44 protein-coding genes and 1 pseudogene (1 of these 45 cut by a window edge) are annotated in these 51,574 nt (G+C 71.8%); 21 read left to right on the forward strand and 24 right to left on the reverse strand.

Annotated elements, in window-relative coordinates; genetic code table 11:
• The 9 genes from ACFQ9Z_RS10395 to ACFQ9Z_RS10435 all read left to right on the forward strand — a co-directional run.
• Positions 1-255: the 3' end of a cation acetate symporter gene (locus ACFQ9Z_RS10395; RefSeq protein ID WP_383013917.1), read on the forward strand. 1,509 nt of this gene lie to the left of the window's left edge; the window shows 255 of its 1,764 coding nt (coding positions 1,510-1,764); its start codon lies off the left edge, out of view; it ends in the stop codon at positions 253-255.
• Complete coding sequence (locus ACFQ9Z_RS10400; protein ID WP_383013920.1) at positions 252-1,436, forward strand: sensor histidine kinase; 1,185 nt, start codon at positions 252-254, stop codon at positions 1,434-1,436. The genes ACFQ9Z_RS10395 and ACFQ9Z_RS10400 overlap by 4 nt, the downstream gene beginning before the upstream one ends.
• Positions 1,437-1,457: 21 nt before the next feature.
• Positions 1,458-2,027, forward strand: a complete 570-nt coding sequence (locus ACFQ9Z_RS10405) for a DUF6817 domain-containing protein (protein ID WP_383013923.1) — start codon at positions 1,458-1,460, stop codon at positions 2,025-2,027.
• 93 nt (positions 2,028-2,120) lie between these two features.
• A complete protein-coding gene (locus ACFQ9Z_RS10410) occupies positions 2,121-3,131 on the forward strand; it encodes a LacI family DNA-binding transcriptional regulator (protein ID WP_383013926.1) in 1,011 nt (336 codons plus the stop codon).
• Between the two features lie 205 nt (positions 3,132-3,336).
• Entirely contained in the window at positions 3,337-7,623 is a 4,287-nt protein-coding gene (locus tag ACFQ9Z_RS10415; protein ID WP_383013929.1) for a discoidin domain-containing protein, read from the forward strand.
• A gap of 320 nt (positions 7,624-7,943) precedes the next feature.
• Positions 7,944-9,359, forward strand: coding sequence for an extracellular solute-binding protein (locus tag ACFQ9Z_RS10420; RefSeq protein WP_383013933.1), 1,416 nt, complete (start codon positions 7,944-7,946; stop codon positions 9,357-9,359).
• A 123-nt stretch (positions 9,360-9,482) separates the two neighbouring features.
• Positions 9,483-10,442, forward strand: coding sequence for a carbohydrate ABC transporter permease (locus ACFQ9Z_RS10425; RefSeq protein ID WP_383013936.1), 960 nt, complete (start codon positions 9,483-9,485; stop codon positions 10,440-10,442).
• Positions 10,443-10,457: 15 nt separating this feature from the next.
• Positions 10,458-11,333 (forward strand): carbohydrate ABC transporter permease, encoded by an 876-nt coding sequence (locus ACFQ9Z_RS10430; RefSeq protein ID WP_383013939.1) that lies wholly within the window; start codon positions 10,458-10,460, stop codon positions 11,331-11,333.
• A gap of 112 nt (positions 11,334-11,445) precedes the next feature.
• Positions 11,446-13,050, forward strand: coding sequence for a glycoside hydrolase family 13 protein (locus tag ACFQ9Z_RS10435; RefSeq protein WP_383013942.1), 1,605 nt, complete (start codon positions 11,446-11,448; stop codon positions 13,048-13,050).
• Between the two features lie 65 nt (positions 13,051-13,115).
• Here ACFQ9Z_RS10435 and ACFQ9Z_RS10440 read toward each other — a convergent pair whose 3' ends face one another.
• The 10 genes from ACFQ9Z_RS10440 to ACFQ9Z_RS10485 form a co-directional block, all read right to left on the reverse strand.
• On the reverse strand, positions 13,116-14,084 hold the full coding sequence (locus ACFQ9Z_RS10440) for a hypothetical protein (RefSeq protein WP_383013945.1): 969 nt from the start codon (positions 14,082-14,084) through the stop codon (positions 13,116-13,118).
• A gap of 21 nt (positions 14,085-14,105) precedes the next feature.
• Positions 14,106-14,648, reverse strand: coding sequence for a hypothetical protein (locus ACFQ9Z_RS10445; protein WP_383013948.1), 543 nt, complete (start codon positions 14,646-14,648; stop codon positions 14,106-14,108).
• A gap of 84 nt (positions 14,649-14,732) precedes the next feature.
• Positions 14,733-14,864 (reverse strand): hypothetical protein, encoded by a 132-nt coding sequence (locus tag ACFQ9Z_RS10450; RefSeq protein ID WP_383013951.1) that lies wholly within the window; start codon positions 14,862-14,864, stop codon positions 14,733-14,735.
• Positions 14,865-14,869: 5 nt separating this feature from the next.
• Positions 14,870-15,169 (reverse strand): hypothetical protein, encoded by a 300-nt coding sequence (locus ACFQ9Z_RS10455; RefSeq protein ID WP_383013954.1) that lies wholly within the window; start codon positions 15,167-15,169, stop codon positions 14,870-14,872.
• 415 nt (positions 15,170-15,584) lie between these two features.
• Complete coding sequence (locus tag ACFQ9Z_RS10460; RefSeq protein WP_383013957.1) at positions 15,585-16,349, reverse strand: inositol monophosphatase family protein; 765 nt, start codon at positions 16,347-16,349, stop codon at positions 15,585-15,587.
• The gene (locus ACFQ9Z_RS10465) at positions 16,346-16,981 is read right to left on the reverse strand and encodes a 2'-5' RNA ligase family protein (protein WP_383013961.1); all 636 of its coding nucleotides are present in this window, start codon (positions 16,979-16,981) and stop codon (positions 16,346-16,348) included. The genes ACFQ9Z_RS10460 and ACFQ9Z_RS10465 overlap by 4 nt, the downstream gene beginning before the upstream one ends.
• A complete protein-coding gene (locus ACFQ9Z_RS10470) occupies positions 16,978-17,835 on the reverse strand; it encodes a carbohydrate kinase family protein (protein WP_383013964.1) in 858 nt (285 codons plus the stop codon). Before ACFQ9Z_RS10470 ends, ACFQ9Z_RS10465 begins: the two co-directional genes overlap by 4 nt.
• Positions 17,832-19,097 (reverse strand): DUF4145 domain-containing protein, encoded by a 1,266-nt coding sequence (locus ACFQ9Z_RS10475; RefSeq protein ID WP_383013967.1) that lies wholly within the window; start codon positions 19,095-19,097, stop codon positions 17,832-17,834. The genes ACFQ9Z_RS10470 and ACFQ9Z_RS10475 overlap by 4 nt, the downstream gene beginning before the upstream one ends.
• 115 nt (positions 19,098-19,212) lie before the next feature.
• Positions 19,213-20,412, reverse strand: a complete 1,200-nt coding sequence (locus tag ACFQ9Z_RS10480; protein ID WP_383013970.1) for a hypothetical protein — start codon at positions 20,410-20,412, stop codon at positions 19,213-19,215.
• A 150-nt stretch (positions 20,413-20,562) separates the two neighbouring features.
• Entirely contained in the window at positions 20,563-21,645 is a 1,083-nt protein-coding gene (locus ACFQ9Z_RS10485; RefSeq protein WP_383013972.1) for a MerR family transcriptional regulator, read from the reverse strand.
• Positions 21,646-21,841: 196 nt separating this feature from the next.
• On the opposite strand from ACFQ9Z_RS10485, the gene ACFQ9Z_RS10490 reads away from it, so the two are divergent.
• Positions 21,842-24,484 (forward strand): glycosyl hydrolase, encoded by a 2,643-nt coding sequence (locus tag ACFQ9Z_RS10490; protein WP_383013975.1) that lies wholly within the window; start codon positions 21,842-21,844, stop codon positions 24,482-24,484.
• Positions 24,485-24,608: 124 nt separating this feature from the next.
• Here ACFQ9Z_RS10490 and ACFQ9Z_RS10495 read toward each other — a convergent pair whose 3' ends face one another.
• From ACFQ9Z_RS10495 to ACFQ9Z_RS10530, 8 genes are all read right to left on the reverse strand, one after another.
• Entirely contained in the window at positions 24,609-25,184 is a 576-nt protein-coding gene (locus ACFQ9Z_RS10495; protein WP_383013977.1) for a rhodanese-like domain-containing protein, read from the reverse strand.
• 102 nt (positions 25,185-25,286) lie between these two features.
• Positions 25,287-26,030 carry a sulfite exporter TauE/SafE family protein gene (locus ACFQ9Z_RS10500; RefSeq protein ID WP_383013980.1) on the reverse strand — a complete coding sequence of 248 codons (744 nt, stop codon included), beginning with the start codon at positions 26,028-26,030 and terminating at the stop codon, positions 25,287-25,289.
• Positions 26,027-26,428: a rhodanese-like domain-containing protein gene (locus tag ACFQ9Z_RS10505; RefSeq protein ID WP_383013983.1), complete on the reverse strand. Its 402-nt coding sequence runs from the start codon at positions 26,426-26,428 to the stop codon at positions 26,027-26,029. The genes ACFQ9Z_RS10500 and ACFQ9Z_RS10505 overlap by 4 nt, the downstream gene beginning before the upstream one ends.
• 44 nt (positions 26,429-26,472) lie before the next feature.
• Positions 26,473-27,831, reverse strand: a complete 1,359-nt coding sequence (locus ACFQ9Z_RS10510; RefSeq protein WP_383013986.1) for a rhodanese-like domain-containing protein — start codon at positions 27,829-27,831, stop codon at positions 26,473-26,475.
• 196 nt (positions 27,832-28,027) lie between these two features.
• Entirely contained in the window at positions 28,028-29,134 is a 1,107-nt protein-coding gene (locus ACFQ9Z_RS10515; RefSeq protein WP_383013989.1) for an aliphatic sulfonate ABC transporter substrate-binding protein, read from the reverse strand.
• 439 nt (positions 29,135-29,573) lie between these two features.
• Entirely contained in the window at positions 29,574-30,803 is a 1,230-nt protein-coding gene (locus tag ACFQ9Z_RS10520) for an acyl-CoA dehydrogenase family protein (RefSeq protein ID WP_383013992.1), read from the reverse strand.
• Between the two features lie 719 nt (positions 30,804-31,522).
• On the reverse strand, positions 31,523-31,693 hold the full coding sequence (locus ACFQ9Z_RS10525; RefSeq protein ID WP_383013995.1) for a hypothetical protein: 171 nt from the start codon (positions 31,691-31,693) through the stop codon (positions 31,523-31,525).
• 543 nt (positions 31,694-32,236) lie between these two features.
• Positions 32,237-32,422, reverse strand: coding sequence for a hypothetical protein (locus ACFQ9Z_RS10530; protein ID WP_383013998.1), 186 nt, complete (start codon positions 32,420-32,422; stop codon positions 32,237-32,239).
• 164 nt (positions 32,423-32,586) lie between these two features.
• Here ACFQ9Z_RS10530 and ACFQ9Z_RS10535 point away from each other — a divergent pair, with 164 nt between their 5' ends.
• Positions 32,587-33,396: a formate/nitrite transporter family protein gene (locus tag ACFQ9Z_RS10535; protein ID WP_383014001.1), complete on the forward strand. Its 810-nt coding sequence runs from the start codon at positions 32,587-32,589 to the stop codon at positions 33,394-33,396.
• Between the two features lie 215 nt (positions 33,397-33,611).
• Here the strand turns inward: ACFQ9Z_RS10535 and ACFQ9Z_RS10540 are convergent, their stop codons facing one another.
• Together ACFQ9Z_RS10540 and ACFQ9Z_RS10545 are read right to left on the reverse strand one after the other, a co-directional pair.
• On the reverse strand, positions 33,612-34,472 hold the full coding sequence (locus ACFQ9Z_RS10540; protein WP_383014004.1) for an alpha/beta fold hydrolase: 861 nt from the start codon (positions 34,470-34,472) through the stop codon (positions 33,612-33,614).
• Positions 34,473-34,488: 16 nt separating this feature from the next.
• A complete protein-coding gene (locus tag ACFQ9Z_RS10545; RefSeq protein ID WP_383014008.1) occupies positions 34,489-34,917 on the reverse strand; it encodes a hypothetical protein in 429 nt (142 codons plus the stop codon).
• A 403-nt stretch (positions 34,918-35,320) separates the two neighbouring features.
• Here ACFQ9Z_RS10545 and ACFQ9Z_RS10550 point away from each other — a divergent pair, with 403 nt between their 5' ends.
• From ACFQ9Z_RS10550 to ACFQ9Z_RS10560, 3 genes are all read left to right on the forward strand, one after another.
• Entirely contained in the window at positions 35,321-35,737 is a 417-nt protein-coding gene (locus tag ACFQ9Z_RS10550) for a hypothetical protein (RefSeq protein ID WP_383014011.1), read from the forward strand.
• Between the two features lie 241 nt (positions 35,738-35,978).
• Complete coding sequence (locus ACFQ9Z_RS10555) at positions 35,979-36,149, forward strand: DUF5670 family protein (protein ID WP_011113206.1); 171 nt, start codon at positions 35,979-35,981, stop codon at positions 36,147-36,149.
• A 1,213-nt stretch (positions 36,150-37,362) separates the two neighbouring features.
• Positions 37,363-37,701: a MerR family transcriptional regulator gene (locus tag ACFQ9Z_RS10560; protein ID WP_383014014.1), complete on the forward strand. Its 339-nt coding sequence runs from the start codon at positions 37,363-37,365 to the stop codon at positions 37,699-37,701.
• A gap of 408 nt (positions 37,702-38,109) precedes the next feature.
• On the opposite strand, the gene ACFQ9Z_RS10565 is transcribed toward ACFQ9Z_RS10560, so the two are convergent.
• Positions 38,110-39,252 (reverse strand): homoserine O-acetyltransferase, encoded by a 1,143-nt coding sequence (locus ACFQ9Z_RS10565; RefSeq protein ID WP_383014017.1) that lies wholly within the window; start codon positions 39,250-39,252, stop codon positions 38,110-38,112.
• Between the two features lie 5 nt (positions 39,253-39,257).
• On the reverse strand, positions 39,258-40,616 hold the full coding sequence (locus ACFQ9Z_RS10570) for a bifunctional o-acetylhomoserine/o-acetylserine sulfhydrylase (protein ID WP_383014020.1): 1,359 nt from the start codon (positions 40,614-40,616) through the stop codon (positions 39,258-39,260).
• Positions 40,617-41,084: 468 nt separating this feature from the next.
• Here ACFQ9Z_RS10570 and ACFQ9Z_RS10575 point away from each other — a divergent pair, with 468 nt between their 5' ends.
• Positions 41,085-41,276, forward strand: coding sequence for an antitoxin (locus ACFQ9Z_RS10575; protein WP_383014023.1), 192 nt, complete (start codon positions 41,085-41,087; stop codon positions 41,274-41,276).
• 114 nt (positions 41,277-41,390) lie between these two features.
• Here the strand turns inward: ACFQ9Z_RS10575 and ACFQ9Z_RS10580 are convergent, their stop codons facing one another.
• Positions 41,391-42,002, reverse strand: a complete 612-nt coding sequence (locus tag ACFQ9Z_RS10580; protein ID WP_383014025.1) for a TetR/AcrR family transcriptional regulator — start codon at positions 42,000-42,002, stop codon at positions 41,391-41,393.
• Between the two features lie 120 nt (positions 42,003-42,122).
• Here ACFQ9Z_RS10580 and ACFQ9Z_RS10585 point away from each other — a divergent pair, with 120 nt between their 5' ends.
• Both ACFQ9Z_RS10585 and ACFQ9Z_RS10590 read left to right on the forward strand, forming a co-directional pair.
• On the forward strand, positions 42,123-43,058 hold the full coding sequence (locus ACFQ9Z_RS10585; protein ID WP_383014028.1) for a carbon-nitrogen hydrolase family protein: 936 nt from the start codon (positions 42,123-42,125) through the stop codon (positions 43,056-43,058).
• 17 nt (positions 43,059-43,075) lie between these two features.
• Complete coding sequence (locus ACFQ9Z_RS10590) at positions 43,076-44,440, forward strand: APC family permease (protein ID WP_383014031.1); 1,365 nt, start codon at positions 43,076-43,078, stop codon at positions 44,438-44,440.
• 217 nt (positions 44,441-44,657) lie between these two features.
• On the opposite strand, the gene ACFQ9Z_RS10595 is transcribed toward ACFQ9Z_RS10590, so the two are convergent.
• Complete coding sequence (locus ACFQ9Z_RS10595) at positions 44,658-45,821, reverse strand: YeiH family protein (RefSeq protein ID WP_383014034.1); 1,164 nt, start codon at positions 45,819-45,821, stop codon at positions 44,658-44,660.
• 11 nt (positions 45,822-45,832) lie between these two features.
• On the opposite strand from ACFQ9Z_RS10595, the gene ACFQ9Z_RS10600 reads away from it, so the two are divergent.
• The 4 genes and pseudogenes from ACFQ9Z_RS10600 to ACFQ9Z_RS10615 all read left to right on the forward strand — a co-directional run bounded on the left by ACFQ9Z_RS10600 (position 45,833) and on the right by ACFQ9Z_RS10615 (position 51,432).
• Complete coding sequence (locus tag ACFQ9Z_RS10600) at positions 45,833-46,822, forward strand: LysR family transcriptional regulator (RefSeq protein ID WP_383014037.1); 990 nt, start codon at positions 45,833-45,835, stop codon at positions 46,820-46,822.
• Positions 46,823-46,857: 35 nt separating this feature from the next.
• A pseudogene (locus ACFQ9Z_RS10605) lies at positions 46,858-47,190 on the forward strand (Dps family protein); the annotation flags it as partial.
• A 259-nt stretch (positions 47,191-47,449) separates the two neighbouring features.
• A complete protein-coding gene (locus tag ACFQ9Z_RS10610) occupies positions 47,450-48,970 on the forward strand; it encodes a catalase (RefSeq protein ID WP_383014040.1) in 1,521 nt (506 codons plus the stop codon).
• Between the two features lie 986 nt (positions 48,971-49,956).
• Entirely contained in the window at positions 49,957-51,432 is a 1,476-nt protein-coding gene (locus ACFQ9Z_RS10615; RefSeq protein ID WP_383014043.1) for an alpha/beta hydrolase family esterase, read from the forward strand.
• Positions 51,433-51,574 lie beyond the last annotated feature (142 nt).

Here is a 51,574-nt window from a genome sequence, read left to right on the forward strand (position 1 = left end):
GCGCTCACCGCGGTGACCGTGACCATCGCCGGCGGGGCGAGATCCGGCCCGCTGCACACCCTGCTGGCCTGGCCGGCCGTCTGGTCGGTCCCCGTGGGTTTCGCGGCCATGGTGCTGATCTCCCTGGCCACCCGGCACCGGGTCCCGGCGTCCGTGGCCGCCACGATGGCCCGGCTCCACCTGCCCGAGCCCGCGAGCGGCCGGGGCGTCCCGCCCGGCGGTGGCACCCGGCGGGCCCCGGGGCGCCGCTCGTGACCGCGCTGGGCACCGTCGTCCTCGCCGTGGCCGCTCTCGCGCTGTTCGCCCTGGGCGCCGCCCTCGGCCACGCCGGCGCCCGCCGGCAGCAGGAGCACCCGGCCGACGTGGGCACCCCCGTCGAGCGGGCCACCTTCCACACCCTGCACACCGCCTCCCTCGCCGCGCCGCCGCTGCGCGCGGGACTCACCCCGGACACCGCCCGCAAGGCGGCCCGCCGGCTGCGTCCGCTGCTCGGCACGGTCGCCCTCGCCCTCGCCGACGAGGAGTCCGTGCTCGCCTGGGACGGCACCGGCGACCACCACCGGGCCGCGGCCGAGGCCCACCTCGCCCACGCCGCGCGCACCCGGACGTTCCCGCTCGCCTGCCCCGACGCCCGCTGCCCCGTGCGCTGGGGGGTGGTGGTCCCGCTGACGGTCGACGGCCGGGCGGCCGGCGCCCTGGCCGCCTTCGCCGACCAGGAGTCCGCCGTCGTGGTGCGGGCCGCCGAGGAAGTCGCCCGCTGGGTCTCCGTCCAACTCGAACTCGTCGACCTGGACCGGGCGCGCTCCACCGTGATCGAGGCCGAGATCCGGGCCCTGCGCGCCCAGATATCCCCGCACTTCATCTACAACTCGCTCGCCTCCATCGCCTCGTTCGTCCGCACCGACCCCGAGCGGGCCCGGGAACTGCTGCTGGAGTTCGCCGACTTCACGCGCTACTCCTTCCGCCGGGGCGGCGACTTCACCACGCTCGCCGAGGAGCTGCGCTCGATCGAGCAGTACCTCGAACTCGCCCGCGCCCGCTTCGGCAGACGCCTGGAGGTGACCTTGCGGATCGCCCCCGAGGTACTGCCCGTCACCCTGCCGTTCCTCTGCTTGCAGCCCCTGGTCGAGAACGCGCTCAAACACGGTCTGGAGGAGTCCGTGGACCGCGGCCGGATCACCATCACCGCCGAGGACGAGGGCACCGAGGCCCGCGTCGTCATCGAGGACGACGGCGTAGGCATGGACCCGCAGCGCCTGCGCGACCTGCTGCGCGGACGCGGCGGGCCGTCCGCCGGGATCGGCCTGAGCAACGTGGACATGCGGCTGCGCCAGGTCTACGGCGACGACCACGGTCTCGTGATCGAGACCGGCGTCGGCGCCGGCACGAAGATCACCGTACGGCTCCCCAAGTTCCACCCGGGCTCGGCCCGCTGAGGTGAAAGGACGCAAGATCCGATGGAAACGGACACCGCTGTACCCGCCGGCGCCGCCGACCGGGCCCTGGCCCTGCTCCGCGAGTGCGGCGCCGAGACCATGGCGCACCCCGGCGGCACCCTTCTCGCGCACCTGCGCCGCGTCCAGGACCGGCTGGCGCTCTGGCAGGCCCGTCCGGCGCTCCGGCTCGCCGGGCTCTGCCACGCGTTCTACGGCACCGACGGGTTCCCCGGCGCCCTGCTGCCGGTGACCCGCCGGGCTGAACTCGCGGCGGTGATCGGCGCCGAGGCCGAGGCGATCGTCTACCTCTACGCCTCCTGTGACCGCGGCGCCACCTACCCGGGGCTCGCGCGGCCCGACGCGCCCTTCCACGACCGCTTCACCGGCGAGCCGCACGTGCCCGGTCCGCGGTCGCGCCGGGACTTCGCCGAACTGTCGGCCGCGAACGAACTCGACCTCGCCCGCCTCGATCCCGCCTTCCGCGAACGCTGGGGCGCCGAGCTGCTCGCGCTCTTCACCCGGCTCGAGGAGCTGCTGAGCCCCGCGGCCCGGCTCGACTGCCGCACCGTCCTGGCCCCGGCCGCCCGATGACCCGCGCCCGGCACCGCGTGACCCGGTCCCCGCCGCCAACGCGGGCGGCAATCGACGCAATTCATTTGCGGAAATTGCGCTAGGCTTGCGTACATGACGCGACGACTTGCTCAGGTGGCTAAGAAAGTGGGGGTCAGCGAGGCGACGGTCAGTCGTGTCCTCAATGGCAAGCCCGGTGTCTCGGAGTCGACCCGCCAGTCGGTGCTCACCGCTCTCGACGTCCTCGGCTACGAGCGGCCCACGCAGCTCCGCGGCGAGCGGGCCCGGCTCGTCGGGCTCGTCCTGCCGGAGCTGCAGAACCCGATCTTCCCGGCGTTCGCCGAGGTCATCGGTGCCGCGCTGGCTCAGCAGGGGCTGACGCCGGTGCTCTGCACCCAGACCAAGGGCGGCGTCTCCGAGGCGGACTACGTGGACCTCCTGCTGCAGCAGCAGGTGTCCGGCGTGGTCTTCGCCGGCGGTCTGTTCGCGCAGGCCGACGCGCCGCACGACCACTACCGGCAGCTCGCCGAGCGGGACATCCCGGTGGTCCTCATCAACGCCTCCATCGAGGGCCTCGACTTCCCCTGTGTCGCCTGCGACGACGCCGTCGCGGTCGAGCAGGCCTGGCGCCACCTCGCCTCCCTGGGGCACGAGCGGATCGGGCTGGTCCTCGGCCCGGGCGACCACGTCCCCTCGCGCCGCAAGCTGGAGGCCGCCCGGGTGGTGGCGCGCGGCAACGGCGCCGAGCTGCCGGAGGAGTTCGTCGCGCGGTCCATGTTCTCGCTCGAGGGCGGACAGGCCGCGGCCGCCCGGCTCCTGGAGCGTGGGGTGACCGGCATCGTGTGCGCGAGCGACCCGCTGGCGCTGGGCGCCATAAGGGCGGTGCGCAGGCGCGGGCTGAGCGTCCCCGGGGACGTGTCGGTCGTCGGCTACGACGACTCCGCCTTCATGAACTGCACCGAGCCGCCGCTGTCGACGGTCCGTCAGCCCATCGAGGCGATGGGCCGGGCGGCGGTCGAGCTGCTCTGCGCCCAGCTCCAGGGCACCCGTTCGCACCCCGGTGAGCTGCTCTTCGAGCCCGAGCTGGTACTGCGCGGCTCCACGGCGCCCCCGCCCGCGGGCTGACCCCCCTCCTCGCCTCCCGGCCGCCACCGGCGCGAGGACACCGCACCAGCGGTGTCCTCGCGCCGGTGTTTTCGTATGCCGTGATCCACAAGTTCTCGCGTCAGCAGCGTAGACGACTCAACAGCTCTCTGGAACTCTCTGAGCGTTCAACGCAAAGAGGAGACATCCATGCGTTTCATTCATGAGGCCTAGATTCGAGGGACTGATGAGAATCCGCAGAAGGGGATCGCGGTGCCTGAGCGCCGTGATCGTGACCAGCCTGCTGGCGCTGGTCGGCCCGGTGGCGACCGCCCGGGCCGCTGGAGGACCCGACATCGCGCTCGGGGCCAGGTCGTCGGCCAGCAGCGCCCACAGCGAGTACGCCGCCGCGAACATCACCGACGGCGACCAGGGCACCTACTGGCAGAGCGCCGGCTCCGACTTGCCCCAGTGGGTGCAGACCGACCTGGGCACGACCGAGAACGTGGACGAGGTCGTCCTCAAGCTGCCCGCCGGATGGGAGAGCCGGGCCGAGACGCTCTCCGTCCAGGGCAGCGCCGACGGCACGGGTTTCAGCACGCTGAAGACCTCCGCCTCGTACACCTTCAGCCCGGGCTCAGGGAACACCGTCACGGTCGCCTTCCCGGCCGCCCGGACCAGGTTCGTACGGATCGACGTCACCGACAACACCGGCTGGCGGGCGGCGCAGCTCTCCGAGCTGGAGGTGCACGCCGCCGGTGAGTCGTCGGTGAACCTGGCCGCCGGCCGGAACCTCACCGCGAGCAGCCACACCCAGACGTACATCCCGCAGAACGCGGGCGACGGCGACCGGGCCACCTACTGGGAGAGCGCCAACGACGACTTCCCGCAGTGGCTGCGCGCCGACCTCGGCTCCTCCGTGCGCGTCGACCGCGTGGTGCTGCGGCTGCCCGCCGGCTGGGAGAAGCGCAGCCAGACGCTCAAGGTCCAGGGCAGCGCGAACGGCACGGACTTCACCGATCTGACCGCCTCCCGCGCCGTCACCTTCGACCCGGCGACGGGCAACTCGGCGACCGTCGCCCTGGACGCCGCCACCACCCGCTACGTCCGGGTGCTCGTCACGGCCAACTCCGCGCAGCCCGGCGCCCAGTTAGCCGAGATGGAGGTGTACGGCCCGCGAACGGGGGACACCCGGGCCCCCAGCGCCCCGGCCGGACTGACGCTCACCGAGCCCGCCACCGGACAGGTGCGGCTGAGCTGGAACGCGGCCACCGACGACGTCGCAGTGACCGGGTACGACGTCTACGCCAACGGCTCGCTGCTGGCCGGCGTCGCCGGTGACGTCACCACGTACACGGACACCCGCCCGGCCGGCGAGACCGTCTCCTACTACGTGCGGGCCCGGGACGCGGCCGGCAACCAGTCGGGCAACAGCAACACCGTCACCCGCACCGGCGGCAAGGGCGACACCCAGGCGCCGACCGCCCCCTCGAACCTGGCGTACACCGAACCGGCGGACGGCCAGATCAAGCTGACCTGGACCGCGTCCACGGACGACACCCGGGTCACCGGCTACGACGTCTACGCCGGCAACATCCTGCGCGACAGCGTCGCCGGTGACGTCACCACCTTCACCGACACCCAGCCCACGACGCGCACGGTGACCTACTACGTGCGCGCCAGGGACGCGGCCGGCAACCAGTCCGCGCCCAGCAACAGCGTGACCCGCAACGGCACCGGGGGCGCGGGTTCCAACCTCGCCGTCGGCAAGCCCATCGCCGCCTCCTCCGCCGTCGACCCCTACGTCGCCGCGAACGCCGACGACAACAGCACCACGACCTACTGGGAGGGCGCGGCCGGCAGCTACCCGAACACGCTGACCGTCAAGCTGGGCGCCAACGCCGACCTGGACCGCCTCGTGCTGAAGCTGAACCCGGACTCCGTCTGGGCCAGGCGGACGCAGACGATCGAGGTGCTGGGCCGGGAGCAGAGCGCCGACGGCTTCACGTCCCTGGTCGCGGCGAAGAGCTACACCTTCGACCCGGCCGACGGCAACGCCGTCACCGTCCCGGTCACCGCCCGGGTGGCCGACGTGCGGCTGCGGTTCACGGCCAACTCCGGCGCCACCGGCGGCCAGCTCGCCGAGTTCCAGGTGATCGGGGTCCCGGCGCCCAACCCCGACCTGGAGGTCACCGGCCTGACCGTGTCGCCCGCCGCCCCGGTCGAGACGGACTCCGTCATGGTGTCGGCCACCGTGCGCAACAGCGGCCCGGCCGCCGCCCCGCCGAGCAGGGTCGCCGTGACCCTCGGCGGCACCAAGGCCGCCACCGCGCAGGTCGGGGCCCTCGCGGCGGGGGAGGAGACCACCGTCACCGCCTCCCTCGGACAGCGCGACGCGGGGACCTACCAGCTCGGTGCCGTCGCCGACGACGGTGACGCGGTGATCGAGCAGAACGAGTCCAACAACACGTACAGCAGCCTGAGTCCGCTGGTCGTCAAGTCCGTCGACAGCTCCGACCTGGTCGCGTCAGCGGTGACCACCTCGCCGTCCAGCCCGACGGCGGGCGACGAGGTCACCTTCAAGGTGACCCTGAGGAACCAGGGAACCCGCGCCAGCGCCGCGGGCGCCCACGGCGTCACCCTGACCCTGACCGGCTCCAAGGGCGACACGGTCAAGACCCTGACCGGCTCCTGGGACGGGATCCTCGCGGCCGGCTCCGCACAGGACGTCCGGCTGGGCCCGTGGACCGCCGCGGACGGCTCGTACACCGTGAAGACCGTCGTCGCCGACGACGCCGAAGAGCTGCCGGTCAAACGCGCGAACAACACCTCCGTCCAGCCGCTGTTCGTCGGCCGCGGCGCCAACATGCCCTACGACATGTACGAGGCGGAGGACGGCGCCACCGGCGGCGGAGCCAAGGTGGTCGGGCCCAACCGCACCGTGGGCGACATCGCCGGCGAGGCCTCCGGCCGCAAGGCCGTCACCCTGAACTCGACGGGGCAGTACGTCGAGTTCACCACCCGCGCCGCGACCAACACCCTGGTGACCCGCTTCTCCGTCCCGGACGCACCGGGCGGCGGGGGCATCGACACGACGATCGACGTCTACGTCGACGGCGTCTTCAAGAAGGCGCTGCCGCTGACGTCGAAGTACGCCTGGCTGTACGGGGCGGAGACCGCGCCCGGCAACTCCCCCGGCTCGGGGGCCCCGCGGCACATCTACGACGAGGCGCACGTCCTCCTCGGCGAGACCGTGCCGAAGGGCAGCACCGTCCGGCTGCAGAAGGACGCCGCGAACACCTCGACGTACGCCATCGACTTCGTCAGCCTGGAACAGGTGGCGCCGGTCGCCAACCCCGACCCCGCCGCGTACGCCGTGCCCACCGGATTCACCCACCAGGCCGTGCAGGACGCCCTGGACAGGGTGCGCATGGACACCACCGGCAAGCTGGTCGGCGTCTACCTGCCGCCCGGCGACTACGAGACGTCGAACAAGTTCCAGGTGTACGGCAAGGCCGTGAAGGTGGTCGGCGCCGGACCCTGGTACACGACCTTCCACGCGCCGGCGGCGCAGGAGAACACCGACATCGGCTTCCGGGCCGACACGACCGCCAAGGGCTCGCTCTTCAAGGGCTTCGCGTACTTCGGCAACTACACCTCGCGGATAGACGGCCCGGGCAAGGTGTTCGATTTCTCGGGCGTCTCGGACGTCGTCATCGACGACATCTGGAACGAGCACATGGTCTGCCTGTACTGGGGGGCCGACACGGACCGCATCACCATCAGGAACTCCCGGATCCGCGACATGTTCGCCGACGGGATCAACATGACCAACGGCTCCACCGACAACCTGGTGACCAACAACGACGCGCGCGCCACCGGCGACGACAGCTTCGCGCTGTTCTCGGCGATCGACGCGGGCGGCGCGGACGAGAAGAACAACGTCTACGAGAACCTGACCAGCACCCTGACCTGGCGCGCCGCGGGGGTGGCCGTCTACGGCGGCTACCACAACACCTTCCGCAACATACGCATCGCGGACACGCTGGTGTACTCCGGAATCACCATCTCCTCCCTGGACTTCGGCTACCCGATGAACGGCTTCGGGACCGATCCGACGACCTTCGAGAACGTGACCATCGAGCGGGCCGGCGGCCACTTCTGGGGCGCGCAGACCTTCCCGGCCATCTGGGTCTTCTCCGCGTCGAAGGTGTTCCAGGGCATCCGGGTCAACCACGTCGACATCGTCGATCCCACCTACAGCGGGGTGATGTTCCAGACCAACTACTCCGGCGGGCAGCCGCAGTATCCCGTCAAGGACACCGTCTTCACCGACGTCTCCATCAGCGGCGCCCGCAGGAGCGGGGACGCCTACGACGCCAAGTCGGGCTTCGGTCTGTGGGCCAACGAGATGCCGGAGGCGGGACAGGGTCCCGCCGTCGGCGAGGTGACGTTCAACGGCCTCCGGCTGAGCGGCAACGCGGTGGACGTCCGTAACACGACCAGCACCTTCAAGATCAACATCAACCCCTGAGGTCGCCGCAAACTGCTTGCGGGACTTTGCAGCACGCTTGCGTGCACTCCCTGCCCTCGTGACGAGGGTGTCCCGGCCCGCCTCTGGTGCCTCCCGAGGCGGGCCGCGGACTGTTCTGCCGTCTGTGTACGGCCTGTTGAGGCCGTTACGTCAACTCCGCGCGCGTAGGGCTGGACTCAGTGACTGTCAAACAATTACGAAGTTAGCGCGACATCTTGCGGGCTGTTGTTGGGGGTGGTTGAGTGTGCGGCGCCCCACAACGCACCGAGTCGCACCGACGGTGGGGTGACCTCACCGTTCATGCCCGAAGGGGACCACCCATGAGAAGTGCCCGGTTCCGCCGTACCCGCCGCTCCGGCGCGGTCGCCCTCGTCTCCGCGCTCACCCTGACCGCGCTCGCCGCCTGCGGCACCAGCGCGAGCAACAACGGCGCCGGTGGTTCCGAAGGAGGTGGCTCCTCCGACCCGGCCGCCCCCCTGGATCCCAAGACCAAGGTGACGATCACCATCGACTGCATGCCCCCCGCGGCCAAGGCGGCCGAACTGCGCGAGTGGAAGCAGGACGTCGCCGAGTTCAACAAGAAGTACCCGAACGTGACCATCGAGGGCCGCTCCACCCCGGGCCAGTGCCTGGAGCCGCCCCGCTTCACCGCGATGCTCAAGGCCAAGTCCCAGCCCGACGTGTTCTACACGTACTTCACCGACCTGCCGCAGGTGCTCGACAACGACGGGGCCGCCGACATCACGGCCTACGTCAACGACAAGACGGTCCCGCTGCTGAAGGACATCGACCCGAACGTGCTCGGCTCGCTCAAGCACGACGGCAAGCTCTACGGCCTGCCCACCAGCAACTACACCATGGGCCTGCTCATCAACCGCAGACTCTTCAAGCAGGCCGGCCTCGACCCCGACACCCCGCCGCGCACCTGGGACGAGGTCCGCGTCGCCGCCAGGAAGATCGCCGCCCTCGGCAACGGCATCGCCGGCTACGGCGACTACAGCGCGGCCAACACCGGCGGCTGGCACTTCACCGCGCAGGTGTACAGCCTCGGCGGCGACATCGTGGACGCGAGCGGGAAGAAGGCCGCGTTCAACAACGACATCGGCCGCCAGGTGGCGCGCAACCTGCACGCCATGCGCTGGGACGACGACAGCATGGGCAAGACCCAGTTGCTGAAGTGGGGCGACCTGCAGAAGCAGATCGCGAGCGACAAGCTCGGCATGTTCCTCGCCGCTCCCGACGACATCGCGTACATGGTCCAGCAACTCGGCGCGAAGTACGAGAACTTCGGCATGGGCCCGATCCCGGGTGAGAAGAGCACACTGGCCGGCGGCAACAACTACATGATCAAGAGCGGCATCTCCGCCGACAAGATCAAAGCCGCGATCGCCTGGCTGAACTTCAAGAACCTCACCGTCGGCAAGGGCCAGTTCGACTGGGCCCGCACCAAGGCCGACAAGCTCCCGGTCGGCGTCCCGCAGCCCAACTTCTGGCTGGGGGAGTCGAAGAAGAAGGACGACGCGGCGCGGCTCGCGAACGCCACCATGCCGGTCGCCAACTTCAAGACGTTCATGGACAACCCGGTGCCCGGCAAGGCCGAACCGCCCAAGGCGCAGGAGATCTACAAGGTCCTCGACAACGTGATGTCCGGCATCCTCACCAACAAGGACGCCGACGTCGACAAGCTGCTCTCCACGGCCGAGGCACAGGTCGACCAGGTCCTCGCCAACCAGTGACCGGCGCCCGGCGGGGGCCGACGGGCGGCCCCCGCCGGGAGCACCGTGTCAGCGCCGCGGCGGCCCGTCCCCCCGCGGCCCCTGTGCCCCAGCAATCCCGCAGCCGAGCACCAAGGAGCGACGATGGCGGCCCCCAGTCTGACCCCGAGCACGGCGGACCCCGCCCGCCCGGCACCCCCGCGCACAGCGGGCCCGCCACCTCCCGACGGCCGGTTCGCCCGGAGCCTGCGGCGCAACCTGACCGCCCACGGCTTCCTCATCGGCGCGGTCGTCTGCTTCGCGGTGTTCTCCTGGTACCCCATGATCAGGGAGTTCGCCCTCGCGTTCCAGAAGACCGGCAACGGCGGGACCCGCTGGGTCGGCCTGGACAACCTCGAGACCGTCTACCACGACCCCGCCTTCTGGCAGGCCTGGCGCAACACCCTGCTGTTCACCCTGCTGGCGCTGCTCCTCGGCTTCGCGGTGCCCTTCGTCACCGCGATCGTCATCAACGAGTTCCGGCACGGCCAGGGCTACCTCCGGCTCCTGGTCTACCTGCCCGTGATGCTCCCGCCGGTCGCCTCCGTGCTGCTCTTCAAGTACCTCTACGACCCCGGGTACGGTCTGCTCAACGAGTTGCTGCGCTTCCTGCACCTGCCCGAGCAGCAGTGGCTGCAGGACCCCGGCCTGTCGATGCTGTCCGTCGTCATCGCCTCGACCTGGATGAACATGGGCGGCGCGACCCTGGTCTACCTCGCCGCGCTCCAGGGCGTCCCCGGCGAGCTGTACGAGGCGGCCGAGCTCGACGGCGCCGGCCTGCTGCGCAAGGTCTGGCACGTCACGGTCCCGCAGACCCGGCTGGTCCTTTCGCTGATGCTGCTGATGCAGGTCGTCGCGACCATGCAGGTCTTCGTCGAGCCGTTCCTGCTCACCGGCGGCGCCGGCCCCGAGGGTTCGACCACCACGGTCGTCTACCTGATCTACCAGTACGCCTTCAACTTCAACAACTACGGTGCCGCGGCGGCGCTCGGCCTGCTCCTGCTCGTACTCCTCGCCGGGTTCTCGGCGGCGTACGTGCGGCTCAGCCGCGCCGGCGACGAGTAGACGGGGGAGACCGGCATGTCCACACGCACACTCATCTCACCGGCCCGACTCGCCGAGCCGCGCGGCAGGTTGCTCTACTGGTCGGTCTTCGCCGTCGTCGTCGCGGCCTTCACCCTGGTGTTCCTCGGACCGCTGTACTGGCTGGCCTCCAGCGGCGTCAAAGACCCGCAGGAGGTGATCCAGACCCCGCCGACCCTGGTGCCGAGGTCCTTCACGCCGGGCAACTACAGCCGCGCCTGGGACGTCATGGACCTCTCCCGGCTGCTGCTCAACACGACGTTCTACGCGTTCGGCGCGCTGGCCTGCCAGCTCGTCCTGGACGTGGCCGCCGCCTATTCACTGTCCAGGCTGCGCCCGGTCCTCGGCAAGGCGATCCTCGGCATGATGCTGGCCACGCTCATGATCCCGGCCACCGTGCTCGTCGTACCCCAGTACCTGACCGTCCTCGACGTGCCGTTCGTGCACCGCAACCTGCTCAACTCGCCCTGGGCGATCTGGCTTCCCTCCGTCACCAACGCTTTCAACATCTTCCTGCTGAAGCGGTTCTTCGACTCCATTCCGAAGGAGCTCCTCGACGCGGCCGCCATGGACGGCGCCTCCCCGATGCGCGTCCTGTGGTCGATCGTGCTGCCCGTCTCCCGGCCCATCCTCGGGGTGGTGTCGATCTTCGCGATCGTCGGCGTCTGGAAGGACTTCCTCTGGCCGATGCTCACCCTGCCCGACCCGTCCAAGCAGACGCTCAACGTGGGCATCTACTCGCTCTCCACCGGGGTGCCCGTGAACATCCTGATCGCCGCCCTGACGATCGCCTCGCTGCCGACCCTGCTGATCTTCCTGGTCTTCCAGCGGAACATCATGAGCGGCCTGACCGCCGGCGGCCTCAAGGGCTGACCGCACGGCCCGCCCCCGCACCCCCCTCCCCAGCCTTCGCCGCCGGCCCGTCCGACGCCCCGCAGCATCCGGGCCGGCGGCGGAGATCCACACTGCCCGAAAGGAACGTCAGTTGGCAGCCCCTCACTCGCCCCGCACCGACGACTGGTGGCGTGAAGCCGTCATCTACCAGGTGTACCCGCGCAGCTTCGCCGACGGCGACGGCGACGGAACCGGGGACCTCGCGGGAGTCCGGGCGAGACTGCCCCACCTCGCGCGACTGGGCGTCGACGCCGTCTGGTTCACTCCCTGGTACGCCTCCCCGCTGGTGGACGGGGGCTACGACGTCTCCGACTACCGCACCATCGACCCGGCGTTCGGCACCCTCGCCGAAGCCGAGAAGCTGATCGCGGAGGCCGCCGAACTGGGCATCCGGGTCATCGTCGACATCGTCCCGAACCACGTCTCCGACCAGCACCCCTGGTTCCGCGCCGCGCTGGCCGCCGGGCCCGGGAGTCCCGAGCGGGAGCTGTTCCACTTCCGGACCGGGCGCGGCGAGGGCGGCGAACTGCCGCCCAACAACTGGCCGTCGCAGTTCTCCGGGCCCACCTGGACCCGGGTGCCCGACGGCGAGTGGTACCTGCACCTGTTCACCCCGGAGCAGCCCGACCTGAACTGGGCCCACCCCGCGGTCCGCCGGGAGCACGAGGAGATCCTGCGGTTCTGGTTCGAACGCGGCGTCGCCGGCGTGCGCATCGACTCCGCCGCCCTGCTGGTCAAGGATCCCGCGCTCGCCGACTTCGAGGAGGGCGTGGACCCGCACCCGTACATCGACCAGGACGAGCTGCACGACGTCTACCGCTCCTGGCGGTCGATCGCCGACGAGTACGGGGCGGTGTTCGTCGGCGAGGTCTGGCTGCCGGACGCCGAGCGCTTCGCCCGCTACCTGCGCCCCGACGAGCTGCACACCGCCTTCAACTTCAACTTCCTCGCCTGCCCCTGGGAACCGGACCGGCTGCGGCGCGCGATCGACGACACCCTCGCCGAGCACGCCCCCGTCGGAGCCCCCGCCACCTGGGTGCTGTGCAACCACGACGTCACCCGTACCGTCACCCGCTACGGGCGTGCCGACACCTCGTTCGACTTCGCGAAGAAGGCTTTCGGCACCCCGTCCGACCTGGCGCTGGGCACCCGGCGGGCCCGCGCCGCCGCCCTGCTGACCCTGGCCCTGCCCGGCTCGGTCTACCTCTACCAGGGGGAGGAGCTGGGGCTGCCCGAGGCCGACGTCCCGCGGACGAGCATCCAGGACCCCATGCACTTCCGCTCGGGCGGCACCGACCCGGGACGGGACGGCTGTCGCGTCCCGCTGCCGTGGGAAGCCGACGCCCCCTGGTGCGGATTCGGCACCGGGGCCGGGCCGTGGCTCCCGCAGCCCGAGGGCTGGGGCCGCTACGCCGTCGACCGGCAGGCGGCCGACCCGGACTCGATGCTCGCGCTGTACCGCGCGGCCCTGCGACTGCGCCGGTCCGAGCCGGGCCTCGGGGACGGCCCCCTCACCTGGCTGCCCGCCGGCGACGGAGTGCTGGCCTTCGCCCGGGAGCACGGTCTGGTCTGCGTCGTCAACCTCTCCGGGCAGCCGGCCGGACTCCCGCCGCACGAGGCGCTGCTGCTCGCCAGCGGCCCGCTGGACGACGCGGGCCGGCTGCCGCGGGACACGGCGGTGTGGCTGCGCGCCTGAGCGCCCCGCGCCCGCGACAGGGTCCCGGCCACCGTGTCGCACGGCGGCCGGGACCCTGTCCGGTCTCAGTCCTTCAGCGCCGCGCCGGCGGCGGTGAGGGCCTTGGTGTTCTCCGCCTTCGCCGCCGTCAGCCGGCCCTTGTGGTCCGCGATCTGCTGCTTCTGGATCTTGGTCTCGGCCTTGAACCAGACCTTGACCAGGCCGGTCTGCCGTTTGCAGTCGATCTCCGCCAGCGCGACGTCGATCTCCTTCCGCGAGGCCGGGTCGGTGTGCGGGACCAGCTCGGCCGACTCGGTCGGCGTCGCGGCCTCGTAGCCCTTGCCCTTCATGCACTGCGACCAGGCGCCCATGGCCTTCTTGACGGCCGGGACGTCCATCGACTGCACGAACGACCGGCCGTTCAGCTCCGAGACGAGCTGGAGGTCGGCCGCCGGCTCGGCGATCTTCTCGGCCGCGTATCCGGCACAGCCCTTGGCGTGGATCTTCTTGCCGTTGTAGGTCTTCGGGGCCGCCTTGGCGACGAAGGAGCCGTTCGCCCCCGCCTTGGTCGGCTTGCCGTGCCCGGTCAGCACCTCGACCTGCGCCTCGCTCAGGTCCGGCACCTTCTGCCGGGGCTGGTCGGTCAGCGCCTCGGGCAGCCCGTAACCGTACTCGGCGGCGGTCGCGCGGTCGGTCAGGCCGTAACGGCGCTCCATGTTGGCGTCGTTGTCGTTCGGCGGCGGGGTGGCGCCGGCGACGGTGAGCTTGACGTCGAACCCGTAGCCGGCCATGCACTTCTCCTGGAGGTGGCGGGTGGCCGTGTCCAGGGTGACGGTGTCGGCGTAGGTCTGCATGTAGGCCTCGAGCGGCAGGGACAGTCCCTTGGCCAGGCCGCGCTGCGGGGTCGCCTTGGGCCAGTTGGCCTTGTCGACCAGCGGCTTGCCCGCCGCCGCCGGGGCCGCGTCATGGCCGGAGCCGCTCGCTCCGCAGGCCGAGAGCATCCCGGTTGTCGTGATCATGACAGTTGCGGCGATGAGGGCGCGCTTGTTCCACATGGGGTGACTCCTCGGTTCGGATCAGGCGAAGTGCTGGGAGGCGTTGTTGTTCTTCAGCGCCGAGATCAGGTTGGTGAGGTTGCAGTCACCGTAGGGATCGTTGTGCGCGAAGTACTGCGAGGTGCCGCCGTAACCCGAGTTGTAGTACACGCGGTAGTTGTCGGCAGGGGCGCAGTTCTGCACCGAGGCCGCGTTGTTCTTCGTGTACTGGCCGGATCCGTTGCCGTTGCCGTTGAACACGTACCGGTACGTGCTCAGCGTGGAGCCCTGGTACTGGCTGGTGCCGTAGTAGTCGCTGACGTTGCCGTAGAACGACGACCAGCTCGACACGTATCTGCCACCGCTGACCGCCAGCTCCTTGGAGTTGTACAGCAGCCACAGGTCGCCCTCGGAACAGGTGATCCAGGGCACGTCGCAGTTGTCCGTGACCTTGTACTCGGCGGCGTGGGCGGGGGTGGCGGTGGCCATGAGCGCGGCGGTCGCGGCGAACGCGGAGACGACCGCGCCGATCCTGGACCGCAGCCGGACGTTCTTCATGCTGGGGGAACCCTTCGCTCGGGACATGTTGATCATCGGAAGCGGATCTTACAGAGAGCGCTTGCGCCGGGGACAGGGTTTTTTCCCCGTCCCCGGACAGCCTCGTCGGTCTCACCAGGGGAACGCGCCCGACCTGTGGAAGGAGACGAACAACCAGATCACCAGCGGGAACAGGACCAGGAGGACGAAGGCGGCCAGCGCCTTCGCCCACCCGGCGGTCCTGCCCCGGCCGTCAGCGGGCACGCGCGTCACAGCTTGCCCACGGCGCGGGCGAACGCCTGCGCGTAGGCGCTCGTACCGGTCCCGGTGGGGTGGAAGCTCTCCCGGCTGACGCACCAGCTTTCTCCCAGATTGCAGCGGAAGTCGCCGTTCCCCTGCGGGGCGACGACGATCTTGTTGACGCCCTCGGGGTCGTCGCAGGCGCGCCGGCCCGCGAAGTCCGGATCGGGCGACTCGTAGCTCACCGGAAGGCCGGACGAGTGCAGTGCCGTGACCATCTGCTGCTGGGCGCTCGCCATGGTCCGGGCCATGGTGTTGATGCGGATCATCCCCGCACCGCCGACGCCGCTCACACAGGTATGCGGTTCACCAACCAGCGCCGCTCATCGAGGGGTTCCGCGGCACCTACGGCCGGCGCAGCGACGGCACAGAGCTGTCCCCACCACGTCAGCCCCCCTCACGGCCACCCCCGACAGCAGCGCACGCCCTGCGGGCACGCGGCAGTTCCCGTGGATGCCCCGCCGGTGCCGTACTCCCACTACACGGAACCGAAGTCTGGTCTAGTCCACCGTTTCAGCACGGGCCATCCTATGTAGGTAGGCATGTACATGCCATGCAATCGCGGCTCCTGGCCGTCTCTCCCTGGCCCTGGGCGGCGGCCATGCCGGTCAGCGACCGCTGGGGAGCCCCCCGCCCCCAGCGCCCACTGTCACATGCCCCGAAGGGGCTCGCACGGCGAAGTGGTCAGCCGTGTCTCCACAGTTCGACCAGCGCGTGGGCCGACTCGGCCGCACCGGCCACCAGCAGCGGCGAGCCGAAGACGAAAGTCTCGCCCGCCGCGCCGAGGACCGTCCGCCCACGCTCGCGGCAGAGCGCGACCCCTGCCGCTACGTCCCATGGCTTGGGAGCGACGCACACACAGGCGTCGAGCCAGCCCTCGGTGACGCCCACGAGGTCCAGCGCCATCGAGCCCTGCATCCTGAGGCGGTACACCTCCTCCTGGAGGCGGCCGAGGAAGCCCCGGACGGGAAGGGCGCCGGACCCCGTTCCCGACAGACCGACCACCGCTCGCCGCAGGTCTCCCGCTCCCGCCGCCTCGGCCGCCGGGGCGGTGACCGCGGGATCGGTCGCCCAACGCCGGGCGAGAGCGGGCGCGTGGATCACGCCGAGCACGGGAGCGCCGCCTCGTACGTAGGCGAGGGAGACCGCGTACATGGGCGCGCCACGGGTGAAGTTCATGGTGCCGTCGATGGGGTCCAGCAACCAGCAGTGTTCCGGCAACCGGTCGTGTTCCGGGGCCGACTCCTCGCCGACGACCGGCACGTCCGGCGAGAGATCCGCCAGGACCCGTGTCACACGGGCTTCCACCTCGGTGTCGGCGTCCGTCACTTCCTCCCCGGAGGCCTTGAACCGTCGCGCCGTCCAATCGTCCGAGGCGGTCGACAGCCAGCCGACCGCCTCGTCGACGGCTCGTTCGGCGATCGAGCGGTACGCCTGGAGTCCGGTCACGGCCGGGCCAGCGGCAGCTCCACCAACTTCTGTGCGTGAGCTCCGTGTTGACCCATGACGTAGAAACTGAGCCGGTCGAAGACCCACGCGCCGGGAAGCGAGACCCGCTTCGGCGTGGTGCGGACCAGTTCGCGGGCGACCGCCTCGGGCGCGCGGCCCAGCGTCATGTGCGGGGCATAGGCGTCCCCGACGTAGCGATAGCCGTACTTCTGGTAACTGATCCGCTCGCTGTCCGTGAAACGGGAGACGTCCTTGTCCCCGTCGAAAGCACTCCGGTCGAGGTGCGAGTCCAGCGCGGCCACCACGGACTCCTGCAGGGACATCAGCAGGGGCGGCCGCTCCAGAGCGAGGAAGAGCCATCCGGTGGGCTGATAGACCACGCCCGGGCTGGACAGCGTGAGTTCGCCGGGCAACCCCATGTCTGCCGCGGACGCATTGATGCCGGCCAGGGTCTCGGCCGGATCGAGAGAATCGTGGAACGGGCCCTGGAAGACGGTGACATGGGGAAGGTTTCCGTCCGTGCTCAGCGGCGGCTCCAGATCGACGTCTCCGCCGACACTCCTCTGCAACTGCACGGCGGCACGCAGGTGATCGGCGCGCGGAAGCAGTGCGACGCCAAGCCATCTCGTCATGGGTGAGCTCCTACTTTCCTGAGTACGTGCAATGCCGCGTCGAGTCCCCGCCGCATGCAGGCGGCCGGTGGTTCCCCGTTCAGCCAGCCGGCTATGACACCGGCGTCGAACGCGTCGCCTCCGCCCGTCCTGTCCACGGGATCCACCGGCGTCGTCGGCTGGTGGAAGAGCTGTCCGTCAGCAGTGGCCCACAGGGCGCCCTCGGGCCCCATGGTCACTATCACATCGCCCGAAACCAGATCGGCACACCGCCGCGCGTTCGTGGCCGCATCGGCAGCGGACGCCTGCGGGACCCGGGCCGCTTCGTCGGCGTTCATGAAGTTGAGCGACGCCTTCGCCGCCAGGTCGCTCATGTCCCGGCCGTTCCACTCGACGGAGACGCTGCGCCCGGCTCCGTGAGCCAGAGCGACGATGCGTCGCAGGGCCTGGGTGGGCTCGCCCACGACATGGACGTGGTCACAGCCGCGCACGTCGCCCTCGGTGACGGCGTCGAACGCCAGACCGCGATCGGCGCCGGCGAACGTCATCATCCGCTTGCCGCCGCCCGAGGAAAGGACGACGGCGGTGCTGGTCCGGGCTCCGGCCTCCACCCGCACCAGCGACGTGTCGACGCCACGCTCGCGCAGAGCCTGCAGGCACATCATGCCGGCCGTGTCGCCCCCCACGGCCGAGGCGAGCCGCACCGAGCAGCCCTGACGGACCAGCCCGGCAGCCGTGTTGGCACCAGCGCCCCCCGGAGTCACCGCGCACGCCGTGCCGCGCAGCTTCTCGTGCTCCAGGGGCAGCCGCTCCGCCTGGGCGATGACGTCGAAGTTCGTGCCGCCGACGACGAGCACCCGCTTCGCGCGGCTCACGGGGAACCCCAGCGGTAGCTCTCGAACAGCACATGGCGCACCAGCCGCTCCCGGCTGTCGGCCAGGGTCCCCGGCGGGAAGGACGCATGCGTCACCAGGTCCCGGATCATGCGCTCGAAGTGCTCCTCGTCGGTGCCGACGCCGTGGAACGAGCGCATCAGTTCCGTGAACAACTCCCGAGGTCGCAGGTCCAGTTCCTCCAGCCACTTGCGGTTCGCTATCAGCACGTTGGCGGCGGCGGATCGCAGCCGTGCCTGGGTGGCAGCGGGAAGCACCTCGGAGTTCAGCAGTTCGAAGTACGCGTCGTCCTCGTGCGCGTGCATGCGGAGGTTCTGGCCGCCGACCGCCAGCACGTCACGGTTGAGGTGGAAGAGTTCGAGGCCCAGGTGATGCGGAACGTCGAGGATGGTGACCCCACGGGATCGCAATCCCTCCTCGTCGGTTGCCAGGGCGGACAGCAGGTTGTCGAACATGTCGCTGTGTTTGGGCACCGCGATCTGCGCGCCCTCGGGATTCGCCAGAAACTCTTCCGCGGTCGTGCTGCCCCAGCGCCCGGCCCGAGAGGCGAGGAGGTAGAAGTTCCGGCCGCCCATCGAGTAGCCGACCCGCCCGACGGTCACGACCTGGTCGCGGACCGCCTCCTCGGTTTCGAGCATGCGGAGCACCCGCTGCTCGTTGTAGACGGCCGCGTCGAGGAGCCGGGTCGACACGTCGCGTACGAGGCTGTCGGCCCAGGGGAGCTGGACCGGTACGACGCGGTGGTTGCGCCGTGCCATGGCCTTCTCGAAGCCGCAGCCCAGCAGCACCGCCTTCACCACGATCAGCGTCGAGTCGGCGAGCCGCGTCGTGCCCGTTCTGCGCTGGTGTGCCGTGAGCCGGTGCCTGGCGTGCTCCTCGGCGAGCGACGTGCTGGTCTGCCCGTACCAGACGGCCAACTGGGTGAGCGCGTCTAGGCACGGCCGTACGTCGTCGGCCGAGATCTCCTCGGTCGACGCGTCCTGTGCGTGACTGCCGTAGTTGCCGTAGTTCTGGATCGTGCGAATGGCCAGTACGATCTTCGGCGGCACCAGGCCCTTGCCCGTGAGAACCGTCAGAAGGGACTCAAGGGTCGGCTTGCTGCCGACGGCCTCCCGTAGCGCGATGTCCAAGAGAATCGACTCCGCCGCTCTCCTCGCCGTACCGAGGAACACCTCGGGGTCGGATTCCGCGTACCTGAGAGCTTTCCTGTACAGCCGGAGCGGCTCACCCTCGCTGCTGGTCACCCCGTTGCCCGTATCCTTCTCTCCCTGCTCCGCAGGGCAGGAAGCTAGCAGGGCGACAGCCTGACGCACAGTCACGATCCGGCCGTATGCGTATACGGCCGGATCGTGCCGGCGTTCATCCGTCGCCCTCGGATCCTTGCCCGCTCAGTGAGGACAGCACGAGACGGCCGTAACGCGTGGTGAGCACGAGGGCCGTGGCCGACAGGGCCCCGCCGAGTGCCACGAGCAGCGGTACGACGCCCTGGAGATCGAGCAGCGGGAGAGCTGCCAGCGCCGTACTCAGCGGCAGGCCGAGGATGGTCAGGACCCCCAGGGCTCCGGCGATCTGCTGGCTCTCCTGGGTCTGTACCAGCCGCGCGTAGTCGGCCGCCTCCGCGAGGATCTCGCCGAAGCGGGCAGGCAGCCGGTGCTGCGCCTGATATGCCGTCAGCAGGTCGTTCGCCGGTCCGTGCGCGGTCAGGTGCTGACGCCAGTACGTGCTGCGGAAGGCCGCGATGCGCCGCTCCAGCGCGGAGACCCGCCGGGCCAGCCGCGCACCCTCGAAGATGCCCGACAGGGCGTCGGTGAGCTCGTCGATGTGATCACGCTGGACGGTCCCGAGGAGCAGCGCATCCAGGTAGACGGTGCGGCAGTGCGACTCGGCGAAGCCGAAGAAGTCGCCGTCCCCGGTATCCGGCCGGTGGCCGAGGAACGCGGCGCCGTGGCGCAACACCAGTGCGCTCCAGTCCGCGGACAATCGAAGCACCTGTGCCCGCTGCTTCGGCCACTCCTCCAGTGCCACCGGGAAGTCGGCGTCCGTGGAACGGGATGCCAGGGACCACAGCCAGCGGTCGGCGGTCTCGGGCAGCCTGCCGTCCTGTCGCAGGGCGGGGGAGTGATGAGCCTCCGGAGTGACGAAGGCGAGTGTGTAGGGAGCGTCGGTCTGCGGCACAGCCACCGCTTCGAGCAGCGCCGCGGGGGAGAGCGCACCGTCGAGCGGATCGGGCCCCGCGGACTGCCGGTGACCGATGGCGCGCAGCGTCTCCAGCAGTGCGGGGCCCGCGATGTCGAAGTGCAGGACGGCAAGTGCCTGGTGGGGCTGGCGCGCGGTGTCGGTGCGCAGCAGCTCGATGCCTCGCAGGTGGAGCGTGCCCTGCCGTAAGTCCATGAACCGGTGCCACCGGCAGGGGCGCCCAGGGGTGCCGTAGAGGACGCGGGCGGCGGCCGGTGTGAAATACGTCTGCCGGGTCTCGGCGTCGGTGCGGCGGCCGCCGCCCAGGTCGAAGGGTATGGGGCCCGCCTGCCACGGAGGAGGAGCCGTGAGGCGAGCGGGCACGATGACCGCAAGTGCCTGTCGTACACCAGTGACGGAAGCCAGCTCCGTGGTCAAGGCCGGACGCCTCCCATGTGGACCGCTGCGATCTGGACGGGTGCCTCAGAATAAGGGAGGTCCGGGCGGACCGGCCGGGCGTATGTGAGGGCGGCCTCAGTCCTCCAGCCGCACCGGCATGAGCAGCGAGAAGGTGTGCTCGTCGTCGGGGTGGCGGATCGCCAGGGGGGCCGTCGGGGAGGTGGACTCCAGGACGAGGTGGGTGTGGGGCACGGCGGTGAGGGCCTGCAGGAGGAAGTCGCGGTTGACGGCGATGCGGCCCTGGCCCGGTTCGGTGTCCTTGCAGACGGTCGCCGTGCCGTCGTCCGTGATGTCCAGGACGCTCAAGACGGCCGGGGAGCCGTCCTGTTCGTGGACCGGGCCGGTCGCCAGCGCCTCGCGGAAGGCGGGCGCGTCGACGAGGGCGCGGCGTCCCCTGGGGAGCTGGACCAGACGGCGGTAGTCGGGGAACTCGTGGTCGAGGTGCCGGCCGGCCACCTGGCGGTCGCCGGCCTCCAGCGTCACCCGGTCGCCGTCCAGGGCCAGCCGGGCGGTCTGCTCGCCGTCCAGGAGCGCCCGCATGGCGTCGGTGAGCGGGGTGGGCACGAGGAACCGGGCGCCCGTGCCGTCGTGTCCGGTGGTCGCGGCCCGGGCGACCGCCATCCGGTAGCGGTCGGTGGCCACGGTGTTCAGGGCGTCGCCTTCGACGTCGAACAGGACGCCGCCCAGCATGGGCAGTTCGGGATCGGTGCCGACCGCGAAGCGCACCGCGTCCAGGGCCGCGGCCAGGGCCGGCGCCGGGACGGACAGGTGCAACGGGGCGGTGCGGAGCGGGGTGGTCATGGGGTTCTCCCTCTGGTCGAGTAGGGCTCGGAGCGTGGAGAACCCGGTGCGGGCGTCGGACAGCCCCGCCTCCAGGCGGCCCAGGTGGGCCTGCAGCAGCTTGCGGACCAGGCCGGTGTCGGCACCGGACCAGGCGGCCAGGACCAGGCGGACGTCCGCCAGGGGCATTCCGGCCCGGCGCAGCAGCGCCAGTACCCGGGCCTCGTCCAGCTGTCCGGGGCCGTACCAGCGGTACCCGCTGGCCGGGTCCACCCGGACCGGGACCAGCACGCCCGCCCGGTCGTAGAACCGCAGGGCGCTCACACCCAGTCCGCTGTCGCGGGCCATCTCCCCGATACTGCGCATCTCGCTCTCCACACCCGCAACTCTGCGCCCTCAACCAGGTCGAGGGTCAAACACGCGTTCGCGGCCGGCTCCCGCCGCGGCGCCCGCACCGCCGTCTCTCTCACAATGTCGGGTTCCGGACAAAGAGTTGGCCAAGTGCCGGACCCCTCCGCCCGCTCGTGATCGGGTCTGCTGCGACGGCTGTACCACACCCGTTCGGGAGGATCCGGTGCCAGCACCAACCCGCAGAAGACGATGGCTCACGATCTGCGCCATCACCGCAACAGCCGGGCTCGCCGCGATACCCGCGAGCGCCGCGCCCGGTGGCCACGGCGGCCCCTTCGGGGTCCGCGCCCTCGACCGGCTCGCCGCCCAGCGCGAGCACACGGTGGGGACCGCCCCTCGGCTGAGATCGGAGGACGGGGACGACGGCAACGAGGCCGACGAGATAGCCGAAGGCGCCGACCAGTACGCCGAGGCCCGCACCGCGCCTGGCGTCGTCGCACCGGGCGCCTACGGCGCCGCCTGGCGGAGCCTGAACGACCTGAAGCGGACCAAGGGGAGTTGGCGGCACGTCACCGGACTGGCCTACGACTCCGACGACCCCCGTTACCGCGACATCGACTCCAACTCCAGCGGCGGCTCCGGCGAAGTCACCGGCCGGATGGCCGCGATGGCCGCGGACGACGACGGCTACGTCTACGCGGGCAGCGCCGGCGGCGGAGTGTGGCGTTCCCGGACCGGCGGCGGACACTGGCGGTCCATCAGCGACCGGCTGCCCTCGCAGTCCACGGGCGCGCTCGCCGTCGACGGCGCCGGCCGGCTGTGGCTCGGCACCGGTGAGGCGAACACCAACGCCGACGCCTACCTGGGCAGCGGTGTGTACGTGCTGTCCGACCCGCACCACGGTGCCTTCAGCACCCGCAGCCGGGTCGGCGGCGACGAACTGGAGAGCACCACCGTGCGCCAACTGCGGTTCGGCGGCGGCAAGGTCTGGGCGGCGACCAGCGAAGGCGTGTGGAGCCACTCCACCAAGAACCTGCACGGCCCCTGGAAGCTGGAGTTCGCGCCCAACCCCGACTACCTGCCGGGCGGTTCGAAGGCGACGGACGCGAAGGCCGCGTACAAGAACATCACCAACGACATCGCCATCGACCCCAAGAACCCCTCCAGGGTGATCCTCGCGGCCGGCTGGCGCAGCGGCGACGACTACAACGGCTTCTACACCAGGACCGCGGACGGCTGGCGGCGGATCACCAGCGGCTTCGGCGAACTGCCGACCGACGCCGGCAACGTGGGCACGGTCACCTTCGCCCGCTCCGCCGACGGCTCGCGCTACTACGCGATCGACCAGTCGCCCGAGCAGATGGCCACCAACCCGGACAGCGGCCTGCAGGGCATCTACAGGGCCGCCTCCCCCTTCGGCCCCTGGACGAGGATCGCCGACTACAAGCAGCTCACCGCCGACGGCTCCGCGCTGACCACCGCGGGATACATGCCGGGCGTACAGGCCTGGTACAACCAGTTCCTCACCGTCGACCCGGCCGACCCCGAGCACGTGTACGCGGGCCTCGAGGAGGTCTACGAGACCAAGGACGGCGGCGCCTCCTGGTCCACCGTCGGCCCGTACTGGAACTTCAACTTCCCCTGCTGGAGCATCGATCCCGCCCGGCAGTCCGGAAGCTGCAGCCAGACCACGCACTCCGACCAGCACGGCGTGGCGATCGGCCGCTACCACGGCCGGAGCTACGTCTACGTCGGCAACGACGGCGGCGCGTACCGGCGCCCGGTGCGCGGCTCCCAGGACTCCTCCGGCCACGCCACCGACTGGGCCTCGCTCAACGACGGCACCATCGACACCCTGCAGTACTACTCGGTGGGCGTCGGCAGGGACCCGGACCACCACGGCCCGGCCGTCACCGGCGGTCTGCAGGACAACGGCCAGTCGATCCTGCGCAGCGACGACAAGGTGATGGGTTCCGACTTCGGCGGTGACGGCGGCGACACCCTCACCGACCCGGCGAACGGCTGCAACATCGCCGAGGAGTACGTCTACCTCGCCGTCCAGGTCACCCAGAACTGCGCCGTGAACGACGGCTCCTGGATCACCGACCCCGCGAAGGCGACCTCGTACAACGTGGCCCCGGCCGACAACGCCACCGGCGAGGCCCGCTTCATCGCACCGCTCGCCGCCGACCTGAGGAACAGCGCGACCTGGATCGCGGGCGGCCGCCACATCTGGGTGCAGGACCACGGCTACGCCATCCGCAGCGGCTCCGAGTGGCGCGGCGTGTACGACCTCGGCGCCGGCCGCACCGCCACCGCCGTCGCCGCCTCGGGCGGCAAGGTGTACGCGGCCTGGTGCGGGCCCTGCAACGAGGACGGGTTCGCCCGCGGCATCGCCGTCGGCAACGCGGACGGCACCGGCTGGCACGACATCAGCCTGCCGGCCACCGGAGCGGACGGCACGGTGCCCAACCGGTACCTCAGCGGTTTCGCCGTCGACCCGAAGAACGCCGGCCACGTCTTCCTCACGGTGAACGGCTTCTCGCGGCACTGGACCGAGGGCCCCGGCGCCGGCGCCGGCCACGTCTTCGAGTCCACCGACGGCGGCACCACCTGGAAGGACGTCTCGGCCAACCTTCCCGACGTGCCGGCCGACTCGGCCGTGGTGACGCCGAACGGCGGTCTCGCCCTCGCCACCGACCTCGGCGTCGTCTACCGCGCCCCGGGCCGCAGCGAGTGGCGGCGCGTCGGTTCCCTCCCGGCCGTCGCCGTGCTGCAGCTGAAGCTCAGCCCGGACGGCGGCACCCTGTACGCGGCCACGCACGGCCGCGGCATCCAGGCCATCGGGGTGCGCGACCTCGGCTGACGCGGCCGCCGAGACGCGAGGGGTGATCCCGGCTCCCGGGGTCACCCCTCCGTCGTGTGCGGCACCGTGGCGGCGGCCGCCTCGCCGGCGGCCACGCGGCGCGTGCCGCTCGCGGCCGCCCCGGTCAGTTGCCGCGCAGGCGGGCCAGCGTCCTCTCCAGGTCGGCCCGGCGGGGCCGGTTGTGCGGCAGCCTGGCCAGCAGCGCGGCCATGCCGCAGGTGTCGGTCACCGCCGAGAAGACCAGGCCGCCCGCGATGCCCGCGGACAGCAGCCGGAAGGCCGGGTGCACGAACTCGCCGAGCGCCAGCCCGAGCAGGACCGCGGAGCCCGCGGCCAGACGCACCTGCCGCTCCATGCCCCAGACGGCCCGCGTGCCGCCCTCGGGACGGGCGAGCGCGTTGCCCTGGGCGGCCCAGGCGCCGGTGCCGCCGGCGAGGGTGGCGGCCCGGACGCCGTTCTCGGCGAGCGTCCGGCAGGCGTTGGAGGAGCGGGCGCCGGAGGCGCAGACCACCAGGACCTCGCCGCGTCCGGCGGCGGCCCGGATCTCCGGCAGCGCCCGGCCGAGCTGGTCGAGCGGGATGTTGAGGGCGCCGGGAATGTGGCCGCCGGCGTACTCGCCGGGAGTGCGGACGTCGATGACGGTGAGTTCGTGCAGCCGGTCGCCGGCCTGCTGGGGGTCGAGGGTGACGGGGGTGTTCATCGTGGATCTCATCCTTGTGTGCGGAGGTGCCCCGTACCGGGGCCGGACTGCTGTGGAGGTGCGGGGGATCGTGACGGCCGGGCCGGCCGGGCCCCGCCGCGGTCAGAGGAGCGCGTCGAGGAGCATCAGGGCGGCCACGGCGAGCAGGACGCAGGCGAACAGGCGCTGCAGGGCCGGGCCCTTGATCTTCCGGGAGAGCCGTTTGCCGTCCCAGGCGCCGAGGATCGCCGCCGCGGTGAACGGTGCGACGACCGCCCAGTCCAGTCGTGTGCCGGTGCCGGCCCGGGCCCCGAGCGCGGCCAGCGAGTTGACCGTGATGACCAGCAGGCTGGTGCCGACGGCGCGGCGCATGGGCAGGCTCAGCACACCGACCAGGGCCGGCACGGCGAGGAAGCCGCCGCCGACGCCAAGGAACCCGGTCACCGCACCGAGCCCGGCACCGGCGGCGCCGGCCTTCGCGGGCCGCACCGTCCCCGTGGCCCCGGGCCGGGCGGGACGCAGCATGCGCAGCGCGGCGAGCGCCGCGACGACGGAGAAGGCGGCGGTCAGCACGGCCTGGGGCAGGCGTCCGGCGGCGGCTCCGGCGATCATCGCGGGCACGATGCCCGCCGCCGCGAAGAACAGGCCGGTGCGCCAGGACACGTTGCCGTCCCGGGCGTGCCCGGCGAGGGCGGTGACCGAGGTCAGGGTGACGATGACCAGTGCGGCCGTGGTCGCCTCCGCCGGGGTGAGGCCGAGCAGGTAGATCAGCGCGGGCACCGCGAGGACGCTGCCGCCACCGCCCAGCCCGCCGAGGGCCAGGCCGACGACGGCGCCGGCCACGAGCGCGAGGAGCAGGGCGGTCATGCTATCGATCCGGGGTTCCCGTGTGCGTCGACCACCGGAAGCCCGGCGGCGGCCCAGGCCTTCATGCCGCCCACGACGTCCACCGGCCCGGCGCCCCGGCCGGCGCCCCGGCCGGCGCCGCGTCCGGTGTCGCCTCCGGCGAGCAGCTCGGCGGCCTGCCGCGAACGGGTACCGCTGCGGCAGATCACCACCAGGGCACGCTCCCGGGCCGCGTCCGGCAGCGCCGCCCCAGCGGCCAGGCGGGACAGGGGCGTGTGGACCGCACCGGGCGCGTGCCCGGCGTCCCACTCGTCCTGCTCGCGCACGTCCAGCAGGACGGCCGGCGCGCCGGCGTCCTGGACGCGCCGGTGGGCCCCGTCGACGGTGACGCGGTGCTCGCCGCGGCGCAGGGGGGACATCGCACGGTCTCTCAGTGGCTCGCCGGGGAGCGACGGCAGGGCGGTCATCCGGTGACCAGGGTCAGCCCGGCGGCCGCGGCGGCGTCGAAGCCGTCGTCCACGGCCACGACGTCCCGTCCGCAGGCGTCGAGCAGTGAGGCGGCGATCGCGGCGCGCATACCGCCCGCGCAGTGCACCCAGACGGTGCCCGCCGGTACCTCGGCGATCCGCTTGTGCAGCTCGTGGACCGGGATGTGCACCGAGCCCCGGATGTGCCCGGCGGCCCGCTCGGAGTCCCGGCGCACGTCCAGCACGACCACGCCGTCCGTGCCGCGCTCGGCCAGGCCGGCGAAGGTGGAGCGGGGGAAGGACACCGGCCGGCCGCCCTCGGGCACCCACTGCCCGGGCGTGCCCGTCGCCGCGGCGGCGGGCCGGTCGATGCCCACCCGGACCAGTTCCCGCTGGGCGGCGGCGAGCTGCTCGGGGGACTCTGCGAGCAGGGTGACCGGCTTGCCCCACGGGATCATCCAGGGCAGGTAGGTGGCAATCTTGCCGTCCGCCTCGAAGTTGAACGACCCGGCGACGTGGCCGCGCGCGAACGCGACCCGGTTGCGCAGGTCCACCACCCACTCACCGGCCGCGAGCCGGGCGGCGATCTCGTCGGCGTCCGCGACGGCCGGGGGAGTCAGGTCGACCGGCGCCGGACCGCCTGCGTTGGCCGGACCCATGTGCGCGTAGTAGGCGGGGATGTCGTCGAGGCCGGCGAGCAGACCGGCGACGAAGGAGTCCACGTCCGTGGTCAGCGCCGCGTTGACGGCCGTCTCCTGGCCGATCGTGGTGGCGTCACCCTCCGCCTGCGCCGAGGAGCAGAAGCTGCCGAAGCCGTGCGTCGGCAGCACCGGCGTCTCGTCCGGCAGCTCGGCCGCGAGCCGGTGGGCCGAGGCGTGCTGCGCACGCGCCAGCCGCTCGGTCAGGCGGGGCTCGACCAGGTCGGGGCGGCCCACCGTGCCGATCAGCAGCGACCCGCCGGTGAACGCGGCCACCGGTACGCCGTCCTCGCGCAGCACGTAGGAGGTGTGGTGCGGGGTGTGGCCGGGCGTGGCCACGGCCCGCAGCTCGAGGCCGCTGTCGACGGTGACGGTGTCGCCGTCGCCCACCGGCACCCGGGCGAACGACACGTCCGCCCCGCCCGGCACCAGGTAGGCGGCTCCCGTCACCCGGGCCAGTTCGAGGCCACCGGTGACGTAGTCGTTGTGGATGTGGGTCTCCACCACGTGCGAGATCCGCACCCCGCGCCGGGCGGCCGCCGCCAGGACCTGATCGAAGTCGCGCGGCGGGTCCACCGCCACGGCCGTCTCCCGGCCGCCGGCCAGGTAGTGGCGGTTGCCCAGCCCCTCGAGCTCGATGGTGTCGACGAAGAACACGGAGATGTCCCTTCCAGAGATTACCCCCCCGGGTATGCGTCTCAACGTAACACGAGTACCCCCGGGGGTATGTCTGGGAGGTGGTCCGGCCCGGAAGACAGCAGGACCCGGCCGGCCGTCCACGGCGGTGGAGCCGGTGGACGGCCGGCCGGGTCCTGTGACCGGGCCGGGCGGCGCGTGACCGCCGCGGGCGGCGCTACTCGGTGCCGAGGCCGGCGGCGTCGACCGCGCCCTTGCCCTCGGCCTTGAGGACCTTGTTGAGCGGGGCGAGGTCGTAGATGCCCTTCAGGTCCGGCTTGTCCAGCAGGCCCGCCGTCACCGCGTGCTGCGCCTCGGCGTCCAGGGTGGAGGCCAGCGGGTCGTCGAGGAAGACGATGGACTTCCAGGCCGGGTCGATCACCTCGGCGGGCAGCGCCTTGCCCGACAGCTTCTCCAGTGCCGTGTTGGCGGCCGCCTTCGCCTCGCCGGGGTTGGCGTTGATCCACTCGTTCGTCTTCACCGAGCCGCGCAGCACGGCCTCGACGACGTCCGGGTGCTCCTTGAGGAACTTCTGCGACACGATGATGTTCGTGATCACGAACTTCTTGCCGGGCCACAGCGTCGACTCGTCGAGCAGCACCTTCGCACCCTCGGCCACCAGCTTGGACGCGGTGGGCTCGGGCACCCAGGCGCCGTCGATGGAGCCGGACTTGTAGGCGTCCGGGGTGATCTTGTTGTCGGTGCGGACGACGGAGACGTCGCCCTTGCCGCTCTCGGCGTCGACCTTCCAGCCCTGTCCGGCGATCCAGTTGAGGAACGCGACGTCCTGGGTGTTGCCGAGCTGCGGCGTGGCGATCTTCTTGCCCTTGACGTCCTTCAGGGACCTGATCTTCTTTGGGTTCACGACCAGCTTCACGCCGCCGGAGGCCGAACCGCCGATGATCCGCAGGTTCTTGCCCTTGGACTTGGTGTAGCCGTTGATGGCGGGGGAGGGGCCGATCCAGCCGATGTCGATGGCCCCGGCGTTGAGCGCCTCGATCTCCGAGGGGCCGGCGTTGAAGGTGGAGGGTTTGATCGTGGTGCCGCCGAGCTCCTTCTGGAACAGGCCCTTCTGCACACCCACGAGCGCGGTGGCGTGCGTGAGGTTGGGGAAGTAGCCGATCTTCACCTCGTCGGCGGAGAGCTTCTTCGCGCCCGCCGCGACCGCGGTCTTCTTCCCGTCGTCGGTGGAGTCGGAACCGTACCCGCAGGCGGTCAGCAGGACGGGGAGCGCCGCTACGACGGCGATGGTGCGCAGGGTGGTGAGCGGTCTTGCGGCAGACACGGAGGTGTCCTCTCAGGGAAGGGGTGTGCGGGGAGCTGCGGACGTGGTGACACGGGGCCGCGCGAAGCCGGCTGCGCACGTGGTGACGCGGGGGCCGGACGCGGCCGGGCGCGGGTGCTCGACTCGCCGGCCCGCGGCGGCGGCACGGGTGCTCCGGACCCCGAAGCGGGCGCGGCGGGAGACAGACCGGGTGGCGGCGGACCGCCCGCCGGGAGCGGCGCGGTCCGCGGACGGCTCAGGCGGGCCGACAGATGGCGCTGGACGTGCGGCCGAAGTCGATGTGCCGGCGCGAGGTCAGCGGGGGCGCCGTCAGGAGCGCGCGGTTCGCCGGCCTCATGACCCCACCCCGACTTCCCTAGCTTTCCTACCCGGTTGCTAGGGATCGTGGCAGAAGGAGCCGTCCGCCCCAAGAGGGTGTTCGCATGATGGACGGCGGCGGTCAGACGGGCAGGACGAACGGCGGATGCGTGCCGTTGAGGAAGTAGTCCCCCACCTCGCGGAGCCGGGGCCCGACGGGCTCGTACAGGGTGTGGGTACGGGCGTTGCGCCAGAAGCGGTCGAAGCCCAGCCGCGACGACGCGGAGCGGGCGCCGACGATGTCGAGAGCGCGGGCGGTGGACTCCTGCGCGGCCCGGGAGGAGGCGGCTTCGGCCATGGCTACGAGGACGGAGACGTCCGCGTACTCGTCGTAGCTGAGGTCCTCGCCGCGAGCCAGCCCGGCGTGCACGGCGTCCAACGCCTGGTCCGCGAGCGCGGACGCGGAGCGGGTGAGGACGGTGAGCTCCCCGTAGGCGGCCAGTGCGTGCGGGTCCTCGGGGGTGCCGGCCGGCCCGGCGGGGTGCCAGTGCGCGTGACCCGCCCTGCTGTACTCCCGTGCTTCGGCGAGCACCCCTTCGGCCATACCGAGGCGGAGCTGGACGGAGAGCAGGCGCCCGACCGGTGACGCCATGGCGGTCACGGGCGACAGGTCGCCCTCGTCCGCGGACAGGGAACCGAGTACGTCGTCCGGGGCGACCGGCACCGCGTCGAACTCCACGCTCCCGCCCGCCGCGAGGCGCTGGCCGAAGGCGTCGGCGTCGCCGCCGGTGCCGACCCCGTGCCGGGCGGGGTCGACGACGACGGCCAGCGGTTCGCCGGTGTCGGCCCGCACGGCCCGCACGGCCAGGCGGTCGGCGACCAGGACTCCGGTGGCGTAGCTCTGCCGTCCGTCGAGCACCTGGCCGCCGCGCGCCCTGGCCAGCGTCAGCGGTAGGTCCTGCCGGGCCAGTCCGCCGCCCCAGCACCACTGCTCCGCCGCGCACTGCCGTTCGAGCCGGGCGGCGTGGGCGGGCTCGGCGAGGAACCGGGCGCTCCACGACAGGAAGTAGTGGCCGGCGAGGAGCTGGCCGATCGCGGCGTCGGCCGCGGCGATCTCCCGGACCACGGCGTAGGCCGTGGGCCAGTCCGCGCCGCCTCCCCCCGACCCGGCCGGCACCAGGAGCGTCAGCAGGCCCGCCTCGCGCAACCGGGACACCTCGTCCAGCGGGGGCTTGCCCGCCTGCTCGCGGGCCACCGCGTCCGTGGCCAGGTCGTCCGCCGACTCGCGGGCCACGCGCAGCCAGTGCGCACGGCCGGGCCCGGTCCGGTCCGCATCCGCAAGTGGCCCGGCCGGCGCGGTGGCAACGCCCATGGTGGAGGTCTCCTCGAAGTCGACGGCGAAGCGCCGGGCGGCGACGGGCTCAGCCGGCCGACCGTGCCGCCGTGCCGGCCGTGTGCCTCGCACCCGGCGCGCGGACGGCGAGCGAACGGCGGCCGCGTGGACGGTGCGTACATCATCCTGCGCATCCTGCCGGGGGCACGTCAACGGTTCCCTAGTAAATCGATAGGAATTATAGGGAAGATGGCCGCCGCCATGGCCAGAGCATGCTGAGCGGCGCTCACCGGCCGTCACCGCCCGCCGGACGAGCCCCGGGCGCGGTCGACCTCTCCAGCCGGGCGCGGAGTCCAGCCGCGCGCCCTCAGCCGGTGCAAGGGGGGCAACTGGCCGGCGGAGCCCCGGGCGTAAGGGCGCTCGACGCAGAAGTGCCCCACCCTGAGCAGGGTGGTGACGGCTGTGTACAAGAGGGGGGCGACCATCAGCGGCGGGTGGCGTCTGCCCGCGGGCCGGGTCGGTGCGCAGGCGGTGGCACAGCCACTGCGGGAACTGGTCCGGCCACGGACAGCAGCCGCCGTCACGTCACAGGCCGTGCCGCTGATAGGTCGACTTTCGATTGCCGAGCCACCTCAGTCGGCTTGATCGTGTGCTCGACCAGCTCGGCCGTCTCCATGCGTACCCTCTCCCGGCGCGAGAGGCGGCATTTGGGTCGCTCACCCCCGTTCAGGGGGGCGGGCGGGAACGGTGGCTCCGTACTACTCCTCCTGCATGTCCTCGGGACGCACATCGGCTTCGTCCAGAGCTTCGCGCATGTTCCGGCTGCTCGCGCCACCGCCCGCCGATTCGGCGGTGTCCCTTTCGTCGCGCTGACGGATGACCTCGTCGGTCGTCGTAGTCTTGGGCCTGTTCTCTTCTGGCACAGTCATGAGCGTCCTGCTTCACTGTCTTTGACGACGCCAGCAGTCGCTCCGGCGTCTGCCACGGGTCACGGGGTACGTAATGCGACCTCGCGAGGGCGCGCCCGCAGGCGCGTTCCATAAGTGTTCGTCCGATCGCCGAAGGCACGTGGGCGAACGCGGTAACTCTTTCGATCCAGCCACCGTCGAGTAGCCTTGTGGGCACGCGCACAAACTCCTTTGGGGTGCGCACGACGGCTGGCATAAGCCGGGCGGGCGGGGAAGAGCCGGATGCCTGCTCCGCAGAGGACCGCACCCGTCACGGGTGCACCGTCTCCAGCACAGCGCCGAAGATCCCGACCGCCACCCACGCCTCGTGATCTCAGTCTGTCTTCTGGCGCCAGCTGTCAGGACCGGCGAGACCGCGCCTTTTTCCGTTCTTGAGGCGGTGGCGTGGTGAAGTCACGCGGCCAGGGCAACGGACCTGGTGGCTGGTAGCAGCGGCGGCAAGCCAACACGGGTAAGAGGCGCCGCCGCGGGAATGACGAGCGGACAATCTTTTACCCGGCGTTCTCACGGCGTCGCTGTCGCCTCGGTGATCACGTCCATTGATCCATTGCGGCCGCCGTCGGACAGCACTTCGGGCCGCCGGTCGGCGCCTGTGCCCTGCTGCGGCAAACGGTGAAGCAGTGTGCCGATCCCACGGCTGCCACCATTATCGTCGAGTGCGGGGTCGACGTGTTCCAGTATCTGGGACACCACATCTCCCGCGCGACAACGCCTGCCGTAGGGGCATGTACGGCCACTGCGGGGTACCTGAGGGTTTGTCCCCTTTGTGTGCGGCGACGGGCTTCATGGGCAGAGGGCCCACTCGCCGACGTCAGGAAACGGAACCCATCCCGGAGCGAGCCAAAGGAACCGTCATGGCGCCGGACGACCAGATCATGCGCGGCCCCGGGGAACGACGAGTCGCCGAAGCGGCGGAACGGATCGTGGCCGAGGGCCGGCCACGGTTGCACCGCACCTGGACGTCTCTGATCGCCACCTCGCTGCTGGGCGGTATCGACGTTGGTGTCGGCGTCATGACGCTGCTGTTCGTGCACCACGAGACCGGCAGCCAACTCCTGGCCGGACTGGCCTTCTCCGTCGGCCTCATCGCTTTGCTGCTCGGTCACAGCGAGCTGTTCACAGAGGGCTTCCTGGTACCCGTCGCCACCGTCATCGCTGGTGCGGCCACCTGGCTTGACCTGGTGCGCATGTGGGCAACGGTCCTGGTGATGAACCTGATCGGCGGTTGGGTGCTCACCTGGCTGGTCATGCAGGCCTATCCGGACCTGCACCGCACTGCGGCTGCTTCGGGTGCGCTGTTCGTCGGGGGAGGCTACACACTGCGCACCTTCTGCCTTGCTGTGCTGGGCGGCGGCGTCATCACGCTCATGACCCGTATGCATCACGGCACCGAGTCCATGACCGGGAAGATCACCGCATCGATCACCACCGCGTTCGTCCTGGCCGGGCTCGGGTTGTGGCACTCGGTACTGGACTCCCTGATCGCGTTCGCCGGCCTGCAGACCGGCAGTGCGCCCTACGGCTACACCGACTGGTTGCGGTGGCTGGCCTGGGCGGTTCTCGGCAACATCATCGGCGGCCTGCTCCTGACCACGGCACTGCGCCTCGTTCGCAGTGCCCGGCTGCTGACTGACGAAGACGCGTCAGTGAAAGCCGGCCCCTGACGCCCGCGAGGTGGGCCGGCCAGTGAATGTGGGCAGGTGCCCCAGGCGGAGATGCGTATGCGGTTGCGCCGTCTTCGGGAGGCAGCAGTCGACGGGGAGATGATCCGGATCGACACGCTGTGCGGGCGCCTTGCGCTGCCGACCACCTACCGGCTGAGCCGTTCCCTGAAGGGTGTTGCAGAAGGCTGCGTGACCACTGCCTTCTGCAACATCCTTCAGTGGCCGGTCCGCTTCTCGATCCGCTCCAGGGCCTGCCCGAGGTACTGGGCGAAGCGCGGGTAGTTCTCGCTCATCGGGAAGTGGCCGATCTCCTTCATCTCGATGAACTCCGCTCCGCGGATGGCCTCTGCGGTCCGGCGCCCGTCCTTAGGGGTGGTGAGGTAGTCGTATTCGCCGGTCAGCATGATCACGGGACACCGGTCGCCGTCTATGTCGTCCAGCCGGTCCCTCAGGTCGTGGTCGACCGAGTAGAAGTACAGGTCGCCCTTGAACGCCTCCGATCCCTGGGTGTAGTAGAACCAGGTCGCCCAGCGGTCCTGCTCAGGGGACTGCGGAGCCATGAGGTCCCACACGCCGCTGGCGCACACCTGGGCGGCATTGGCGTGGGGATGCTGCCACCAGTCGAGGTAGAAGCCGGGTGAGTAGTCCGCGCCCTCGACGGGGATCACCGCTTTGAACCGGTCCGGGTGCCGCAGGGCGAGTTGCAGGGCCACGTTCCCCCCGAACGACGACCCCGTGAAGATCGGGTCCTGCAGTTCGAGGGCGTCACAGAAGGCGACGATGAAGGACGTGAAGTGGTCCGCGGTGAGCCGGTACTCCTCCTTCCACCACTCCTGGTTGAGCGGCGGGTCCGACTTGCCGTGCCGGGGGAGGTCGTAGGCGATCACCCGGTAGCGGCCGGTGATCTCCTGGTCCTCGAGGAGGCCCTGCCACTGGTGGTTGTGGCAGCCCGCGGTGTGCTGGCACACCAGAGGCGTGCCCTGCCCGTTCTCCAGGTAGAACACCCTGTACTGCGCGTCCTCCACGTCGATGGTGACGTAGTGGCCGGTGACCGGGGAGATCCTGCCGCTGACCATGGGGAGCTCCTGTGTCTCACGAGGGGGATGGGGTGGGCCCGGCCTCGTCTGCCGGCCCGAGAGGGCCCGTGACGCGCAGCAGCTCCAGCTGCCGGGTCACGCAGCGCAGGTTCTGCATGAGCACGAGCAGGTCGCCCTCCAGGCGCATGCCCCGCCGGAACGTGGCCGCCCAGATGCCGTGGCACATCGGCGGAGGCGTCTCCCGGCAGAAGCCCTGCCATGTCTCCGCGTCCGCGCGGATCGCGAAGTCGTAGGCCACCAACGGCTCGGGGTCGGTGATCAGTTCGTCCACCTTTCCCTTGTGCATCCGCACGAGGAACCGGTGGGGGTCCATGTCCAGCAGGAAGCTGCACGAGTAGTACGTGCCGTGGGCCTGCAGTTCCGGATCGTCGTCGCTCAGCCGACGGAACTCCTCCGCCGCGTCGGTCGTCGTCGCTGATGTCATGTGCCACCTCGAGACGTGTCGTCGCTGCCGTACGCCGGGACGTCGCACCGGCAGGGTGACCAGCCGGTCGCCGGCCGGCGACCACTTCCCGGCCTCGCTCCTTCCAGCCTGGGCATCCTGTCAGCCGCCTGCAAACCGGGTGCGGGCCCCCGCGCAGGCGGAACCCTTCGCAGAGGTCCTCTTCCTGATCTGGGTCGAAGACCTCTGATACCGGGACACGGCCAGGTTGTTCCGGAACTCGGTGACGCCCGCGCATCTTGAGTCATGAGGTCCTGACCGTCCCGGCAGTCGTGACCGCCCTGGCAGTGGTCGGCGTGGAGAGTCGGCCAGTGCCTGCTGCGCCCGCTGTCGATCCGCTGCCGCGGCGCGGCCGCGCCCGTGGGGGCCAGCCTAGAGTGAGTGCATGGACATGCGGAGAATCGTCGCGATGCTGGTCGAGGAAGCCGAGCAGCAGATCCATGACCAGGTGTGGGAGCTGGTCCCCAGCGACCGGGCCCTTGCTCTTGAGACCGAGCCCGGCCTGCGGAAGGTTGTCGGGCCGCCGGACGCCCAGGAGGCATTGCCGCAGATCGACCGGCTGGAACACCTGCGGGAAGCGCTCGCCGTCCTGGCGATCTCTCTTGCGCGCACTCACGGCCGCATGGCCTGGTTCCTCTCCGGTGCCCTCAACGCGCTCGAACCGGTCCTGCGCTGGCGAGCCCTGACTGCCGAGAGTGGTGGCACGTTCGGCACTGTCCTGGCGAGTCCTGAGGAATACACGGAGGCGGAGGAGGCCGTCCGCCTCCTCCAGGACGGCCTTGAGCGGATAGCCGCAAAGTAGGACGGGCTGGAGCCAGGTCACCTGGGGGCGTGGCAGTGAAGCCGGGAGGCGAGACCCTGAATGAGGCCCCCGCCTCACCGCAGTTCGCGAGGCGGCGTCGTGGTGCGTGAGGGGCGGGGGCGAGGGAATGCTGCATGGAGCGCAGCCCGTGAACATGCCCCGTGCCGCGCGGAAGTAACTCCCACTTTGTGGGCTTGTCGGCGGCAGGTAAGGGCATCCGGTGGCCAGGAGGTTGATAACAATGGTTCCCCTGCTTCTGGTTCTTCTTCTGGCCCTGATCCTCTTCGGCGCGGGTTTCGCGCTGAAGGCGCTGTGGTGGATCGCAGTGATCGTGCTCGTCGTGTGGCTGCTGGGCTTCGTCGTCCGCACCGCGGACAGCGGCGGCCGCAAGGGCCGCTGGTACCGCTGGTAGTCGACAGACGCACCCGGCGCGAGGAACGCGCCACCCGCGAGGAGTAGTGGGGCCCGGCCGTGTGTGGCCGGGCCCCACTCGCGTAACCAGCCGTGTCGTGCGAGCGGTTGGGAGGGATCGGGCGTATCGGTCGCATCGCAGGGCACGTGAGTGATGCACCGGCCTCGCGGACCCAGCAGTGGAACCCTGCTCCTCCTGTCTGCGGGGCCGCTGTGCATGTCTCTCTCGCGCGCCGCAGAGGCCGGACAAGCCCAGGCGGTTCCCCCGGACACGGCGCCGGGTGTCCCATGTGCTCCCCTGGGGAGCCCCCAGCCGCGCCCGCCGCGTCGCTCCGCCTGATGAGCGGCGCCTCAGAGGCCGAGGGCCGATGCCCGTCCTGTCCGTGCAGTGCTTGTGCCCCGGCCATGTCGCGGGGCAACCCGGCGAAGGCCGCCCTTCGCGCCACTCGGTGTCGCTGTTCGAGGTCGATTACCTCACCGTCGAGCGCTCGGAAATCTATGTTGACCGGAGTAGACATTGGGCTGTGGTGTGGTTATGGTTTCTCTCGTAGCCCGAAGGGATCGAAGGGCCCGGCAGAGACGAACTGCCGGGCAGTAGGACCGTAGTTCCCGCAGTTGCAGTGCGCAGGACGGTGCGGTGACGGAGTTTCGAAGCCAGGTTGGTTGCAGGACGGCGACGGGACTGGTGACCGGACCGGGTGGCCCGCGGTGATCAGGGGCCGCCGTGAGCAGTACCCGTAGGAAGCGCAGTCGGCAGTACCCAGCAGCGAAGTCAGTGAGCAGTACCTCGGTGAAGGCGTCGGCTGCGGGCGCGCGCACCGGGAGGCAGCGGGGTTCTGAGCCGGAGCAGTTGCAGGACGGGCGACGGGGCCGGCTGCCGAAGTGGCGCTGTGAGAGGCCACCAGCAGTACGCAACACCAGCAGTACGCAGTTCCCGTTCGGTAAGTGATTGATCCAGAGGGAAGAACGGAGGAGCCAAGCGCCATCAGGATCGCCCGGGCGAGCAGTACGGAGCCCGGGTGCCGCAGGACATCGATAGTGAGGTGGTCTCCGGTCACGCATATGCGATCCCCCCGCCCCCGACAGCAGTCAGGTCGGGTCCGCGGAAACAGAAGGCCGGCGCGGTATCAGGGCCGGCAGATGGTGTAGCAGTTCCTCCGGGCCCGGGAGCCACATGCTCCCGGGCCCCTACACGCGTTCCTCAGAGAGGTGCAATGACCGCAGACGACTCGTTCGGCCGTCTCGATGACGACGACTACCCCGCCTACACCATGGGCCGGGCCGCTGAAATACTCGGCACCACCCAGGGCTTCCTCCGCGCCCTCGGAGAGCACCGCCTCATCACCCCGCTGCGCTCGGCCGGCGGACACCGCCGCTACTCCCGCTACCAGCTGCGCATCGCCGCCCGCGCCCGGGAGATCGTCGACCAGGGCACGCCCATCGAGGCGGCCTGCCGGATCGTCGTCCTCGAGGACCAGCTCGAAGAGGCCCAGCGCATCAACGCCGAGTACCGCCGCGCCGCCGAATCAATGAATCCGACGGCCGCGGCTTGACCTGGGCGCGCCTGCCGCCCCGGACGGCGGACCCGCCCGCACACGGTCCACAATGTGTACTTGCTTCCTGCGGTGACAGCATGGCACCCGCAGCCTTCGCCCCCAGGTTCCTGGACGCGCCCCGCCAGGAGCGCACCCGCGCCTTGTCCTGTGACCGCCCCCACCCCTTTCCGCGCCCAAGCAAGGACAACGACCCTGCCCACCCGTGCCGCCGCAGCAGCCGTGTGAGTCGCCTCCGTCCGGGTCCTGGCCGCACGCGGATCCCGCTGTGCACCGCCGTGACCACCCTCAGGCTGCTCGGCCCGGTCCGCGCCTGGCGACCGCGTGCGCTCCTACCGGCTCCTGGCCGAGCAGGGGCAGCGCAGATGAGCTGATCGCGGACGGGCCGGGACCCGCCGGGGTCCGGACCTACCCGAGGAGTTCCCCCACCAGCGCGGCGACCTGTTCCACCTCGGTGAGGAAGCCGTCGTGGCCGCACGGGGACCCGATCACCCGGAGGTGGTCCGAGGTGGGGATGCCGGCCGCCAGCTCGGCCTGCTGGGACAGCGGGTAGAGGCGGTCGGAGTCGACGCCGGCCACGAGCGTCCTGGCCGTCACACGGCCGAGGGCGGCGCGGATGCCGCCCCGGCCACGGCCGACGTCATGACTGTTCATGGCCTCCGTCAGGGTGACGTAACTGCCCGCGTCGAAGCGGCGCACCAGCTTGGCGGCGTGGTGGTCGAGGTAGGACTCGACCCGGTACCGGCCGCCGCGCCAGGGGTCCTCGGCACCCTGCGGCGCGCGGCCGAAGCGGACCCGGAGCTCCGGTTCGCTGCGATAGGTGACGTGGGCGAGGCGGCGGGCCAGGCCGAGTCCCGCGTGCGGGCCGAGTCCGGGGCCGGCGTCGTGGTAGTCGCCGCCGCGCCAGTTCGGGTCCGCGCGCACGGCGTGGAGCTGGACGTCCGCCCACGCGATCTGTTCCGCGCTCGCCGCGGCCGCCGTGGCGAGCACCAGGAGCCCCCGGGTGCGTTCCGGACACGACACGGCCCACTCCAGTGCGCGCATGCCGCCCATCGACCCGCCGGCCACCAGCGCCCAGCGGTCGATGCCCAGGAAGTCGGCCAGGCCGGCCTCGACCGCCACCTGGTCGCGCTGCGTCAGGAAGGGGAAGCGGCCGCCCCAGGGGCGTCCGTCCGGCGCGCGGGACGACGGTCCGGTGCTGCCCTGGCAGCCGCCGAGCGCGTTCGGCGCCACGACGAACCAGCGGTCCGTGTCCAGGGCGCGCCCCGGGCCGATGAGCCCGTCCCACCAGCCGGGGGTGGGGTGACCGGGTGCGGCGTCGCCCGCGGCGTGGCTGTCGCCGGTCAGCGCGTGCAGCACCAGCACGGCGTTGGAGCGGTCGCCGGCGAGCCGCCCCCAGGTCTCGAACGCCAGCCGTACGCCCGGGAGTTCGCCGCCCGCCTCCAGGCGCAGCGGCCCGGCGTGCTCGTACCACCGGCGACGGCCGGGCGGGTCCCCCTCCCGCCAGGCCCCGGAGGCCGGCGGGAGGGAAGCCTCGGACGGCGTCAGCACGGTGTTCAGGACGCGCCCTTCGCCGCGCGGAACCCCGCCTCCAGGTCGGCCTTGAGGTCGGCGAGGTTCTCGATGCCGACCGACAGGCGCACCAGGCCCGGTGAGGTGCCGGTGGCCGCCAGCTGCTCCTCGTCGAGCTGGCTGTGCGTGGTGGACGCCGGATGGATGATGAGGCTGCGGACGTCACCGATGTTGGCGAGGTGGCTGAACAGCTCGACGGCGTCCACGAACCGCTTGCCGGCCTCGACGCCGTCCCGGAGTTCGAAGGAGACCACGGCGCCCGCGCCCCGGGGCAGGTACTTCCGCCCCGCCTCGTACCACCTGCTGCTCTCCAGTCCGGGGTAGTGCACGGCGGCCACCTCGTCCCGCTGCTCCAGCCACTCGGCGAGGGCCTGCGCATTGGCCGAGTGGCGGTCGAGCCGCAGGCTGAGGGTCTCCACGCCCTGCAGGAGCAGGAAGGCGGAGTGCGGGGAGATGGCCGGCCCGAGGTCGCGGAGCAGCTGCACCCGGAGCTTGACGGCGAACGCCCCAGGGCCGAGCGCGGGCCAGTACCGCAGCCCGTGGTAGCTGGGGTCGGGCTCGGTGAAGTCAGGGAACCGCTCGGCGTGCGCGCCGAAGTCGAAGGTGCCGCCGTCGACGACCACACCCGCGACGGCCGTGCCGTGTCCGCCCAGGAACTTCGTCGCCGAGTGGACGACGATGTCGGCGCCGTGCTCGACGGGCCGCAGCAGATAGGGAGTCGGGACCGTGTTGTCCACGATCAGCGGCACCCCGGCCGCGTGTGCCACGTCCGCGACGCCCCGCACGTCGAGCACGTTGCCGCGCGGGTTGCCCAGGGTCTCAGCGAACAGCGCCTTGGTGTTCGGGCGGATCGCCGCCCGCCACGCCTCGAGGTCGTCCGGGTCGTCCACGAACGACACCTCGACGCCGAGCCTCGGCAGCGTGTGCCGGAACAGGTTGTAGGTGCCGCCGTACAGCGACGTGCTGGAGACGATGTGGTCGCCGGAGCCCGCCAGCGTCAGGATCGCCAGGGTCTCCGCCGCCTGCCCGGACGCGAGGGCCACGGCCGCGACTCCGCCCTCCAGGGCGGCGACGCGCTGCTCGAAGACGTCCTGGGTGGGGTTGTGGATGCGGGTGTAGATGTTGCCGGGCTCGGCCAGCGCGAACAGGTCGGCCGCGTGCTGGGTGTCCCGGAAGACGAACGACGTCGTCTGGTAGATGGGAGTCGCCCGGGCGCCGGTCGTCGGGTCGGGCTCGGCGCCCGCGTGGATCTGCTTTGTCTCGAAGGACCACGCGGAGGTGTCGGGGCCGGTGGGTTCTTCGGGGGTGTGGCCCGCGGTGACGGAGTCGATGGGCTGGCTCATGGTGGGGCTCCTTGTGTGCGAGTGCGAGTGCGAGTGCCAGTGCGAGTGCGGGTGCGGGGAGCGGAGACGCGCGGTGCCGGACGCGGACGCGGACGCGGGTGCGCGGAAGTGCCGCGGCGCTGCGAACCGGCCCTGGAACGGGCGGCGTTCAGCGGGACGCGGTGGGAAAGAGACCGGTCGGAAGCCGGAGCGCGGACTCAGCTCGCGGCGGGACAACCCGTGGTGGTGACACGCACGTAGTCGACGTGGCGGCGGGTCACGAGCACGGTCATGGAGCCAGATAACCACATGGACCCGGCGGCGCACCAGCACAACGCGGTCGCCGGTCCGCCGGACCGCGCCCGGCGGCCGTCAGCCGCTCACGGCCCGGGCCACGAGGAGGGCGTCGTCCGTGAGGCACCGCATGTGTCGGCGGGGCAGGGGTACCAGAAGCCGGGTACGACGCACACGCATCGCCGGGAGGTACCTATGGGCAAGCTGGGAGACATGGCGAACAAGGCCAAGGAGATGGCCAAGAGCCACCCCGACCAGGCCGACAGGGGCGTCGAGAGCGCCGAGCGTCTGGTCGACGAGCGTACGGGGAACAAGTACGACGCCCAGACCGACAAGGCCGCCGACGCCGTGCACCGTTCCTACGGCGGGGAAGTGACGGACCGCTGAATCCGCGGCACCCGGAACCGGGCCCCGGCGTCGATCGCCGGGGCCCGGTCGTGTTCCGGGTGCGAAGCGCCGGCCCGAACGGGCGGCAGCCGTGCGGGCGCGGACCGCGGCCGGTCAGCCGCGCCGGGCGAAGGCCGGGTTGCCCGTGACGATGCGGGCGTGGTCGAGCAGGCGGTCCTCGATGTCCCGGGCGGTCGCGTCGCCGACCAGCAGGTCCATCGCGTAGCCGTCCTCCAGCGCCACGAAGGAGCGTCCCAGGGCCCAGGGGTCGCCGGTCAGCGTGAACTCGCCGCTCTTCTGCCCGAGTTCGAGCACCTGACGGTAGAGCTCGGACTGCTGGTGCGCGAAGGTGCGCTGCCGGTCCGCCGCGCCCTCGTTGCGCAGGGCCACCGGGAACAGCTCGAACAGCAGCCGCGTGCTCTGCTCGCCCTCTCCCGGCCAGGGCACCCCGCTGCGCACGCAGGCGCGCAGCCGGTCGACCGGGCCTTCCGCCGCCGCGATGGCCTGCTCACGCCTGACGAAGTACGTCGCGGCGCTGCGCTCGAACACGGCGGCGAACAGTTCCTGGATGTCGGCGTAGTAGTAGAGCACCGAGGCGGGGGTGACCCCGGCGACCCGGGCGACGTCCCGCAGTTTGGTGGCGGTGGCCCCGAGATCGACCACTGTCCTGGCGGTCGCGTCGATGAGCTGGGCGCGGCGTTCCGCCTGGTTCCTGGGTCGAGCCATGGTTGACATGCTCGCACACCGGCGACGGCCGCTCGTATCTCACCTGTGGCAATCCATTGACCGGTCCGCATTCGTTAACTAAATTTCGTTTAACTAATCCCCGAGGCAAGACCGGTGCCCATGTCCCGACCTCTCCCTCTCCTGCTGGCCCAGGCGGCCCAGCGCCCGGCCGACGACCTGGACGGCCTGGCCGCCGACGTGCGAAAGCGCGCGGCGGGGCTCCCCGCCGCGCCGCTGGTCGTATATCCCGAGCTGCATCTCGGCGCCCCCGCGGGCGGTGCCGCGCTCACCCCCGCCGAGCTGCCGGAAGCCCTCGCCGAACCCCTGGACGGCCCACGCGACCGCGCCCTCGCCGAGATCGCCGGCGACCTGGGAGTCTGGCTCGCCCCGGGCAGCGTCTACGAGCGGGGGGCCGACGGGCGCGTCTACAACACCGCCCCCGTGTACTCCCCGCGCGGCGAACGGATCGCGGCCTACCGCAAGGTCTTCCCGTGGCGGCCCTACGAGACCGTCGCCCCCGGCGCCGGGTTCACCGTCTTCGACCTCGACGGCATCGGCCGCGTGGGACTGTCGATCTGCTACGACGCGTGGTTCCCGGAGACCACCCGCCACCTGGCCTGGATGGGCGCGGAGCTGGTGCTGAACTTCGTGCTGACCTCCGGCAGCGACCGGGCCCAGGAGACCGTGCTGGCCCGCGCCAACGCCATCGTCAACCAGGTGTTCGTCGCCAGCGTCAACTGCGCCGCCCCCGCCGGCACCGGCCGCAGCCTGCTCGTGGACCCGCAGGGCAACGTGCGCTCCGAGGCCGCGGCCGACAGCGACACCACCCTCACCGACGTGATCGACCTGGACGAGGTCGCCAACGTCCGCCGTCTGGGCACCGCCGCGCTCAACCGGCCGTGGCAGCAGTTCCGCCCCGACGACCAGCCCCTGGCCCTGCCCCTCTACCAGGGCCGCATCGACCCCGCCGCCTGGGCCGGCGCCACCGCCCCGGCGCCCCTCCCGCAGGGTCCCGCCGGGACCCGCCGTACGCCCGGGGAAGAGAGGACGCAGTGACGGATCAGCCCACCCGCATGCGCGGAGACCTCGGACTGCTCTCCGTGGTCGCCTTCGGCGTCGCCTACATGGCCCCCGCCGTGGTCACCTCGATCTTCGGTGTCATCGCCGCCACCAGCAAGGGCGCCGCGGCCACCGCCTACGTGATCGCCACCGGCGCCATGCTGCTCACCGGCTTCAGCTACGCCAAGATGGCCAAGGTCCACCCCAGCTCCGGCTCCGTGTACACCTACGCCCGCAAGGAGCTCGACTCCCGCGTCGGCTTCCTGGCCGGATGGGCGCTCCTGCTCGACTACCTCTTCCTGCCGATGGTCGCCTGGCTGCTCCAGGCGATCTACCTGCACGCCCAGTTCCCGGGCGTCCCGGAGTGGGCCTGGCTGGTCATCAACGTGGTCCTCGCCACCGCCATCAACGTCGTCGGCCTCAAGGTCGCCGACCGGGTCAACCGGGTGCTGCTGCTGGGCGTCACCGCCGTCCTCGTCGTCCTCGCGGTGCTCTGCGTCCACTACGGCCTCGGCCACGGCGGGGCCCCCGCGGCCGGCCACGCCTTCTGGAACAGCGCCACCAGCGTCTCCGCCGTCACCGCGGCCGCCGCCGTCGCCGCCTACGCCTTCCTCGGCTTCGACGCGGTGAGCACCCTCAGCGAGGAGGTGCGCGACCCGCAGCGCACCATCCCGCGCAGCATCGTCCTGACCGTGCTGACCGGCGGCACCGTCTTCGTCGTCATCTCGTTCCTGATGCAGTGGGCCCACCCGGGCGGTTCCTTCCCCGACGAGAACTCCGCCGGATACCTGCTGTCCACCACCGTCGGCGGGAAGACCTTCGCGGACGTCGCCAACATCGTCGGCATGCTGGGCGGGTTCGCCTCCTGCGTCGCCATCCAGGCCAGCACCAGCCGTCTGATGTTCGTCATGGGCCGGGACGGCGCCCTGCCGCGCCGCGTCTTCGGACGCCTGCACCGCAAGCTGCTCACCCCCGTCACCAACGTGCTGGTGATCGGCGCCGTCGGCCTGCTGGCCATGAACCTCTCGCTCGCCGACGCCACCTCCTTCATCAACTTCGGCGCCTTCCTCGGCTTCACCCTCGTCAACGTCTGCGTCATCGCCTACGCCGTGCGGCAGTGGCGCTCCGGCACCCGCCACTCGCCCGTGCGGTACCTCCTCCTGCCGGCCGCCGGTGCCGCGGTCGACGTCTACCTGATCACCCAGCTCGGCGGCACCGCGGTCAGACTGGGCCTCGGCTGGCTGGTCATCGGCATCGTCTGGCTCGCGGTGATCACCAAGGGCTTCCGCCGCCCCGCCCCCGAGATGCGGCTCGGGTCCGACGGCGAAGCGGGGCCCGCGGAGCCCGAGGCGTCCGACCCCCTCCTCCCGACGGCGTGAACCACCCCCAGGGCTCCCGGCCGCCGACCTCGGCCGGGAGCCCTGGCACGTGCCGCCGCCGCGGGGTGCCGCACGGGCGCGCGCGGCGCACTCGGGCGGGTCCGCGGCCCGACGGACTCAGGGGTGACGGCGGTCCCGGCAGCGCGGTCGCGGCGCGGCTCGCGATGCGGCGGCCCGGGGACCGGCTCCCCGGGCCGTCCGTCCTCCCGCGCGTCGGTCACAGGCACCGGGTCGCGAACTGGACAGCCAGGCTGGTGGCGGATACGACCAGCCACAGGCAGCCGCCCAGCAGCAGGGGAGCGGGACCGGCCCGGCGCAGTCCGGCGGGTTCGGTGGACAGGCCGATCGCGGACAGGGCGACGGTGATCAGGAATCCGGCGAGCGAGCCGAGCGGCCCGTGGGCGGCGGCCGGGACGAGGCCGGCGGTGTTCGCGGCCGCCAGGACGAGGAAGCCGATCAGGAACCACGGCACCAGCCGGCCGACGCGCACAGGTCCGGGCAGGGCCCGTCCCGGATCCGACGGGGCGGCGGCGGCGTCCGCGTCCGCCGTCCGCGCGCGGCGGCGGGCCAGGGCGGCGAGGCCCAGGCAGACCGGAATGATCAGCAGGGTGCGGGCCAGCTTGACCACCACCGCGTAGTCGGCCGCCGGGCCGCCGTAGGTGGCGGCGGCGGCGACCACCGACGACATGTCGTTGACCGCGGTGCCGGCGAACAGGCCGAAGGCGTGCTGGCCCAGGCCCAGCAGATGCCCGAGGGCGGGGAACGTCAGCACCGCGGCGATGTTGAAGACGAAGATCGTGGAGACGGCGTAGGCCACCTCCGCCTCCGCCGCGCCGATGACCGGCGTCACCGCGGCGATCGCGGAGGCCCCGCAGATGCCGGTGCCCACACCGATGAGGGTGCGCAGGTCGCGGACGACGCCCAGGCGGCGCCCGAGCCAGTACGCCGCCGCCAGGCAGACCACCAGGGTCACCAGCATCACCGGCAGCGAGCCGGCCCCGACCCGCAGCACCTGGCCGAGGGACAGCTGCGCGCCCAGCAGCACCACCGCTGCCTGCAGCACTCCGCGCGCGGCGAAGGCGACACCGGGCCGCGTCCGGTCGCCCGGCCGCACCGCCACCGCCACCAGCACCCCGAGCACGATCCCGCTCACCGGCCCGCCGACGACGGGGACCAGCCGGCCCAGCGCGGTCGCCACGAGGGCGACGCCCACGGCGAGGGCGAGCCCGGGCAGCCGGGCGGCGAAGCCGGGCAGCCGGGCGGCGCGGGCGGAACGGAGCGGGCGGGCGGTCCCTGACCGGGAGAGGCTGACGTCCTTCATGATCACCACTCTGGGCGGCCCGGTGCTCACGCTGTAGCCCTCGACCGGGCAGGAGGTCATAGCGAGAACGTATGACCGATACCTACGCTTGGGCTGTGACAGACGCTCCCGTGCCGGATCCCCGTACCGTCCTCCTCCCGCCGCGCACCCCCGACCTGGAGTCGCTGCGGCTCCTCGTCCTCGTGGCCGACCTGGGAAGCCTGGGCCGGGCGGCCGAGCGGCTGCGGATCTCCCAGCCGTCCGCGAGCCGCCGGCTGTCCACGCTGGAGCGCGGACTGGGTCTGGTGCTGGTCGACCGGACCCGCCGCGGCTCCCGGCCGACCCTCGCCGGACAGGTCGTCGCCGGGCACGCCCGGCGGGTCCTGGACGAGCTCGACCAGCTTCTCGCCGGCGCCGGCAGGCTGCGCGACCGGCGGGAGGCCGAGCTGCGCGTCGCGGCGAGCCTGACCATCGCGGAGTACCTGCTGCCGGCCTGGATCAGCGAGCTGCGCGGCCGCCGGCCCGAGCTGTACATCGGACTGCAGGTGACCAACAGCGAGCACGTGCCCGAGCTGGTCGAGGCCGGCGAGGCCGACGTCGGGTTCATCGAGGGCCCGCGCCTGTCCCGCGTGATGTCCACGCGGCAGGTGGCCGAGGACCGGCTGGTGGTCGTGGTCGACCCCGCCCACCCGTGGGCCCGGCGGCACGAGCCGCTGTCGGCGCGGGAGCTGTCCCGCGCGCCGCTCGTCCTGCGGGAGAGCGGCTCCGGCACCCGCCAGACGCTGGACCGCGCCCTGCACCTCGCCGGCTGCGAACGCGTCCGGCCCCTGGTGGAGCTGGGCTCCACGGCCGCCGTGCGCGGCGCGGTGATCGCCGGCACCGGGCCGTCGGTGCTGAGCGAGCTGGCCGTGCGCGGGGACATCGCCGAGGGCCGGCTGATCGGCGTCGACGTCGCGGGCGTCGACCTCACGCGCGACCTGCGCGCGGTCTGGCCGACCGGGCGGCGCCTGGTGGGCCCGGCGGCGGAACTCGTCACGGTGGCCCGCCGGGCGTTCACCACCGGGCGGCCGCCCGGCGCGTAGGGCCGCGGCGGAAGGGCCCGTGCGTCCGGTGGCCGCACGCCGGTGAGCAGCTCGAAGTCGTCGACGCCCTCGCGGAACGGGTGCAGACCCTGGGCGGCGTCGCGGTGGGGGACCCCCGGCACGTCGCCGAGATCACCTCGATCCCGCGTCCGCCGGACGGCGTGGAGGAGGTGCCGGCCATGCTGTCGCGGTTGCTGGAGGCCCACGAGACCGTCCTGACCGAGGCGCACGACGCGGCCTCGCGCGCCGGTGACATGGGCGACGACGGCACCGAAGACCTGCTGGTCTCGCAGGTGATCCGGACCGGCGAACTCCAGGCGTGGTTCCTGGCCGAGCACCTGGTCGACACGCCCCTCGTCCGTACCTGAGCCGACGGAGCGCCGGTACTCGGCCGGTCCAGGCCGGACAGGGCGCGGGCGGGCGCCGCGCCGGCGCCCACGGCCCGTGACTGCTCCGGCCGGCCGACACCGGCCACCCCTGCCGGTGGCGCCCCGGGATGCGGGTGTTTACCCGGCTTCCTGTGGGTCACGCGGTCTGTGGGAGACGACATGCCGGTCGGGAGCGCTCCGCCGCGTCCGCACGGCACGCGGACGCTCGGAGACGACAGCCACCATGGAAGGCAGAGCAATGACGGAGATCCGACCCGCCACGACGACCGACTCCGGCGCACCGGCGGAAAGCGACGAACACTCTCTGACCGTGGGGCCAGGGGGACCGATCCTCCTGCAGGACGCCTACCTGATCGAGCAGATGGCGCAGTTCAACCGGGAGCGGATTCCCGAGCGCCAGCCGCACGCCAAGGGGAGCGGCGCGTTCGGCCACTTCGAGGTGACCGACGACGTCAGCGCGTACACCAAGGCGGCCCTTTTCCAGCCGGGCGCCCGCACGGACCTGGTCATCCGCTTCTCGACCGTCGCCGGGGAGCGCGGCAGCCCGGACACCTGGCGCGACCCGCGCGGCTTCGCGGTGAAGTTCTACACCAGCGAAGGCAACTACGACATGGTCGGGAACAACACCCCGGTGTTCTTCGTGAAGGACCCGATGAAGTTCCAGCACTTCATCCGGTCCCAGAAGCGCCGCGCCGACAACAACCTGCGCGACCACGACATGCAGTGGGACTTCTGGACCCTCTCCCCGGAGTCCGCCCACCAGGTGACCTGGCTGATGGGGGACCGCGGCATCCCCCGGACCTGGCGCCACATGAACGGCTACACCTCGCACGCCTACATGTGGATCAACGCCGCCGGCGAGCGGTTCTGGGTGAAGTACCACTTCAAGACCGACCAGGGCATCGAGTTCTTCACCCAGCACGAGGCCGACCAGATGGCCGCGGTCGACACCGACTACCACACCCGTGATCTCTTCGAGCACATCCGGGACGGCGACTTCCCGAGCTGGACGCTGTACGTCCAGGTGATGCCGTACGAGGAGGCCGCGAACTACCGCTTCAACCCGTTCGACCTGACCAAGGTGTGGCCGCACGGGGACTATCCGCTCATCCGGGTCGGCCGCATGACGCTCGACCGCAACCCCACCGACAACCACGCCCAGATCGAACAGGCGGCGTTCCAGCCCAACAACTTCGTCCCCGGCATCGGACCGAGCCCGGACCGCATGCTGCTGGCCCGGCTGTTCTCCTACGCGGACGCCCACCGCCACCGGATCGGGGGCAACTACCAGCAGCTCCCCGTGAACGCGCCCGTCGTCGACGTCCACACCTACTCCAAGGACGGGGCGATGGCGTACCGGAACACCACCGACCCGGTCTACGCCCCGAACTCCAAGGGCGGCCCCGCGGCGGACACCGAGCGTTACGGGTCCCCGCCGAGCTGGACGGCAGACGGGGAGATCACCCGCTCCGCCTACGTCTCCCACCGCGAGGACGACGACTGGGGGCAGCCGGGCACCCTGGTGCGCGAGGTCATGGACGACGCCGCCCGCGACCGTCTGGTCGACAACGTCGTCGGGCACCTTCTCAACGGAGTGACCGAACCCGTCCTGGAACGGGCCTTCGAGTACTGGTCCAACATCGACGAGACCATCGGCAAGCGCATCGCCGACGGCGTCCGGGCCAAGGCCGGCGAGAAGGACCCCAAGGCCGCCGAACAGGGCAACCCGGCACGGAGCTCCATGCAGCACAAGGCCTGAACCGCCCGGCCCGCCCGGGCGCGCCGGGCGGGCCGGCCGGGGTTCACGCGTCCCACAGCGTGACGTGCACCGCGGGCCGGAACCGGGTGCGGGAAGCCCGCGCCCGGCGCCCGCATGATGCGGGTCGCCGCGGGCGTGTGCGGGAACGCGTCCGTGGCCGGGGAACGGTGCCCCGGCCGCAGGGCGCTGACGTGCGAGGTGGCGTCCGACGGCGTGGCGGGCGTCTCCAGCACGCGCAGCTCATCACGCCGGGCGCGCGGGGTGACACCGGGTGGGAGAGCGCCGGTGTCACCCCGCGCCTTCCGCGGCGGCCGCCCGCCAGAGCCGCCGTCCGGTCCGTCCTGCGGCGGACCGGCCCGCACGACGCTCTCGCGCGGGCCGGCCGGACGGCCCCGGACCGGTCCGGGGGACCCCGGAGGGGGAGTGCCCGGCGCAGTTCGACGAGCGGTTCGGCCGGCGCGGCATGGCGCACGGCGCCGTGACCGCCATCGTCTCCGACGGCTGGGACACCGGCGGGCCGGCCGGCCCCGCCACCCACATGGCCGGCTGCCCCGCGTCGCCTACCACGTCGTCTGGGCCGACCCGCGCTCGGCGGCCCGCGTTACCCCGCTCGCGGCAGGCATGGCCGCCGCCCTGCCGTACCGCGACGCGGTCGTCAGCGCCCACAGCCTCGACGCCCCGGACGACATCACCACCGCGCTGTCCGCCCCGCGCCGCCGCCGACGACCCCGCCCGCCGCCGCCCGGCGGCGGGCCGCCCTCTCGCCGGCCCCGGCGGCTTCCGGTTACCGGCTACCGGGTTCCGCGCGCGCCGCAACGGTGAGGGCCCACAGATCCGGCCACCGCGAGGTGGGGCGCGTCTCCATTACGGCCTCCCGCAGCCCGCACGTAACGTCCCGGTAACCCCCGGGCCATGCACCGCGCTTCGCTGCAGGAGCACGGCTCCCCCCCCACCTCCCCACCCGTCGCGATCACCCAGGTGGCTCGATGAACCCCACTTCCCCCCACCCGCTGCCGCGCCGATCGTGGCCACGCCCCGCCTGCGCGGCGGCGCTGGTCCTGTCCCTGATCGCCGTGGTCCTCGGACTCTCCCCGGCCCCGGCGCGGGCCGCGAGCCTGCAGCAGGTCACGGGCTTCGGCTCGAACCCGGGCAATCTGCAGATGTTCCAGTACGCCCCCGACAACCTGCCGTCCGGGGCGCCGCTGGTCGTGGCCCTGCACGGCTGCACGCAGAGCGCGAGCGACTACTACAGCCACTCCGGCTGGCCCAAGTACGCGGACATGTACGGCTTCGCCGTGGTCTTCCCGCAGACCACAGGCGCCAACAACGCCAACTCCTGCTTCAACTGGTTCCAGTCCTCCGACTACACCCGGGGTCAGGGCGAGGCGCTGTCGATCCGGCAGATGGTGGCCAACGCGACGACCCGCTACGGCAGCGACCCCGGCCGCGTCTACGTCACCGGGCTGTCCGCCGGCGGCGCGATGACCTCGGTGATGCTCGCCGACTACCCCGACGTGTTCGCGGGCGGCGCGATCGACTCCGGCATCCCGGCGGGCTGTGCGACCGACCTCTCCAGCGGTCTGACCTGCCAGCACAACGCGGTCAGCAAGACCCCGCAGCAGTGGGGCGACGCGGTCCGCAGCGCGTCGGGCGGCTGGGGCGGCCCCTGGCCGCGCGTCGCGATCTGGCAGGGCACCGGCGACACCACGGTGAACCCGGCCAACGCCACCGAGTCACGCGACCAGTGGACGAACGTCTGGGGCATCGGCCGGACCCCGTCGTCCACCACCACCTTGACCGGCGGCACCACACAGGCCGTGTACGACGACCCGAGCGGCAGGCCCGCCGTGGAGACCTTCTCCGTCTCCGGCATGGCGCACGGCCTCGCGGTCGACCCGGGCTCCGGCACCGGCCAGTGCGGCAGCACCGGGACCTACTACCTCGGCTACATCTGCTCGTCCTACTGGACCGCGAAGTTCTGGGGCCTGGACGGCCCGGGCGGGGGCGGCACCGGCGCCCTCCCGGCGCCCACGGGGCTCACCGTCACCGGCACCACCGACACCACGGCGTCGCTGGCCTGGTCCGCGGTGACCGGCGCGGCGTCGTACGTCGTGTACCGCGGCGGCAGCAAGGTCGGTTCGACCACGGGCACCACCTACACCGACACCGGGCTGGGTTCCGGCACCGCGTACAGCTACACCGTCGCGGCCGCGGACTCCGCCGGCGCTGCCGGCACACGGTCGCCGGCGGTCACGGCCACGACCACCGGGTACCGGCCGCGGTGCTTCACGGACAACAACTACAACCAGGTCGCGGCGGGCCGCGCCCACCAGAGCCTCGGCTACGTCTACGCCAACGGCTCCGACCAGAACATGGGCCTCTACAACGTCGCCGTCACCCACACCCTCGCGGAGACCTCGTCCGGCTACTACGTGATCGCGGACTCGGGCTGTCCGTCCTGACGAACGGACCGGACGGGCCGGACGGCCCGCGCCCGGCGGCTGTGGGGGCCCCCCGGGCCCCGGGGGGCCCCCCCCCCCCGCCGGCGCCGGGGCCCCCCGGCCCCCCCAAGCCGCGTGGGAAACACAAGCATGTGGCTGGTAC

It is taken from the genome of Streptomyces sp. NPDC056580, from assembly GCF_042793175.1.
Lineage (GTDB): Bacteria > Actinomycetota > Actinomycetes > Streptomycetales > Streptomycetaceae > Streptomyces.

Coding starts and splice junctions, on each gene's coding strand:
- ACFQ9Z_RS10555 (WP_011113206.1), top strand. CDS start 35,979: ATGGTTCCCCTGCTTCTGGTTCTTCTTCTGGCCCTGATCCTCTTCGGC.
- ACFQ9Z_RS10595 (WP_383014034.1), bottom strand. CDS start 45,821: ATGACCTCCTGCCCGGTCGAGGGCTACAGCGTGAGCACCGGGCCGCCC.
- ACFQ9Z_RS10520 (WP_383013992.1), bottom strand. CDS start 30,803: ATGGGCGTTGCCACCGCGCCGGCCGGGCCACTTGCGGATGCGGACCGG.
- ACFQ9Z_RS10500 (WP_383013980.1), bottom strand. CDS start 26,030: ATGACCGCCCTGCTCCTCGCGCTCGTGGCCGGCGCCGTCGTCGGCCTG.
- ACFQ9Z_RS10410 (WP_383013926.1), top strand. CDS start 2,121: ATGACGCGACGACTTGCTCAGGTGGCTAAGAAAGTGGGGGTCAGCGAG.
- ACFQ9Z_RS10590 (WP_383014031.1), top strand. CDS start 43,076: ATGCGCGGAGACCTCGGACTGCTCTCCGTGGTCGCCTTCGGCGTCGCC.
- ACFQ9Z_RS10455 (WP_383013954.1), bottom strand. CDS start 15,169: ATGATCCGCATCAACACCATGGCCCGGACCATGGCGAGCGCCCAGCAG.
- ACFQ9Z_RS10505 (WP_383013983.1), bottom strand. CDS start 26,428: ATGTCCCCCCTGCGCCGCGGCGAGCACCGCGTCACCGTCGACGGGGCC.
- ACFQ9Z_RS10545 (WP_383014008.1), bottom strand. CDS start 34,917: ATGACATCAGCGACGACGACCGACGCGGCGGAGGAGTTCCGTCGGCTG.
- ACFQ9Z_RS10465 (WP_383013961.1), bottom strand. CDS start 16,981: ATGACGAGATGGCTTGGCGTCGCACTGCTTCCGCGCGCCGATCACCTG.
- ACFQ9Z_RS10580 (WP_383014025.1), bottom strand. CDS start 42,002: ATGGCTCGACCCAGGAACCAGGCGGAACGCCGCGCCCAGCTCATCGAC.
- ACFQ9Z_RS10440 (WP_383013945.1), bottom strand. CDS start 14,084: ATGTGGAACAAGCGCGCCCTCATCGCCGCAACTGTCATGATCACGACA.
- ACFQ9Z_RS10615 (WP_383014043.1), top strand. CDS start 49,957: ATGAACCCCACTTCCCCCCACCCGCTGCCGCGCCGATCGTGGCCACGC.
- ACFQ9Z_RS10420 (WP_383013933.1), top strand. CDS start 7,944: ATGAGAAGTGCCCGGTTCCGCCGTACCCGCCGCTCCGGCGCGGTCGCC.
- ACFQ9Z_RS10610 (WP_383014040.1), top strand. CDS start 47,450: ATGACGGAGATCCGACCCGCCACGACGACCGACTCCGGCGCACCGGCG.
- ACFQ9Z_RS10585 (WP_383014028.1), top strand. CDS start 42,123: ATGTCCCGACCTCTCCCTCTCCTGCTGGCCCAGGCGGCCCAGCGCCCG.
- ACFQ9Z_RS10415 (WP_383013929.1), top strand. CDS start 3,337: ATGAGAATCCGCAGAAGGGGATCGCGGTGCCTGAGCGCCGTGATCGTG.
- ACFQ9Z_RS10535 (WP_383014001.1), top strand. CDS start 32,587: ATGGCGCCGGACGACCAGATCATGCGCGGCCCCGGGGAACGACGAGTC.
- ACFQ9Z_RS10405 (WP_383013923.1), top strand. CDS start 1,458: ATGGAAACGGACACCGCTGTACCCGCCGGCGCCGCCGACCGGGCCCTG.
- ACFQ9Z_RS10495 (WP_383013977.1), bottom strand. CDS start 25,184: ATGAACACCCCCGTCACCCTCGACCCCCAGCAGGCCGGCGACCGGCTG.
- ACFQ9Z_RS10550 (WP_383014011.1), top strand. CDS start 35,321: ATGGACATGCGGAGAATCGTCGCGATGCTGGTCGAGGAAGCCGAGCAG.
- ACFQ9Z_RS10560 (WP_383014014.1), top strand. CDS start 37,363: ATGACCGCAGACGACTCGTTCGGCCGTCTCGATGACGACGACTACCCC.
- ACFQ9Z_RS10430 (WP_383013939.1), top strand. CDS start 10,458: ATGTCCACACGCACACTCATCTCACCGGCCCGACTCGCCGAGCCGCGC.
- ACFQ9Z_RS10445 (WP_383013948.1), bottom strand. CDS start 14,648: ATGTCCCGAGCGAAGGGTTCCCCCAGCATGAAGAACGTCCGGCTGCGG.
- ACFQ9Z_RS10525 (WP_383013995.1), bottom strand. CDS start 31,693: ATGACTGTGCCAGAAGAGAACAGGCCCAAGACTACGACGACCGACGAG.
- ACFQ9Z_RS10570 (WP_383014020.1), bottom strand. CDS start 40,616: ATGAGCCAGCCCATCGACTCCGTCACCGCGGGCCACACCCCCGAAGAA.
- ACFQ9Z_RS10425 (WP_383013936.1), top strand. CDS start 9,483: ATGGCGGCCCCCAGTCTGACCCCGAGCACGGCGGACCCCGCCCGCCCG.
- ACFQ9Z_RS10600 (WP_383014037.1), top strand. CDS start 45,833: ATGACCGATACCTACGCTTGGGCTGTGACAGACGCTCCCGTGCCGGAT.
- ACFQ9Z_RS10575 (WP_383014023.1), top strand. CDS start 41,085: ATGGGCAAGCTGGGAGACATGGCGAACAAGGCCAAGGAGATGGCCAAG.
- ACFQ9Z_RS10540 (WP_383014004.1), bottom strand. CDS start 34,472: ATGGTCAGCGGCAGGATCTCCCCGGTCACCGGCCACTACGTCACCATC.